Origin of the sequence: Paenibacillus sp. FSL M7-1046 (assembly GCF_038007405.1) — a bacterium.
Lineage (GTDB): Bacteria > Bacillota > Bacilli > Paenibacillales > Paenibacillaceae > Paenibacillus_AQ.
Map to the genome: position 1 here is coordinate 5649432 of NZ_JBBOXB010000001.1, position 57671 is coordinate 5707102.

The window sequence follows — 57671 nt, forward strand, 5'->3', positions numbered from 1 at the left end:
CACACTAAAAGATTATTACCCATTACCTGCTACTGCGCTCCCACTGAAGCATCTTGCTCCTAAAGTGATGCCATAATTAGTGACTACATAAATGGTATATCTGATTTGACCTGAAAGTACATCTGCAGCAGGAGAGTAGTCAACGGCGGTCAGTCCGCTCATTTCATAGATAGTCTCAAATTGCGTAGCTGGCTTTTGGTAGACGGTGGAAAAGACCGGAGTACCGTTTCGCAGTATGGTATAGGTAGCATTAGGGACGACAGTTGAACTTGAAGAAGCTGATAACGTTAGACGGGCATATGCATTTGATGTCACCCGGACCAAGCCAACATTTTCAGGGGAAACACTTGTTGTCTGTAATCCGATATCTCCAAACGTGTAGGGAAAAGAAGATGAACTTAACCCTAACGCTGGTGTATCAGACGTGCTATCTTGAGCAATACGCATATCTAAAAATTGAATACTCATATGATTCACCTATCCTCTCATAGCTAATACAGCTTATGAGACTGAATGATAGATTGTTTGTATCAAGATAAAAAAATAATAAGAGAAATTAGATATTTATTCAGCTGTCCGAAGCCGTTCCACAATACTTTTCCTGCCGCTCAGAGAATAGCTGGTGAGTGGAATACAGATTCCAAGTGCCAATAGAATAGGTAGCACAGCGAGCAAGGGCCAGATAATGAATTTATAACTCATGAACCACATTAAATGAGTGAAGGGTTTTGCAATCAAGAGTGAGGATAGACTTCCTAATAGGATGGAACATACACTGGTACCAAGCACGAAGTATAGCCCTTCATAGATAAGCATTGTTTTCAATTGTTTATTGGTCATACCAATACTTTGCAGGATGGCGAATTCCTGGCGTCGGGTCAAAATACTAGTTAATATCGCATTTGCAAAATTCAGCACTCCAATTAAACCAATAATTAAGCTAAGTGTTCCACCAATCACTACTACTGTATTTTGCATACCTGTGAATTCATTCTTTACAATAGATTTGGATTTGTAATGCATCGTCAGTTCAGTTGTTTCAGTGTACTTCTTCAAAAAGCTTTCCATCGAGTCCTCCTGACCGGTGGACACATTAAAGGCGTAACTCATCACAGCTGGCTGATGCACAAGTGATTTATAGATATCCGCAGGCAGGTAGAAGCTAGCGAAGTATGCGGCACTTGTACCGGAATTCGTGCTATTAATGCTTACATGACCAAGAATGGTGAATTCATGACTGGTATATTCTTGATCCTGGGGATTATTGATTGAACCCATATAGTTATGAAGGGTTACCTTATCACCCACTTGATATTTAGTGTATTCCATCTGAGGGTTGTTATGATCATCCACTGGCGCTCCTTCCAGAATGTACTTTCCTGAAGCAAGCTTGTTAAAATCCAGCTCACCATCAATCAACTGCAGCCGGTGAAGAGGTAATTCTTCCAATCCATAAGTCACTGTAGGTAAGTTGCCGCGAGCATCTGCTTCATACCCCTCACTATTGTCCTTATGCTCGATAGTGAGTAGATCCCTGCCACTATACAAGCGGCCGCCTTCTTCAAAACCTGGTTGTGCCTGTACGGCTTGAATATAGCTTTCCGTGGTCGCGTTATCAGAACCGGTGAAGTGTTCTTGAAAATATTCAGCATGACCAATAAGAAAGTCAGTATCATTAAATTTTGACATGTATTTGTCCATGTCCATACTCTGAGATAACGTGAATGCAGTATTCAGGAGGATCAGACTTAAAGAAAGGCTGATCACCACCAGAGCTGTCCGCTTCTTATTGCGCCCCAGGTTGGCACGAGCCATGAGGGGCATTTTAGCGCCATTGATTGACTTCCTCAGGTGGGCGCCACCCGTTCTCTTCGCACCTCCATCTGTGTATCTTGCAGCCTCGACAGGAGAAACGTTCGCGGCAATTCTGCCTGGTTTTAACGTACTGATAATGACGGTAATAACTGCAAATATAGCAGAACCGATAAAAATCCACGGGCTCGGGGATACGGATATCTCAGCATTTGCGTGCATGGATCTGTCCATTAGTAAAGGGACAAGTGATTTTCCGACAACAAAACCTATGAGTAAGCCGATGGGGACTCCAAGCACGGAGAGGAATAATGCCTGCCTGCGAATGATCCGGCGGATTTGCCTACTGCTTGTTCCGATAGTCTTTAGAAGTCCATAGAAGCGGATATCGCGCATGACTGATATTTGGAATATGTTATAGATAATCAAGTATCCGGTCAACATTATCAACAGGAGAGCGGCAGTTAGTGCAAGGATGGTTCCCGTATCCATGGCGAAATTGGTGGAGAGATATGACCAGTTAACATTACCGTCGAGATAGTTCGATGCATTTTTATCCAGGGAATAACCGCTTTCCGTTATTACTTTATCAAGTTTTCCCCGGAGGTCAAAGCTGTTATCGAATTTTAAAAGAGCATTTATGACTCCGGTTTGATCAAAGTCCTGCTTATATGTGCTGCGCAATTCTTCGGCATTGGCATCTATATAAGCTCTGGAAGCAAAGATTTGCCCCACGTTAAACACGGGGTCACTTTTCCACCAGCCTGAGAGCACAAAGTCACGCTGAACCTCTTTGCCATGTATCTCAAGCTTCAGGATAAATGGTGTCCCCTCTTTCAGGGGAACGTCTAGTAACTCCGCAGTCTTGGAGTCCATGATGACTTCATTTTCTGCAACAGGTTTATGCCCGCCTTCAAGCTCAATAAATCCGAATTTCAGACCAATATCGTCATAATACCAAAACTCCGCATGACGTTTTAACAATTCCTCGTTTGTTACTTTTTTGCTTAGTAAGCGGTCATAAGCCAGTTCCTTAATAAGAGGGTGGTCCTTGATGTGATTAAATTCCTCCTCGTTTAGATATTTGAGTGAGGCATGACCATCTCCACCTGCCTGCCGCATCATTGCCCGCTGCAGGCTTTCCGCCGTGCCGAGTCCCATAGTGAACAGGGTAGTAAATAACAACGAAGTTAAGGCGATAGCGATAATAGCTATGATATTGCGGGTTTTATTCGCCTTCAAAATATTAGTCGATAGATTACGGATTGCTTTATTGCTATTGACCTTGATCATCTGGCGCCACCGCTAACCATTTTGCCGTCCTCAATGCGGATAATCCGGTCGGCCATTTGGGCAATTTCCTCGTTGTGGGTTATCATTACGATCGTTTGGCCGAACTGTTGGCTGGAAACCTTTATAAGTCCCATAACATCAAGGCTAGTTTTGCTGTCGAGGTTGCCGGTTGGTTCGTCGGCCAAAATAATAGCCGGTTTCGACGCCAGCGCTCTGGCAATGGCTACCCGTTGCTGCTGTCCCCCGGAGAGATTACTTGGCAGATTGTATAATTTGTTTTCAAGCCCCAACGTATTCACAATTTTGGACAAATAAGCTTTGTCTGGTTGTTTTCCGTCCAGTTCAATAGGCAGCACAATATTCTCGGATACGTTCAGGACCGGTACCAAATTATAATTCTGGAATACAAAGCCCATCTTCCGTCTGCGGAAAATGGTCAATTCCTCATCTTTCAACAAGGTAATATTTTTGCCATCGACCGTGACTTCTCCGCTGGTTGGCCGGTCCAGTCCTCCAAGCATATGCAGCAGGGTAGACTTACCGCTGCCGGATGTACCTATAATCGCGACAAACTCCCCATTTTCCACCTTTAGGTTTACCCCGTCTAATGCATGAACCGCAGTATCTCCGCTGCCATAAGTTTTTTTTAGATCCTTGGTTTCTAATACTTGCAAGTTGTTCTCCTCCCACACCCCAAAATGTATGTACTTAATCCTCTACAGTACATACAATAGCTTAATAATCTTTCTACATTCTTTCTGAAATCTAACAGTGTTGAAAGAATTATTGATCCATAGGAAGAAAAATAGAGAAAGTAGAACCTCTTTCCTGTTGCGAAGATACCTTGATGTAACCTCCTTCGGCCGCGATGATTTCCCTTGCCAAAAAGAGGCCAATGCCCACACCTTCTTGCGTGTTAACAGCAGGGGAACGATAAAAACGCGTGAATATTTTACCCTGCTCCTCTTCCGCAATGCCTATACCGTTATCGGTAATATTAATTCGGCAAAATAATTCAAAAACATCTACACTAATGGAAATGCCTCCGTTGGTTTTTGTATACTTCACAGCATTATCCAAGATATTGTAGACAGCTTCGACCGTCCAATTTAGATCAAACCATGCCAGCGCTGCTGTACATTTTCTAGCAACCGTGATTTCTTTGCCCTTCGCCTTCGGCATAATTTGCTCCAATGCAAGATCCACCAGCTCTTGGACGGAGCCTTGTCTTGGGATTAGCTTGATAATCCCCGTTTCCAGGCGCGAAGTCTTCATCAAGGCGTGAATCAGGAAATGAAGCTTCTCAGCTTGTGTTGACAGGGCCTTTACACAAGTTGAACCATCTTGAGGTAATTCGTATTCACTGAGAATTTGAGAATATAGCAAGATATTCGAGATAGGTGTTTTCGTTTGATGCGCAATATCGGATATGAGTTCGCTAATTTTATTCTTTTCAGCTAGTGAATTTTTAGAAGATACTGAACAAAGAGCTAGAAAATGGGCGAGCTTTGCCTCTAACGCAGATATAACGGATTCGTCAAAAACCCTCTCTGAAAAGTTGCCGTCAATCGCAGTATCAATCATGTTCTCAAATGTTTTTAGAGTTTTGTCGATGTTTTTGCGGTATAGCATAATCGCAGCAGCTGCTGCTATAAGTGCAATAACGGCAATTCCAATACATATATAGTTCAAAATTGTCATTTTATAGCCCATGTATAACCGATCCCATAAACGGTTTTGATGTACTGGGGGGCAGAGGGGCGCTTTTCGAGTTTATCACGCAGCCTTTTTATCGTCACAGACAGGGCATTTTCACCTACATATTCGGCTCCATCTGTCCAGATGCTGTCCACCAGACGATCACGGGAAACGGTAATCCCCCGATTGTCAATCAAGATACGAAGTAGTCTTTGCTCGGTTTTACTAAGCTCGACCGGATTACCATTGTTCAAAAATTTCATCTTATCAAATGAAAAGTAGAAATCGTCAACTTGAATGGTGTCGGGGTGCGGGTGTCTGGCTTTTTTTAGTTGAACTCCTACTCTTGCCCTTAATACCATAAGACTAAAAGGTTTAGTGATATAATCATCGGCACCCAGCTCAAAGCCAGTGACAATATCCGTTTCCAGATCATGAACAGTTAGAACAATAACTGGCACCGTTGTTGTTTGGCGTATGTAAGTTAAAAGATCCAGCCCGCTTCCATCCGGCAAATTAACATCTAGAATTACTAAATCAAAGGCAGTAGTATTTAATTGTTCTTTTGCAGAGGCAAAGTCATGCTTTTGCATGATGGTTATATGGGGCCCTTTGAGTGCAATGACAATACCATCGCTCAAGGCGATATCATCTTCAACTATTAATATGTTATTCATTATTTTTACTCCGATCCTGTCAGTTTTACTTAGCGCGATAACTAAAAAGATGTTTAGCCGGGTGTTATTAATCTACGCATTAACATCTCCCAAAAATAGTATAAAACAGAACTGGGAGGAGATGATGAAATGGCAGAAACATAGGGTGGAATTGAGGGCCATAATTGGTGTCTGGTAACTAATGTCTTTGATAATAATATAACACTTGAAGAATTGTTTGTTGAAACAGCGCCACTGGGTGTGCAAAACTATCAATTGATCCTTGAGAATCAGACTCCGGCTACTGTAACTGGAAAATAGTTCACCATCCTTTGACGAACAATACCCCGTCAGTGATTATAATGACGGGGTATTGATGTCTATTGTTTAAGCTTTTCCCAGACAAGTGCCGAAAGTAAATATGGATTTTATGGAGCAAATGAAACATTCTGTACAATATATCGAATTACGAAGAACGCAATAATGAACAGGGAGGCGAATCCAAGTAAAAAGGAAACGATAGCTTTATCTGAACGCGTGAGTTTACTCATTGCGATCACTCCTAGTTAATATTTAGTAGATTATACAATTAATCAGTGTACATCACAAACTCCTTGTTAATTTACTTGGACGAACTGCTCAACGAATTGTTGCCGGTCTCTTTTGTTGAAGTGTGGCTTGCTAACTTTCTCTCTCCATATTTCATTGGAAGCCAGTGTACTGAAGTCCACGTTATAAAATCGCTCAATTTCTCCTTGCGTGAGAGCTACGGAATAGATTTTCCCATCGTATGGAATCACCATGTCAATCGAAGCAGCTCCGTGGAATTGCGCGAATAATCGGCTTGTTTCTTCCATAAGAAGTTTGTTTATTTGGTCGCCTGTAGAAAAGTAATCGATGTAATCTTCGTTCGTAATGCCGGAGGTTGGGTTCGCTTCTTTATATGCTTGGTAGGTCTCAAAAAAAGTAACCGTTATATTGTCTGTCCCGACGATTACATCTTTTATAAAAGTTTTACCTGTAAGGTTGGCAGTAAAAGCTAGCACCTCGTCAGCAGATAAAGGTACTTGATCAGCAGACGTTGCTTGAGTGGGGTTGGCAGTTCGTTCAGCTGAAGGTGAAGGGGTTGGGGCAGTTGCAGGTTCTGCTGTAGGCTTAGTCGTTGGTTTTGTTGCTGGAGATGGACTTGATTCGGTTGTTGGCTTGGCAGTAACCATCGCTGTTGCTAGCGCCGTAATCGAAGCAGTATGATCATCTGACTTGTCCTCGTTCCCGGTGGTAACCAGCCCTATGATGCCGGCGGCTATTAAGACCACCCAGAACCACCAAATATTATAGAATGGTTTGTTCTTTTTCATCTTTTTCCTCCCGCCTGTAAGGGTGAATTCCTGTATAACACTAGGATAGCCCATTCAGTCACCTTACATAAGTATGGATAAGACATATGCGCGTAACCGAACTTAAAGAGAACGGCCAATAGCGGAACGAATAGCTGATCTTCAAACTATATGGTATTTATTACCCATTTTGTGGGCATTGCAAGCGTATGGTGTATGCTCTTTATTTTATATTCTGCTTGCGGAAAAGCCAGGTTATTTATACTTATATTGGTTTGACAAAAAACCGTCCAGACGGTATAGTTGAAATCGGGGTGATAAGGTGACTATACATAACAACAGCTCCAAGAAAAAAATGATTTTGCAAGCGGCCTCCTCCATTGTTCGTGATCAAGGGGTGGAACACTTAACTCTGGAAGCTGTGGCTAAAGCGGCCAACGTGAGCAAAGGCGGTTTACTGTATCACTTTCCTAACAAGGAACAACTGGTTTCCGGTATGGTGGATGAGCTGACCCGAAACTTTACGGAAGATGTTCAGAGCCGTGTAGAGCATGACCAGCAACAAGCTGGTAAATGGAGCAGGGCATACATTGAATCTACTTTTTATGGTTTTGGAGAAGGCAGTGACATGAACTCGGTGCTGGCAGCAGCTTTATTTACGAATCCCGGCTTGTTGACAAACATGCAGGAGAAATATGCTGAATGGCAACATAATTTTGAAAATGACGGTGTGGATCCACTGCGGGCAACCATTGCCCGACTGGCGACCGACGGACTCTGGTTTGCGGAAAAGTTTGGACTGGCACCGCCAGATCTGGAGTTAAAAGAACGTATTTACAAAGAATTGATGGACGGAGTAAAGGAGGAGAAGTAAGTGCCGTATCTGTTTTTGGCGATATCCATTGCCAGCGAACTTGTAGGAACTTCGATGCTCAAAGCATCGCAAGGATTCACCAAAATAATCCCGGTAATCATAATGCTGATTAGTTTCATTTGCTCGTTCTTCTTTTTGTCGTTGTCACTGAAGACTATTCCATTAAATGCGGCCTATGCAATTTGGTCTGGAATCGGAGCGGTAGCTACAGTTCTGATCTCGGTACTGATCTGGAAAGAAAAAATAAATACAGGCAGCGTAATAGGAATAACCTTAATCGTCATTGGTGTGATTGTGCTGAATTTGCTGGGACCTGGACATGGTTCTTCTGAAGAAGCTGCCGAAACACAACAAACCAGCCTTTCCGATAGAGCCTAAGACGAAGCTGTTGAAATAAAGATCATATACAATTTGTTCCATACAACAGTATAATGACGAAATAACAGTACCCTGCCAGAACGGTGGGGTATTTTCATATTCAAAAATACAGGGGAGTGAGTAAAAGTTGTCTGTGCATCGGGAGAATTTCTTCATTAATGGAATTGGCGTATTTAGCGTATTGATGTGGCTCATATCGGCTGTAGCTTGTATTTACGCATTCGTACTGTTGGTTAAACTTGCCCGTAGAGGAATAGTAGCTTTGGATTTGTACATATATGCTAAAAACCGTGAAATACGCGACCGTTATGAATCAGCAGACAGGAAGGACCCATATTAAGCACAATGAAAAACACCCTCGATCATTTTTTTGTGATCGTTAGGGTGTTTTTGCTTTTTGTCTGACCACCATGCTGTTACTCCCTTATTGTAACCCGTGTTCCAATAGGTACGATTGCTGCAAGGGCCAGCACATCCTCATTGTACATGCGGATACAGCCATGGGAGACCATATGTCCGATGGAGGAAGGGTCATTCGTTCCATGAATGCCGTAATGTGGTTTGGATAGACCCATCCAGAATGCGCCGAAGGGTCCGCCAGGCTTAGGCTGTTTGTTAATGATAGTGTATTCTCCCGCCGGTGAAACGGTAAGCATGGTGCCAATACCGACAGGGAACCCTCGGGTAACGATGTTATTGTCAAGCAAATAAAGCATGCGCTGCGACAGATCAACAATAATCCGATAATTAGGCATAGGTTCAGCACTCCTTTGATATCAGAATATGTGCGGAGTGCTGTTGCTGTTCGAAGGAAATGTTATATGAGATAAATAGAACAAATGTTCGCAATGAGTAAAATGACCATATGAAAGGGGGAAAGGGCTGCTTCACTTGAAAAAGCGAAGCAGCCCTTAAATATGAACAAAAATATTAATGGATATCGCGGAAGAGACCGATAACTCGTCCCAAAATCGTAACGCGGTTAAGACGGAGGGGTTCATAAGCCGGATTCTCCGGCTGTAGACGAATGTGGTCACGTTCTTTGTAGAATGTCTTGACTGTAGCTTCGTCTTCTTCAGTCATGGCAACGACGATATCGCCATTGTCAGCAGTCTGCTGCTGGCGGACGATTACGTAGTCACCATTCATAATACCTGCTTCCACCATGCTGTCACCGAGAACGGAGAGCATAAATACCTTGTTGTCCCCCACATAGTGGGAAGGTAGTGGGAAGTAATCTTCGATATTCTCCGTTGCGGTAATCGGCACCCCGGCGGTGACCTTACCTACGACAGGAATACGGGTAACCGTCTGTACGAATTGATGTACATTCTCGGAATCTTCCTGGCCGAGCAGCTCAATTGCACGCGGTTTCGTAGGGTCGCGGCGGATAAGGCCTTTCTTCTCAAGCCGGTCCAGATGGCCGTGCACTGTGGAGCTTGAGGCCAAGCCTACAGCTTCACCGATTTCCCGGACGGACGGAGGATAACCCTTGCTACGGACTTCGTTACGTATAAATTCCAGGATCGCCAGTTGACGACTCGAAATCTTTGACATCGGAATCAACCCCATATAGTATGTTTGGGAAAATTATAACATAGAACTTCCGTTCGTACAAACATAAGTTCTAACAATCTGAGATTAATAGTGGAAATAGTAGCTTTTTACCATATTAGTATCCAATAACGGCTTGAAAATGGCGGGACAAGACAAAGCCGGTGCTGGAAACTGGCACATTTATGGATAAGGAAAAAAAGCGAACAATTGTTCTAAAAAATCTATTGATCAAAACACATGTTCGTGTTATATTATTTTCGAAAGTAAGAACAAGTGTTTGGAGGACGATGACAATGTTAAAATACAGTACATACCGCAGCATCTACGAAGAGGCCGGTGAAGTTAATTCAACTAGAGGACAATCTGCTTCTAATCATATGAATGAAATGAAACAATCCGCCGCCGCTTTATTTGCAGCGATCTTAGGATTATGCCGTAAAGAATATCTCGTGAAGCTTGTGCTGGTCTTTATGCTTGTTGTATCTGGATTTACAGTTGTTGGTAATGTTTTTGCGAGTTCAGCATCATTAGTGAAGCAGGAAAAGCGGGTAGTAGTTGAACGCGGAGACACGCTCTGGAGTATCGCCCTTAAGAACAAACCAGCGGGTATGAAGACGGTCGTATATATAGAAGGAATTAAAAAAACAAGCGGTTTGAAGAACGGGAACATTCAGGCCGGAGATATACTGACATTGCCTGTGTATTAACTTCATCATAAGCAGTATAGACTGACGTAAAGAGCTTTCAGGGGGTAGACCTTGACAAGCTCTTTTTCTCATGGCAAAGTTAGAATGAATTTATAGGGGAGGGGAAAGCATTGAATATTGACGAATTGGTCGCACGCATCAATGAACTGGCACGCAAACAGAAGAATGGCGGCCTGAGTGAAGAGGAATTGGCTGAACGGGCCAAGCTCCGCGAAATTTATCTGGGCAACATCCGCAGCAACTTCCGGGCCCAGCTCGACACTATTGAAATCGTGGATAATGATGAGCATGAACAAGGCAACAAGGGACTCAAACATTAGTCCAGTGTGTCTTTTTCATAGATATTACAGGATGACTAGGGGGAACTAACATGGCCCGTTCTTGGGAAAGAATGGTTCAACGCAACACACAGCAGGTCAACAAGCAAAGAAAGAAGCAGGGCAAGGATTCCATTTATGCTTCTTCGTCAAAATCAGCTGCGAAAAATAGTGATATCTTTAAGGGCCGCAACATTGCATTTCCTGTTGTTCTAATGCTGCTTGGAATTATGTTCTGGGTGGTAGGCTCGATCGACGAGGCCAGAGGCAGCGGCATCCTTGCCAATTGGCTGGGCGTCGTTCTTTACTTTGCGCTGGCGGCACTTCTATTCTTCCGGCGTCCGTATCTGAAGGTTGAGCGCAACAGAGTGTCTACGATTAAGTATAACCGCGAACGCTGGCTGCAAGCTGGAGATATTGAGAAGATCACTTTGTCCCGTGGAGTGGTCGTGCTTAAATATAAGGGCAAGCGCAAACAGTGGATTTTCTCCAAGCTGATTAACCGCTATAACACTGAGGCCATGGGTGTACGCCTGGAGGAGTTCGGCAAAGCCAATAACATCGAAGTAGTACACGAGTAGGAAGATATAACAGCGTAGGGAGAGGGAGAAATCTAATGCCAATTACCGCCGTACTATTTGATCTTGACGATACATTGCTCTGGGATGAACGGAGTGTTGAAGAAGCCTTCCGCAATGCATGTGAAGCTGCAGGTGACTCCATTGATCCTAAAGAGCTTGAAGTTGCTGTTCGCAGGGAAGCCAGGAATCTTTATGAAACTTATGAGACGTTCCCTTTTACAAAGATGATCGGGATTAATCCTTATGAAGCACTTTGGTCCAATTTCTCAGCTGGAGAACAGCCGGAGTTCCGTAAGCTCCAACTGTTGGCTCCTGTATACCGTAAAGAATCGTGGCGGCGTGGTCTGGCCTCCCTCGGTGTCGAAGATGAGGTGCTTGCCGAAACGCTGGCAGACAGGTTTGCTGCCGAGCGCCGTAGCCTGCCTTACATGTATGAAGAGACGTTACAGGTGCTTGATGCACTCCGTGGTAAGGTGAAACTGCTGCTGCTTACGAATGGTTGCCCGTCACTGCAGCAGGAGAAGCTCGACGGAGTGCCTGAGCTTATCCCCTATTTTGATCATGTAGTTATCTCAGGCAGCTTTGGCAAAGGAAAACCGGACAAGGATATCTTCCTGCATGCTCTTTCGCTGCTGGATATAACCCCTGAACAAGGGATCATGGTCGGCGACAAACTCACGACGGATATTAAGGGCGGCTTGGCCGCTGGCCTGACTACTGTCTGGATCAACCGTACTGACAAATTACCAAATCCTGAGATTCAGCCGGATTATAGAATCGGCCATCTCTCTGAGCTCCTCCCCCTGGTACAATCGCTATAGTGTAACCTTTGTGAAGCCGGTATCCCCTAAGGGGATGCTGGCTTTTTTGCGCTCAAAGAAAGAGGTTGGTCAATTCTTATAGGGAGAGAATTCATCTGTATATGACTAACTTCACGAAAAAGGCGTGAAAGTTTAAGCGATCTTCTAAAATTGCGAATATGTTGTGTATAATAGTAAAAGAATGCAACCGCAAGCTGGAAATATCATTATAAATTCTACCTTGGTCGGGAGGACTCCGGATGATGAAACCCAAGAAGCTGATTGCTCTTTTTACGATTGTGGCGATGTCAATGATTGTAAGCTGTTCAGGTAATAGTGGTGAATCAAGCCATATGCATGACGGATCAGAGCACTCTATGGAACCGATTCACGTCGAACTGAGCTGGAATCCGGTGGACGTGTCGGTAAATCAAAAGGTAGTTTTTGAGGCTGTGGTTACCCAGGGCAGTGAAACTGTGGATGATGCGAAGGCGGTGCTTTTTGAGATTGTGAATAAGAATAATGAAGAAGACAAGCAGGAGCTTGAAGGCAAGCTCTCCGGCAACGGTACATATAAAGCTGAGGCGATCCTGATGAAGGAAGGCAAATATGATGTGACTTCGCATGTAACAGCTAGAACACAGCACTCTATGCCGACTAAAGAACTTACAGTGCAGCCATAATGAAATAGAGATAGAGGCTGGCTATAAAGAAAAACTATTATGCAGAGTGGAAAGGAAGGCTTTTCGATTCCGCTTTATTCTGCTAAACTTACTCTAATGTTTTACTGGGGGGATATGAAGTGGCTAAATACACACTTGCTGAAAGCTTGCAGCAGCGGATACTGATTTTAGACGGAGCAATGGGCACGATGATTCAACAGGTGCCACTTACCGGTGAAGATTTTGGCGGGGATGATCTGGATGGCTGTAATGAGATGCTTGTGCTCACCCGTCCGGAGGTTATACAGACTATTCATGAACAATATCTTGAAGCAGGCGCAGATCTGATCGAGACGAATACCTTCGGCGCAACCTCGGTTGTGCTTGCCGAATACGATATCCCTCAGCGGGCCCGGGAGATTAACCTGGAAGCTGCGAGGCTGGCCAGAAATGCTGTTGAAAAGATTGAAACGCCCGATCACCCGCGTTACGTAATCGGGGCGATGGGCCCGACAACAAAAACGCTTTCGGTCACCGGAGGCGTAACATTCCAGGAGCTGGTGGATAGCTACGAGGAGCAGGCTATAGCGCTGATTGACGGCAAAGTGGATGCCCTGTTGCTGGAAACTTCCCAGGATACTTTGAATGTGAAAGCCGGAAGCATTGGGATCCGCAACGCCTTTGAGAAGGCAGGCATCACTTTGCCAGTCATGATCTCGGGTACTATCGAACCGATGGGTACGACGCTCGCTGGACAGAATATTGAGGCGTTCTATATCTCGCTGGAGCATCTGAAGCCGATCTCCATCGGGCTGAACTGTGCAACCGGACCCGAGTTTATGCGCGATCATATCCGGTCGCTCTCGGCAATTTCTTCGGCAGCAGTTAGCTGCTATCCCAATGCCGGGCTGCCGGATGAGAACGGGAACTATCATGAGTCACCGGATTCGCTTGCCCGCAAGCTGGCAGGTTTTGCCGAGAAGGGCTGGCTGAATATTGCCGGCGGGTGCTGCGGAACGACACCGGATCATATCCGGGCGATGGCTGAAACACTAGCAGCTTATCCGCCGCGCCAGCTGGAGGGAAGTCATCCGCCGGCGTTGTCAGGCATTGAGCCTGTTTATGTTGAGAGTGACAACCGTCCTTATATGGTAGGTGAGCGTACGAATGTACTCGGCTCACGGAAATTCAAGCGGCTGATCGTGGAAGGGAAATACGAGGAAGCCTCGGAGATTGCCCGGGCACAGGTCAAGAGTGGAGCTCAGGTCATTGACGTCTGCGTACAGGATCCGGACCGCGATGAGATCGAGGACATCAAGCTGTTTCTGGAGCTGGTAGTCAAAAAGGTGAAGGTTCCATTGATGATCGATACAACCGATCCCAAAGTTATTGATCTGGCGCTGCAATATTGCCAGGGCAAAGCGATTATTAACTCCATTAACCTTGAAGATGGTGAAGAAAAATTCGAACTGGTTACACCGCTGATTCATAAATACGGGGCTGCGATTGTCGTAGGCACGATTGACGAATCCGGACAGGCCATTAAAGCGGAAGACAAGCTGGAGGTTGCCAAACGCTCCTATGATCTGCTGGTGAACAAATATGGGCTGGCGGCAGAGGATCTGATATTTGATACACTGGTGTTCCCTGTTGGTACAGGGGATGAGCAGTATATCGGCTCTGCTAAGGAGACCATCGACGGCATCCGCATGATCAAGGAAGCCCTGCCTTCGGTGCATACGATACTGGGGATCAGTAACGTTTCTTTTGGACTGCCGGAAGCGGGCCGTGAGGTGCTGAACTCGGTCTTCCTGTATGAATGTACGAAAGCCGGACTGGATTATGCCATCGTGAATACGGAGAAGGTAGAGCGTTATGCTTCCATCCCGGAAGAAGAGCGCCATCTGGCTGAGCAGCTGATTTACAATACGAATGATGAGACTCTGTCTGCCTTCGTTGCTGCGTTCCGTGAGAAAAAGGTTGAGAAGAAAGAGAAGATCTCCAATCTTTCGCTGGAAGAACGGCTCGCTTCCTATGTGGTTGAAGGAACGAAGGAAGGGCTGATACCTGACCTTAACGAAGCGCTGACCAAAAGTGGTCCATTGGAAATCATCAACGGGCCGCTTATGGCTGGAATGTCCGAGGTGGGCCGGTTATTTAACAACAATGAGCTGATTGTCGCTGAAGTGCTGCAAAGCGCTGAAGTAATGAAGGCCTCTGTCGGCCATCTGGAGCAGTTTATGCAGAAGGACGAGACATCGGTGAAAGGCAAGATTATGCTGGCCACCGTCAAAGGAGATGTCCATGATATCGGTAAGAACCTTGTGGAGATCATTCTCTCCAACAATGGTTACCAGATCGTTAATCTGGGTATAAAAGTACCACCTGAAAATATCATTGAAGCTTTCCGCCGGGAGAAGGCCGATGCGATCGGCCTGTCCGGCCTGCTCGTCAAGTCGGCGCAGCAGATGGTCCTGACCGCCCAGGATTTGCGCTCAGCAGGTATTGATGTGCCGATCATGGTAGGCGGTGCCGCGTTGACCCGTAAATTCACTAAAAATCGTATCCGGCCTGAATATGACGGCTTGGTACTGTACGCTAAAGATGCGATGGATGGTCTGGATATCGCTAATCGGCTGATGAATCCGCTGGAGCGGGCCAAGATCGAAGAAGAGGTCCGCCTTGAAGCGGAGGCGGCAGTTGCGGTGGCTCCGCAGCAGGAGCTTCCGGTGCTGACCCGGGCCGTCCGTTCCAAGATTTCAGCAGATGCACCTGTATTCACTCCGCCGGATGTAGAGCGCCATGTACTGAGGGGCTACCCGCTTGGTCATATCATTCCATATGTGAATATGCAGATGCTGCTGGGCCATCACCTGGGATTACGCGGTTCGGTGGAAGCACAGCTTGCCGCCGGGGATGCCCGCACCGTGGAATTGAAGGAGACAGTGGATGACATCCTGCATCACGCGATGCTGGAGGGCACCATTAAGCCTCATGCCATGTATCAATTTTTTCCGGCACAGTCCCAGGGCAACGATATACTGATCTATAACCCGCAGAACACTGCAGAGATTTTGCATACCTTTACTTTCCCGCGGCAGAATGTCGAGCCGTTTCTCTGTCTTGCCGACTTCCTGAAGCCAGTGGAGAGCGGAATTATGGATTATGTCGGGTTCCTGGTCGTTACCGCCGGTCACGGTGTCCGTGAATTATCGACCGAACTGAAAGACAAGGGGGATTACCTCCGTTCCCATGCTTTGCAGGCAGTGGCGCTTGAGGTTGCTGAAGGGCTTGCTGAGCGTGTTCATCACATGATGCGGGATACCTGGGGCTTCCCGGACCCTGCAGATATGACGATGAAGCAGAGACATGGTGCACGGTACCAAGGCATCCGCGTTTCCTTCGGATATCCGGCCTGCCCGGATCTGGAGGATCAAGGGCCGCTGTTCAAGCTGCTTATGCCGGAGGATATCGGTGTCCATCTTACCGAAGGCTTCATGATGGAGCCGGAGGCGTCGGTATCAGCGATGGTCTTCGCCCATCCGGAAGCGCAGTATTTCAACGTAGAGAAGCTGTAAGCTTCCCAATCCTCATGGACTGGTCTGAAGGTGGAAATCCTTCTAAGCGGAACCTCCCGTAATCGGGAGGTTTTTTGCTGGGAACGAAGCTAGAGCGGAAGAAATGCAGAGAAAGATGATTTCATTTCGTAAAAGAGGTAGAATGCATTTCATAGGTGTAAGGAAGATGTTTTTGTCTTTACAGAAAAAAGAGAGGAGGATTATTATGGAGGTTTATTTTCTGGGTACTAATGCAGGTGTGCCGACCCTACAGCGCAATGTTACCTCAATTGCCCTAAGGCTGCTTGAGGAACGGCGCAGTTTCTGGATGTTTGACTGTGGAGAAGCCACTCAGCACCAGGTCTTGCGTTCTCCACTGCGGCTGGGCAAGCTGGAGAAGCTGTTTATTACCCATCTGCACGGTGATCACCTGTTTGGCTTGCCAGGGCTGCTGTCGAGCCGCGGATATCAGGGTGGAACTGCTCCGCTGACCGTATATGGTCCGCCGGGCCTGAAGGCTTTTCTGGACATTTCATTATCCGTCAGCCAGTCCCGTATTCCATATAAGCTTGATATTGTAGAGCATACAGGAGGTCTTATTTTTGAAGACGACAGCTTTAAGGTGGAGGCTGGCCTGCTGGAGCACCGGATTGACAGCTATGGTTACAGGGTAACAGAGAAAGACAGTCCGGGGAGTCTCAATACCGAACTGCTCCGAAGCTATGGGTTGAAGCCGGGGCCGCTTTACGGCAAGCTGAAGAAAGGTGAAGATGTTATTACCGATGAAGGAACGCTTATTAGCGCTGCAGATGTGGTCAACGAGCCGAAAAAAGGACGCATCGTGACCATTCTGGGCGACACACGGCCTTGTAAGGGAAGTCTGCCGCTGGCACAAGGTGCTGATCTTATCGTCCACGAGGCAACCTTCGCCCATGACCTGGCGGATATGGCCTATCAATATCATCACAGCACTGCCCGGCAGGCGGCTATGCTTGCCCATGAAGCGGAAGGACGGGAACTGTTACTGACACACTTCAGCTCGCGTTATATCTCGCAGGAAGAGCTTGCTCCACTGCTGGAAGAGGCGCAGGCGATCTTCCCGAATACGCTGCTTGCAGAAGAGTTCTGCACCTTTCCGGTGTATCGGCGAAACTCCCTGAAGCCAGCGGGAAATGGCCCGGGGAATTAAATTATTTTCCGGGAAAGCGCAGGAAATGACACTGCACTGCCATAAAAAGCCCAACAGGACAGCAGTTCGCTATCGTTCGACGATGTATGTTAAATTTTAAGGATTAGACTCGTTAAAACAGCACGAAGCAGTAGAGAAAATGCCGAACGGTTGCGGGTTTGTCTGCTAATGCTGCGGTTCATTTATTGTTAATTAATTGAGTAATTAATTAATTGTATTAATTAATATTCAGGGGATGGAGAGAGCGGTATGAAAGATCTCGGAGGTTTGCTGATTGATCTTGACGGGACATTATTTCACGGAGGTGTGATGATTCCCGGCGCTGACAGACTGATAGCAGGACTGCGCTCAGCGGGAATCCCCTTTCTGTTTGTAACAAACAATTCGTCACGGACAGCGGCGGCTGTGGCCGCACATCTGAACGGGATGGGCATTGAAGCCAAGGCGGAAGAGGTCTGCACTTCCTCAATGGCTGCAGCCCGTTATGTTGCCGAGGAATCACCGAAGGCAAGGGTGGCGATACTTGGGGAAGAGGGATTGATTGAAGCCTGTAGAGCTGCAGGATTGTCAATTGTGACGGAGAAACCGGAGTATGTGGTGCAAGGGATTTACCGTTCTTTTACATATGATTCACTGGCGCAGGCTTCCCGCTGGATTCAGGAAGGTGCGAAATTTGTGCTGACGAACCCGGATTTGATGCTGCCTTCCGATGATGGGGTCATGCCGGGAGCGGGATCACTGGGGGCGGCGATCGAAGCCGCAAGCGGTGTGTCCCCTGTAGTCATCGGCAAACCGGAATCGCACCTGGTCACCTATGCAACTGCACTGCTGGGAATTAAACCGGAGACGGCTGTAGTTGTCGGGGATAATATGCGGACTGACATTTCGGCCGGGGTAAAAGCCGGCTGCCGGACAATTTTGGTGCTTACCGGCTTGACTACAGCGGACAATTATGAACATTATCAACAGATAACAGGCGTAACGCCAGATGAAATTTATGCTGATTTAGCTGAATTTATGGTAAGGCTCGGTGTATAATGTCAATGTTGTGATTGCTTTACCAACCTAGAAGGGACGATGTGAATATGCCGGAACTGCCGGAAATGGAGAATTACCGAAAGCTGCTTAGCCAGCATCTTATAAATGTTCCAATTACGGGTGTAACTGTGAATAGAGAAAAAACAATAAATATGGACACTGAAGCCTTTGTCAATGCACTGGTAGGTGCGCGCATTGTGTTTGTAGAACGCCGTGCCAAGCATATTCTGTTCCACCTTCACGATGGCCGCAGGCTGCTGCTGCATTTAATGCTCGGCGGATTGCTTTACTATGGAACAGAGGAAGAACGTCCGGATCGCAGTACACAGGTGGAATTGGCCTTCGGCGAGCACATCCTGTACTTTATGGGTCTGCGGCTCGGATACCTTCATCTGTTGTCAGTTAAGGAAAGCGAAGCGGCAATGGGCAAGCTGGGCCCTGAGCTTCTGGACCGCAGAATGACCGCGGAGCGTTTCGCAGGACTGCTGAAGGGACGCCGCGGCGCACTTAAGAGCCTGCTCGTGAACCAGCAGGTTATGGCCGGAATCGGCAACTGCTACGCCGATGAAATTGCTTTTGAGGCAAGGCTGCTGCCCTCGGTATTGGTTCAGAATCTATCGCCGGAGGCGATTACACGCTTGTATGACAGTATCCGCAAGGTACTGACGGAGGCAACGGAAATCGGCGGTTATATGGAAATGCCGTTTATGGCCGGCGATACAGTTACAGGCTCTTACAATGACCAGTGCAAGGTATATGACCGGGAGGGCGAACCATGCCTGCGCGGCGGGGGAACGATAATTAAGACGGAGCAATCCGGGCGTAAAGTGTTCTACTGCCCGGATTGCCAGCATGAAGAATAGCCCCAAAATCGGGGCTCATGTCAGCATTCGCGGCGGATACGGGCGTGCGGCCCGGTTCGCCTGGGAGAGCGGTGCGGCATGTTTTCAATATTTTCCGAAGAATCCGCGCAGTCTGAAGCTGAAGCCGGTGGACAGGCGGGATGCCGAGGACTGCGCCGCATTCTGCAGGGAGAAGGGAATCGTGTCTATCGCGCATACTCCTTACCCGACGAATATGGCGGCCGGTACCAATGGTGCGGCTTCCCGAGAGATCATGGTGGCGTCGCTGCTGAATGATCTGGAAATCGCGGAGGCCTGTGGTTCGCTGGGGATAGTCGTGCATTTCGGACATTTTGCCGGAATAGAGCCGTTACAAGGCTATCAAAATATTATACAATGTATGAATGACACACTGGTCGCCTGGAATGGCCGGACCAAACTGCTGATTGAGAATCAGGCCGGGAATCATGGCAATGAAGGCATGACGCTGGAAGAGCTGGTTAAGGTACGCGAGCTTAGCCGCTTTCCGGAGAAGATCGGATTTTGTTTTGATACCTGTCATGCTTTTGCATCGGGAATCTGGAATCCGCAGTATACGGAGGAACTGCTGGAACGGGGGGCTGCGCTGCATTACTGGCCGCATCTCGTTGCCGTACATCTGAATGATTCCCTTTATCCCTATGGGCTGCGCCGGGACAGGCACGCGCCGATCGGACAAGGCCATATTGGTGCAGAGAATCTGCGGAAGCTGCTGACCTCAGAGCCGTTTCGTCATCTGGCAGTTGCCTTGGAAACCGGAAAGGGGCCGGATGGCACCCACCGCCAGGAGATTGCTGCCGTGCTGGACTGGTATGAAGCGGAGGACAGACCGTGATAAATATTTATATGGATGATCTAAGAAAGCTGCCTACCGGCTTCACGCTGGCCCGGACAACGGAAGAATGTCTGCTGCTCTTGCGTGAATGCGAGGTCGGTATCCTGTCGCTGGATTATGATATGGGGCCGGAAGATTACAATGGGGCTGAAGTGGCCAGACGAATCGTGCTGGAAGGCTTGTATCCCCGGGAGATCTATCTGCATACCTCAAGTGCAGCTGGCCGCAAAGAGATGTATGAGCTGTTGTATGCTGCAAGACCTGAGGGAAGCGTACTGCATCATGGCCCGATCACAGCTGAGAAGCTAATGGGAATTGCTGCAGGAGCGGGGTGCATATGACTGAAATTACTGAAATGGATCAATCCGGGCTGCTGGATTTGCTGAAGCAGGGGCGTGAACCACTTGTTGTTTTTCTGTATACCCCGCTTTGCGGGACCTGTAAGGCTGCCCGGCGGATGCTGGAGGTAGCGGCTCATCTGCTGCCCCAGGATTTGATAATGGCTGGCGGGAATGTGAACATGCTTCCGGAGCTCGTGAACCTCTACCGTATTTCAAGTGTCCCTGCACTGCTGGTGGTCCCGGCGGACCGCCGCTCTGAACCGGAGATTCATTACGCAATGGGTTCTGTAGAACAAGTGCTGGAATACATAAGGAGAGTGACCTCTTAATGATATCTTTACAACATCTTACCCTTAGACGGGAGCAAAGCCAGATTCTTGACGATGTGTCGCTGGAAATGAAGCAAGGCGAAAACTGGGTTATTCTTGGACGAAACGGTTCCGGTAAAACAACGATTCTGGAAATGATGACTGGTTATTTATTTCCAAGCAGCGGATCCGTTGAGGTTCTGGGCTATAAATACGGCCAGTGCGATCTGCGTGAAGTGCGCAAGGAAATCGGCTATATCGGCCCGTCGCTGATGGAAAAGCTGTCGCTCACCGACCCCGTGTGGGAAGTGGTAGCTACCGGTGCTTATGCTTATCTGCGATTTTATCAGGCGATTCCACAATCTGTTCAGGATCAGGCGAAAAGGCTGCTTGAAGAGATGAATCTTGGAGATATGGCCTATCATCCATTTGGCACCTTGTCTCAAGGAGAACGCAAAAAGGCGATGCTGGCCCGCTGCCTGATGGCCGAACCGAAGCTGCTGATTATGGATGAGCCCTGCGCCGGCCTTGATCTTTACGAGCGGGAGAAAATGCTCGCCGAGATCGACAAGCTGAAGCAGCGTGATGTATCCGTAGTTTACGTTACACATCATGTGGAAGAGATTGTGCCGCTCTTTACCCATGTGGCGCTGATCCGTGACGGGAAGCTGGCAGGCTCCGGCCCCAAAGAAGAAGTATTAACCAAAGAAATGATCTTGGCTACTTTTGATATTCCCGTAGAAGTTGAATGGGATAGCGGTCGTCCCTGGATTAAAATCAGACCTGGAGGCAAATGATTTGAACGATAGTATACAAGAGAACGGTGAGCAGACAGCTGCTCCGGAAGAAAAGACCCTTTCACGTTATATCTGCACCGCCAATCACGGCTTTGCACCTTATGCCCAGGAAGAACTCCGCCGCCTGTTCGGCGCGGTGAAGAGTACGCTGCTGCTGCCGGGTGAGATCTTCTTGGCGACACTAGAGGCGGAGCCGGAACAGGTATCCAGCCTGCTGGCGCAGAACCTGCCGATCTTTCTGCGGCATATTCAGCCCGTGCAGTTCCAGGATCAGGGCAACCCGTCTGCTCTGGAACGGCTGGTTGCCTATCTGAGCCGGCGCAAAGAATTGGAAGGCGAGAAGGTTTCGCTGCATGTGCGCAAAGGCGGAAGCTCCTTCTGGCCGGACAGTCCCGGCGAGCTTCGGGAATGGCTGCAGGAGCAGCTCGTGAGTCTGGGAGCGGAATTCACCGTACAGGAACCGGCGTGGGTTATATCTGTATATGCAGACGGAGAGGTGCTGTATGCCGGAGTGTCCCGGCCTGAGGACAACCTGTCCAGCTGGAACGGAGGAATGATCCGTTTCCGCAAAGAAGATGGGCAAATTTCGCGTGCGAAGTTTAAGCTGATGGAAGCGGAGAAGGAATTTGCCATTCCGTTCTCCAGCTTTCGCAATGCGGTCGATATTGGCGCTTCTCCGGGCGGCTGGACATCATTCCTGCTGGAGCGCGGCCTCAAGGTGACGGCCGTTGACCCGGCACTGATGCATGAATCGCTGCGCAAACAGCCAGGACTGAAGATTCTGCGCAAAAATGCGGGTGAAGTGAAATTCCGCGAGAACGAGTTTGATCTGCTGGTCTGCGATATGAGCTGGAGCCCCAAGCTGATGGCGAAGCTGGTTACGGGGCTGCTGCACAGTCTTACGCCGGGTGGAACGGCGGTTGTTACAGTGAAGCTAATGCATAAGAAGCCACTGGCGATGATTAAGGAAATCATCAGTATGTTTGAGGGTGAACGGATGCAGATTCAGCGGGCGAAGCAGCTGTTTCATAACCGTGACGAGATTACACTGTATATGATCAAGTATTAAGTGAATCTTTGTTTAGGTAACAGCATTAGTTCATTCTATATATAATTTAGTTTTTAGAGGGAAAGCATCCCGTTATCTACGCTTCCGGCGAATCGCCGGGTTAAGCTTGTATAACGGTGGCTCTCCCTCTTTTTTTGTTTGTATCAGGCTAGGGACAAGGAGGAAATGAGGATGAATTACGAATCGAAGCTTGCTGTGGGGCAGGTTCTTGGAGACAGGTACCAAATCACTGCTTTAATCGGTACGGGGGGAATGAGTTATGTATATCTGGCGGAGGATATACGGCTGGCGGGCAAACGCTGGGCCGTGAAGGAAAGCATGTGCTTTGAAGGCGAAGGGAATTACGGATCCGTTCTGGCGGAAGCAGATATGCTTATCTCGCTGAACCACAAGCTATTCCCGAGAGTTGCCGACTTCTACCCTCCGGATGAAGAAGGATATTGTTATCTGGTTATGGATTATATCGAAGGTGTGACCCTTAGCCAGTATATGGCCGGGCATCCTGTACCGATACAGACTGAACGCCTGATCAGCTATGTCAAACAGCTGCTGGAGGTATTGTGTTATTTGCACGGGCATCAGCCGCCGATTATTTACCGTGATTTGAAGCCCTCCAATATTATGCTGACCGGGACGAATTCGCTGATGCTGATTGATTTTGGCATCGCCCGCAGCTACAGAAGCGGTGCAGGTGAAGATACCGAGAAGCTGGGGACCGTCGGCTTCGCCGCCCCGGAACAATACGGCAGCGGACAGAGCGGGCCTTTCTCGGACCTCTATGGTTTGGGAGCGCTAATGTTGTATATGGCTTCTGCCGGTCAATACAGCCGCTGGCAACCGGGCATGGAGGCGAAGCTGCGCCGGGTAATTCCGGATAAGCTGATTCCTGTCATCAGACGTTTGCTGCGCCATCATCCCGAAGAAAGATATCAATGCGCCGAGGAGGTGCTGCGTGCGCTGGAGCCGATTGAAGCAGCGGCGGAAAAATACACATTCCGGGAGATGCAGGTTTCTGGTCCGGAGACGAAACGGGAAACGATCATTGTGGCGCTGCTCGGGACAGCTTCGGGCCTCGGCACGACACATACCTCTCTGGCAGTGTCCAGCAGCCTTTCCAGGAGGGGAATGACGGCCTGGGTGGATTTCAGCCCGGATTCATCCGTTTATGATCGTATCCGCAGCCTGTTTGATTTTCCGGTGGCCGGGGGATTCCCGACCAGTAAAGTCCTTCCTCTGGAATGGAAAGAGCTACATTTCTGGCAGCGTCCAGAACATGGGAATATGACAGAAATACTGGAGAGGGGATATCAGTTTGTAGTACTCGACCTTGGAACAGGCGGTTATGAGGGGGCGATTGAGGCGTTCACGGCCAGCGATGTTCCAATGCTGATTACATCGGGAGCCGAATGGAGACTGGAAGATACTCTTCACTGGCTGCGCCGCAACGGGCTTGCACCACAGCCGAAGTGGCGGATTTGTCTGCCGTTTGCTGGGAAATCTGCAGCGCTGTTGCTGGAATCTGCGCTCGGTATTGGGAGGGTATACAGTTTGCCGCTCCAGCAGGATCCTTTTCAACGGAAAGGGAAGCTGCTGGAGGTTCTGGATGAACTGCTAAGTGAAAGCGTGAGGAAGAAGAATTCTGAAAAACGCTATGGTTTCTTTCAGAAAAGAATGTGAATGATTGGAATTATATTGCAATAGAACTTTCATTCAGTTAAATTCCTATTTCAGGCTGGCGCTTACTTGTGCTAAAATGGTCGTTGTATGTATTGACAGAATACTGCTTATTTTTAAATATAGATAGGAGCTTACGGAGAATTTATGAGTTTACTTACAGTAGAAGACGTTTCCCACAACTTCGGAGACCGGCAGCTCTTCAAGAATGTGAATTTCCGGCTGCTCGACGGAGAGCATGTTGGACTGGTGGGGGCGAATGGCGTCGGTAAATCGACGCTGATGAATATTTTGACCGGAACTTTGCTGAAGGATAGCGGGAGAGTGGAATGGACTCCCAAGGTGCGTTATGGCTATCTAGATCAACATACCAATCTTACGCCGGGTAAAACCGTGCGCGATGTGCTGAAGGATGCTTTCCTGCCGCTGCTTGAGCTGGAGAATGATATGATGGCGATTACCGAGAAAATGGGCGATGCCTCTCCGGAAGAGCTGGAACTGCTGCTGGAACAGATGGGGGAAATCCAGGAACAGCTGGATATCGGAGATTTCTATTTGATTGATGTGAAGGTTGAGGAAATGGGCAACGGGCTGGGATTGACGGCGATTGGCCTGGACCGTGATGTCGCTTCGCTCAGCGGAGGACAGCGGACTAAGGTGCTGCTGGCCAAGCTGCTGCTGGAGAAACCGAATGTGCTGCTGCTCGATGAGCCTACCAACTATCTGGACGTGGAGCATATTGACTGGCTTACCAACTACCTGAAGCAATATCCTTATGCCTTTTTGCTGATTTCCCATGATACAGAATTTATGAACAAGGTCGTTAATGTCGTGTACCATCTTGAATTTGCCAAGCTGACCCGCTATACGGCCAACTATGACCAATTCCTTGATATGGCTGACATGAACAAGAACCAGCATATTGATGCTTATGAGAAGCAGCAGGAGTTCATAAAGAAGCAAGAGGATTTCATTCAGCGAAACAAGGCGCGTGCTTCCACCTCGGGACGGGCGAAGAGCCGTGAGAAGCAGCTCGACCGTCTGGAACGGATTGAACGTCCAGAAGAAGCGGCCAAGCCGACGTTTTCGTTCAAGGAAAGCCGGGCCAGCGGCAAGACTGTATTCGAAGGCATCGACTTCGAGATTGGCTATGACCGTCCGCTGCTGCCAAAGCTGAATATGACGATTGAACGCGGGGATAAGATTGCAATTGTCGGCTGCAACGGTGTAGGTAAATCCACGCTGCTGAAGACGATTCTCGGCGTGATTCCGGCTTACAGCGGAAAAACGTACTTGGGCGATTTCCTCAGTTCCGCCTACTTCCAGCAGGAGGTTAAGGCTGCTAACATTACACCGATTGATGATGTCTGGAATGAATTTTCCAGTCTCAACCAGCATGAAGTGCGCGCCCATCTGGCCCGTTGCGGATTGAAAAATGAGCATATTACCCGTCCGCTGAGCATGTTGAGCGGTGGGGAACAGGCAAAGGTGCGTATATGTAAGCTGATGATGCGTGAAAGCAATTGGATTTTATTCGATGAGCCTACAAATCACCTTGATATCGTCGCCAAAGCGGAGCTGAAGCGTGCCCTGCAGGAATACAAAGGTACCATTCTGCTCGTATCTCATGAACCTGATTTCTACGAAGATTGGGTGACAAAGACTTGGGATGTTGAGCAGTGGTCGGCGCAATCTGTATAGTTGAATTTCAAAGTCCGGGGAAGAGCAATGTTATTGGTGCTGTTCCCCGGCTTTTAAATATGGGGGGCTGTTTCCGGGATGAGCCATAATGAACATGAAAAAGAGTCTGTTGTCCATTCTTCAGGCCGGGATGGAAGATATTCACGCCAGGTACGCTTTACACCTTTCGGGATAAAGGGGCAGGAGGGCCTAGCACGTTCCAGTGTACTTATTGTTGGAGCTGGCGCACTTGGCACGGGGATTGCCGAGACACTGGCGCGCTGCGGAGTGGGACGGCTGATTCTTGCCGACCGTGATTATGTGGAGTGGAGCAATCTGCAGCGCCAGCAGCTGTACACCGAGGAGGACGCTATCGGACGTATGCCCAAAGCCGCAGCCGCTAAAGCTAGACTGGAGAGCATCAATTCCGAAATAAAGGTTGAAGCGCATGTGCTGGATGTACGTGCCGAAGAACTGGAAAGCCTGCTTCCCGGCGTGGACCTCATCATGGATGGCACTGATAACTTTGATACCCGGCTAATTATAAATGATATGGCGATGAAGTACGGCATTCCCTGGATCTATGGGGGCTGCGTAGGCAGCTATGGTATTACCTATACGATTCTGCCTGGAGAAACACCATGTCTGAACTGCCTGCTGGGGACTATACCTCTGGGTAGGGATACCTGTGATACAGCGGGGATTCTGCCGCAGGCAGTGCAGCTCGTTACTGCTAACGCTACAGCAGAGGCGCTGAAGCTGCTCGGAGGACAGAAGGAACAGCTTCGCAACAAACTGCTGACCTTTGATGTGTGGCGCAATGAACATCAGGAGATCGGTGTCAAAGCTGCCAAAAAGAGTGATTGTCCGTCCTGCGGCAGCCAGCCGGTTTATCCTTATCTGACAGCGGCGAATACGGAACGGAGCGATGTGCTCTGTGGCCGGGACACCGTGCAGATCCGTCCGGCGCAGCGGCAGAAGCTGAATCTGCAGGAAACGGCAGACCGGCTGTCCAGACTGGGGGCCGGCAAGGTAGAGAGCAATCCATATCTTGTCTCCTATACGGATGGGCCTTACCGCATGGTCATTTTCACTGATGGACGAGCTTTGATTCATGGAACCAGTGATATTGCAGCAGCCCGCAGCTTTTATCACCGGTATTTCGGATAATGCAGGGGAGAGGATAGAATGAACAATGGAACGATCCGTCACATGGCAATCTTTACGTTAAAACATCCTGTGAATTCTGAAGAAACGGCGGCATTTCTGAGAGCCGGAGAGGATATTCTCAGCGCTATTCCGGTGGTGCACAATTTTGAGGTGCTGCGCCAGGTGAGTGCCAAATGTGAATATGACTTTGGCTTCTCGATGGAGTTCGATAATCAGGAGGCTTATGAGGCCTATAATAATCACCCCAGTCATCAGGCTTTTGTGCGTGAACGCTGGGACACTGAGGTGGCGGGCTTTCAGGAGATTGATTTTGTGAAATAATGGTTAATAGAAGTCAGCAAAGAGACCATTTCTTAGGAATGGTCTCTTTGCTTTGCGGGAAATCTAATAAATATCTGCGGCCGCACGGCCGCTATCGAACGATGAGTGAGGCGGGGATGTCCATGAATGAGGTAGTCGTATGGTTTGCGCCCGGGGCAGTCCTTGGCAGTAAAGAATCTGCGGAAGACAGAACCAGGAGAGAAGAGGAGCATCAATTCATTGAGCTCACTCTGCATGAGCTCGGACTGCAAACAGCATTAAGCGAAGATCTTGAGGATCTTCGCTTAATGCTGTCCAAAGTGGAGCCCGTACTGCTCTTAACGGAGCTGTACGATGCCCGGGGATGGGAGGGATGGGAAATTGTTGCGGATCTTAGAGAACGGGGAGTGTTTCTGCCAGTAGTAGTCATATCCGGCGGCAATTCGGAAGGAGAGGTAGTTGCGGCTTTTGAGGCGGGCGGCAATGAATACTTGAAGAAGCCGCTTCATGCAGGCGAGTTCAAATGCAGGGTAATGAATCTGTTATGGCTCACCGGACACCGGAGGGGCCATGAGACAAGGCTTAAGGTCGATGGACTGGTGCTGGACCCCAGCCGCAGGCTGGTTAGCCGGGACGGGAATTCCCTTACACTGACCCCCAAAGAATTTGATCTGCTGTATTACCTCGCCGTGCATTTGGGGGAAATCTGTCCCCGCGGCGAAATTCTAAAGCATGTCTGGGGATACCATTTTCAAGCGGATACGAATGTAGTAGATGTCTACATCCGGCATATCCGGTTGAAAGTGGACAAGGGCCATCGCAATAAGCTGATTCATACCGTACGTGGAACCGGATATGTAATGCGCGCACCGGAAGGGGTAGAGACGGACTGACTTCCGGTGCAGGGTAAGCGCTGAAAACTATTTTATAGAAAACTACAGTACGCGACGGGCTTTAAGGTAGGTTCTTTTCCAGTTTCCGGAGTTCAAATCCGAAATCGTTACACCCGGTGAGCCATAAGTGTGAAGAATCTTGCCATTTCCTGCATATACAGCTACGTGAGTTACGTTTCTGCCGTTAGCTCTGCTGCCGCTGGAGAAAAATACCAGATCGCCTACACGAAGGTTAGCTTTGGAAACATAGGTTCCGACTTTCGATTGCGCTGCAGATGTGCGCGGCAGATTGACGCCATATTTGGCGAAAATGTATTTGGTAAAGGAAGAGCAGTCAAAATATCTGGTAGTAGAAGTGGATGCGCCGAACTGATAACGGGTACCCAGATAGTTTTTGCCGAAATTAACAACCTTTTGTCCAGTAGAGGACGACGTCACGGATGCAGCAGCAACGGGTGCTGTGCCGGCTCCTGTCACCATCAGTGTACTCAGGCCAATTGTGGTGCACATTCCTACGACGATTGCTTGCTTAAACCATTGTTGCTTTTTCATGTTGTAATACCTCCCAGGTTTGTATCTATCTTTCATTCGTCTTTCTCTGTTTCGTAGTATAGCAGGTTATACATGCCCTAAAATATGGAACAGAGGGTTCAAAACCAAGCTGGATATGGGTTGTAAGCGTTTTATTAAAATCGCATTAAAAGTTACAAAATATTAATATTTGACGGTTATTTCGATACGAAAAAAGCCGGAAACCCCTTTTGTGACAAGGGATATCCCGGCTTTTTCATTTTGAAACAAAGGTTACAACGATGTCTCCGAATTCATATGTAAATCAATCTTTACTCTGAATAATCAGCAGCAGACCGCTCTCAATAGTAACTGTTCCGTACTCTTCTATCAGACGGTTGCTTACGGCAAGAGACTGGCCAAGCTTAAGTGTGGCATCGGTAAGCGGGTATTGGAAACCTTGAAGTGTGATCCCTGTAACTTCAGGAGTCAGAGGGAGTAAAGAGACATAAGTATACCCCCGCTCATGCACCAGCGCCTGCGAACCAGTCAGGGTGATATAATTATGAGTATCCATCACAGAGCAGCTTACCTGCCGCTGCAGTGCTCTTGTCATCATCTGAATCCCGGCCAGAGTATGATCCATCCGCGTGCCGGTCACACCGATCAGCAGAATCGACTCGGGCTGGGTGTTGAGTGCAAGTTCAAGCGCCATCTCGCTGTCGGTCAAATCCTTGTCCACGGGGTCGCAGGTGATAGTTTTTTTGCTTCCTGCCTCAATCTGCTGCAGTGCTTCCGGGGAGACAGAGTCGAAATCGCCAACGGCAATGTCGGGCGTATACCCATGGGATATTAGAAACAAGGCGCCACGGTCAGCACCGATAATTAAATCTTCTTCATCTAATAGTAGTAAAAACTCCTCTGACAGCTCGCCGCCGGCAAAGATAACAACACGTTTGGATGGCAATACAATCCCCTCCTTTAAATCTGCTACATAGTTTGTCATCCTGACCAAGTATAATGCAGATTGAAAAGTTGTACAATTGATGCTGACAACGCTAAAATGAATAGAGTACGTTTCGTTTATGAAATGTGCAGATTAAATAACTGAGGAAACAATTGCAGGAGGTGAGAGAAATCGTAAGTGTATTATTCGTTTGTCTGGGCAATATTTGCCGCTCGCCTATGGCAGAAGCGGTGCTCCGCCATAAAATTGGTGAACGCCAGCTATCCGATAGAATCTCGGTGGATTCTGCTGGTACTGGTGACTGGCATATCGGCAAAGTACCGCATGAAGGAACCCGCCGTATTCTCGATCAGTGGGGAATCAGCTATGAGAATATGACAGCTCGCCTGGTTAGCAGCGGTGATTTTGAAAAGTTTCAATATATAGTTTGCATGGACAAGTCGAATGGGGAGAATGTCCGCAAGCTTCCCGGGGGGAAGGACGCGGAGCTGCTGTTCTTCATGGATTTGCTGCCGGATGAAGAGCTTCGCGAGGTTCCAGACCCTTATTTCACCGGTAACTTCGAGCAGGTCTATGATCTGATAAGTGCCGGCTGCGATGTACTGCTGGAGCGGATTATTGCGGAGAAGCTCTAGACAGGGCGCCACATTCCAGAATATCGGTTGCCGTCCTTGCAAAAAAAAGGACGGGCACCGTAATGCCCGTCATGATTTGAAAGCGTAATCAGTTGGGAAACATACATACGTTCGCAGTATGTTCACTATTTTGCCCATTTCACCTGTTTCATGAGTTAAAGAAATAGAGTAATGATTCTGGGAGCTCTTTTTGCCAAAATCCCCAGAGATGACGCCCGTCTTTTTCGCGGTAGGATACTGTAGCGCCCCGCGATTCCAGCAAAGCCTTGGTATCCCTGTTCATTTGCACGAAATCGTAAACTCCGGTATCCGTCTGGTATTCAGTTTCTTGCAGTCCTACTACCATATTAATAGTAAGCCAGGAGAGGTCCTCTTCCTGCGCAATGATTTCACGTGACTCCGGATAATATGCACCGGAAAGACTAAGGACACGGGTGAAAAGCCCGGGATATGCCAGTGCCAAATGCAGAGAAACACTGCCGCCCAAGGAGTCTCCGGCGATGATCCGCTCATCAGGGGTGCGGCGAACCGGATAATTATGTTCAATGAAGGGAATAATCTCTTCGGCAAAGCAAGACAGGTATTGCTTGAACCTGCTGCCAAAGGGGGCATACTCCTGTGTCCGCACGGGGACATTTACTTCCACGCCAACAATAATGAAAGGTTCCACATCTTCTTCCACAATCAGCTGCCCGGCAAGAGTAGCGATGCGGCCGAAGTTGAAGAACTCCTCACCATCCTGGCAGTACACTACCGGATAACTGAGGACTTCGTTATAACCGGGGGGGAGATAAATGCGCAGTCTGCGTTCTTCCTGGAGAAATTCGCTCCATAATGTTTCCTTAACAATTGTACGTTTCAGAAAAACAGGTTCACTCATAGCTGAATCGTCACCTTTCTTGTCGAATTTTGCATTAAACGTAGCGGTGCGTTAAAATTACCCAAGCGGTAAATGTGGCATTAATCATTTACTTGCTTAAAAAACTCTAATCTGTTATAGGATATTTATCAACCTGTTATACATACAAAATTTATGGAAACATAAATTTTATGCGTATTTCTTTGACGAAACAGATAAAACAGGTGTATAATAATTCTATAACAGAGGCCACTGATATTCAAATGGTATTCAAATTTTTTTATTGAGGTGAAAATGATGACTAGAGTTCCTTATGAAGTGTATACAGAGGACGTAGAGGCCCTTTCGGTACTTTCCCCGGATGGAGAAGTTATCAACAAGGATAAGATGCCTACACTTACCGATGATCAACTGAAAGAAATCATGTATCGTATGGTATTTACCCGTACTTGGGATGACCGTGCGGTCAACTTGGGCCGTCAAGGCCGCCTGGGATTCTACGCGCCGGTATCCGGACAAGAAGCAACCATGGTGGGCAGTGAATACGCCCTGCAGAAAGAAGATTTCGTATGCCCTGGCTACCGTGACATTCCGCAGTTGGTATGGCATGGACTTCCATTATACCAGGCTTTCCTATATTCCCGCGGCCATCAACATGGCGGTGAGATTCCTGAGGGTGTAAATGTTCTTATGCCTCAGATTATCATCGGTGCACAAATTCTGCACGCTACCGGAATTGCAATGGGCTTCAAATTGAAGAAACAACAAAACGTTGCTATTACTTACACTGGTGACGGCGGTTCTTCCGAAGGCGACTTCTATGAAGGTCTTAACTTTGCCGGACGCTTCAAATTGCCGGTAATCTTCTTTGTTCAAAATAACGGCTATGCGATTACGACTCCGTTCGCGAAGCAAACGGCTGCCAAATCCATCGCACATAAAGCAGTAGCAGCTGGTATTCCCGGTATTAAGATCGACGGCATGGACGTCTTTGCAGTAATCTCCGCGGTGCAGGAAGCTGCAGAACGCGCACGCAAAGGCGAAGGAGCTACGCTGATTGAAGCTGTGACTTACCGTTTCCGTCCGCATTCCCTTTCCGATGACGCCAGCAAATACCGTTCCAAAGAAGAAGAAGGACAATGGAACGAGAAGGATCCGATTGCCCGTCTTGCCAAGTATTTGGAGAAGAAAGGCCTCTGGACCGAAGAAGATACGCTGCGCGTAAGAGAAGAAGCGAAAGCGACTGTTAACGAGCAGATTAAAAAAGCAGAGCAAACCGAAAAAATGACCGTTCCTGGCTTGATCGACAGCATGTTCGAGGTAACTCCGAAACATCTGGAAGAACAAAAAGCCGATTTTGAATAAGGGGGATATCAGGCAATGGCACAAATGAATATGAAAGAAGCAATTCGTGACGCAATGCGCGTTGAACTGAACCGGGACCCTAACGTTCTTATCTTCGGTGAGGATGTAGGGAATGTAGGGGGCGTCTTCCGTGTAACGGAAGGGCTGCAAAAAGAATTTGGCGAAGATCGTATTTTCGATACTCCGCTTGCTGAATCTGCCATCGGCGGTCTGGCTTTTGGTCTGGGCGTGCAAGGATTCCGTCCGATCGCTGAAATCCAGTTTGTTGGTTTCATCTTTGAAGCACTCGATCAAATCGTCGTTCAGGCTGCACGCCTGCGCTGGCGTTCCGGGGGCAGATTCAATGCTCCTGTAGTATTCCGTACTCCATTTGGCGGCGGCGTAAAAGCGGCTGAACTGCATACCGATTCACTCGAAGGCCTGATCGCTCAAAGCCCGGGGATCAAAGTGGTTATTCCTTCCAATCCGTACGATGCAAAGGGACTTCTGATTGCCTCGATCCGTGACAATGACCCGGTATTCTTCATGGAGCACTTGAACCTGTACCATGCATTCCGTGCAGAAGTGCCTGAAGGTGAATATACCGTCGAGCTGGGCAAAGCAAATGTTGTCCGCGAAGGTTCGGATGTTACAATTATTTCTTACGGTCTAATGGTACATACTGCTACCAAAGCGGCCGATCAGCTGGAAAAGGAAGGCATCAAGGCTGAAATTATCGATCTGCGTACGGTTAGCCCGATTGATATTGATACCATCGTTGCTTCTGTGAAGAAGACAAACCGTGCGATCGTTGTGCAAGAAGCGCAAAAGAGCTCCGGTGTGGCTGCAGAGGTAATCGCACAAATCAATGAAAAAGCTATTCTTCATCTGGAAGCACCAGTGCTTCGTGTTGCCGGTCCGGACACCATTTATCCGTTCGCGCAAATCGAGGATAGTTGGATTCCTACACCAGCACGCGTAGTTGCAGCTGTTAAGAAAGTTATGGAATTCTAAGAAGAAACGTCCTTGCCGTCCTTGTAAAAGGGCGGCACCCGTTTCTGATTTGCTTTTGAGGTATTCACAAACTAAGCGGATGCTTTCGAAGCGAGTTTCTGAGAAGCTAGTTGAAGAAGCATCGGCTATATAACTATTAGGAGGTTATCAAGGTGGCAAAATTTGAGTACCGGTTCCCTGAGCTGGGCGAAGGTCTGCATGAAGGCGAAATTATCAAAATGCATATCAAAGCCGGCGATAAAGTAACCGATGACGATATCGTAATGGAAGTACAGAATGACAAGGCAGTTGTAGAAGTTCCTTGTCCGGTCAACGGTACAGTGCTTGAAGTCTTCACCAAAGACGGTCAAGTCTGCCGCGTAGGCGAAGTAGTGGCAATTATTGATGCAGAAGGCGATGTTCCTGAGCAGGAGGGCGGCCATGCGGAAGCACAGGCTACTCAAGAAGCAGATGCAGCCAAAGGCGGAGCTGACACTAAGTCTTCTCCGGCAACCAGCAGCCCTGCAACTGGCGGCGCTGTAAACTTTGAATACCGGTTCCCTGAACTGGGCGAAGGTCTGCATGAAGGCGAAATTATTAAAATGCATATCAAAGTCGGCGACAAAGTAACCGATGACGATATCGTAATGGAAGTACAGAATGACAAAGCTGTAGTAGAAGTGCCTTGCCCGGTTAACGGCACAGTGCTTGAAGTACGTGTGAAGGACGGACAGGTATGCCGTGTGGGCGAAGTTGTAGCGATCATTGCTGCAGAAGGCGAAGTTCCACAGCAGGAAGGCGGCCACGCTGAAGCTCCGGCTGCTCAAGAATCTGTACCGGCAGCAGCTGCACCAGCAGCGGTTCCTGCTCCAAACCGCGATGTACTTGCTACGCCAAGTGTGCGCAAGTTTGCCCGTGAGCAGAGTGTTGACATCTCCAAGGTGAACGGCTCCGGCAAGAACGGCAAGATCACTCATGAAGATGTTGAAGCCTTCCTGAAAGGCGGCTCCGCTGCACCGGCAGCAGTTGCACCTGCTGCTGCACCAGCTGCATCGGAAGCACCAAAAGCCAAGGCCAAAGAAGCTGCACCAGCAGCATCCGGCAATGTAAGCCTTGAAGAAGAACGTGTTCCATTCAAGGGTATCCGTAAAGCGATCTCCAATGCGATGGTTAAATCCGCATACACTGCGCCTCACGTTACCATCATGGACGAAGTGGATGTTACCGAGCTGGTAGCTTTCCGTGCCCGCATGAAACCAGTTGCTGAGAAGAAAGGCGTGAAGGTGACTTATCTTCCGTTTATCGTTAAAGCACTCGTGGCCGCTTCCCGTCAATTCCCGGCGCTTAACGCTATGATTGATGAAGAGTCCAATGAAATTGTCTACAAGAAATACTACAATATCGGTATCGCTACAGATACAGACAACGGCTTGATCGTTCCGGTTATCAAGGATGCTGACCGTAAGAGCATCTGGATGATTGCCAGCAGCATTACTGATCTGGCTGTGCGCGGACGCGACGGTAAGTTGGCAGCTAACGAAATGAGAGGCAGCACAATCTCCATCAGCAACATCGGTTCCGCTGGCGGTATGTTCTTTACACCGATCATCAACTTCCCTGAAGTGGCGATCCTCGGTACTGGACGTATCACTGAGAAACCAGTTGTGAAGAACGGCGAAATCGTAGCCGCTCCTGTTATGGCGCTGTCCCTGAGCTTTGACCACCGCATCATCGACGGTGCAACAGCACAGAACTTCATGAATTATATTAAGACCCTGCTCGCAAATCCTGATATGTTAGTTATGGAGGTGTAATTAATGGTAGTCGGAGACGCTTCAATCGAAATTGACACATTGGTAATTGGTGCAGGTCCCGGCGGGTATGTGGCGGCAATTCGTGCCGCCCAGCTCGGCCAGAAAGTTCTGATTGTGGATAAATCGGAACTCGGCGGTGTATGCTTGAACCGCGGATGTATTCCTTCCAAGGCTCTGATCTCTGCAGCCCATCAATTCGAAGCTGCACAGCACGGTGAAGTTTTCGGTGTCACTGCCGAGAACGTCAAAGTGGACTGGGCAAAAACACAGGAATTCAAAAACGGCGTTGTCAAAAGAATGACAACGGGCGTAACCGGTTTGATGAAGGGCAACAAAATTGAAGTATTCAGCGGTGAAGCTATGTTCATCAATACAAACGAAGCCCGTTTGTTCAATGAACATGAATCTCCCCGCTACAAATTCAACAACTGTATCATTGCTACAGGTTCCCGTCCGATCGAACTGAAGCCTTTCCCATTTGGCGGACGTATTCTGTCTTCGACCGAAGCGCTTGATCTTCCGGAAATTCCGAAGAGCATGATCGTTATCGGCGGCGGCTACATCGGAGCCGAGCTTGGCCAAATGTACTCCAAATTTGGCACTAAAGTAACCATCATTGAAGGTCTGGATACAGTTCTGCCTGGCTTTGACAAGGATATGACCCGTCTGGTTGCCAAGAACATGGCGAAGACTGGGATTGAGATTGTTACTAATGCCAAAGCGGAAAGTGCTGTACAGAACGACAAGGAAGTAACCGTGAAATACTCCGTGGGCGGCGAGTCCAAGGAAATTACTGCGGATTACCTGCTTGTAACTGTAGGACGTCGTCCAAATACGGATGGCGAGCTGGGATTGGATCTGATCGGTATGGAACTTGATGAGCGCGGCTTGATCAAAGTTGACCACCAGGGCCGTACCAACATTCCTAACATCTATGCAATCGGCGATATTGTTCCAGGCCTTGCTCTGGCACACAAAGCTTCTTACGAAGGCAAAATCGCTGCTGAAGCGATCTCCGGACACAAATCCGTTGTTGACTACAAAGTCATCCCGGCTGTTGTGTTCACCGATCCAGAATGCTCCAGTGTGGGTCTGACTGAGAAAGAAGCGAAGGACAAGGGCTACAAAGTAAAAGCCGGAAAATTCCCGTTCGCAGGTAATGGCCGTGCAGTTTCCTTGAACGCTCCGGATGGCTTTATCAAGATTGTGGCAAACAGCGAGAACAACCTCGTATTGGGCGCACAAATTGTGGGTATCGAAGCTTCCAACCTGATTGCTGAACTGGGTCTGGCGATTGAAATGGGTGCTACGCTCGAAGACATCGCATTGACAATCCACGCGCATCCAACCCTTGGCGAAATCGTCATGGAAGCGGCTGAACTTGTGGAAGGCCACCCAATTCACGTAATTAAATAATAAATTATAGACTGCTTCGGCAGACAACAATAAGAGGATGTCCGCCGAGCCATGCAAATGGCTTGGTAGACATCCTCTTTTTTAACACATTACATAATAGTTATTCAGATGGCAGCCGAAATAACTTGTGGTAAGATCAAGAGAGAAACGGGCCTATACAGCTGTCCTTTCATCGTAAGCGGGTATAGAAGGAGGAGAGGAACATTACACACAGAACTTGTGTTATCGCCATAGCAGCCGTCTCAGGCGGCGGCAAAACGACTGCCGTCAGAATCTTGCAGGAGCGGCTGGTGAACTCGGCTGCTTTGTTTTTTGATGACTATGATTTCCCTTGGCCTGATGAGTTTGACCGGTGGATGGAACGGGGTGCTGACTATAACGAGTGGAAGCTTGAGCCCCTGGTGGCTGACCTGAAAGGGCTGCTTGCCCGAGCGGACCGGCCGGAGTATATTTTACTCGATTATCCTTTCGCCTATGTACATAACGAACTAAGCCGGTTGATTGATTATGCCATATTTATCGACACTCCGCTTGATGTGGCTATGGCCAGAAGATTCATCCGAGATTATAAAGATTCCGCAAGCAGCGATGTGACCCGGGAAATGGAAGGATATTTGCGTGGAGGCCGGGAGGCATACTTGGCAATGCTTCATACCGTTCTTCCCTCATCCGACTATGTGGCAGACGGTACGCTGCCTGTAAATGAACTTACTGACCTGCTGCTGGAGCAAATCAAGCACAAAGGGAGTGAAGACAATGAAGCCAGCAAAACTGCAAGCCGGTGATGAAATCCGGATTATTTCACCTTCCATGAGCTTAGGGGTTATAGCGGAAGAGCAAATCGTGGCAGCAACAAAGAAATTGGAGGCTTTTGGGTTTACCGTTTCTTTTTCCAAGCATGCTTATGAAAGAGATGGCTTCGATTCGTCTTCGGTGGACTCCAGACTTGAGGATCTCCACAGCGCGTTCAGCGATCCTAAGGTAAAAGGGATATTGACGACGCTTGGTGGTTTCAATTGCAACCAGCTGCTGCGGGGGCTGGATTTCGGTTTGATTGCAGCGAATCCCAAACGGTTATGCGGCTATTCCGACATTACGGTACTGCAGAATGCCATTTATGCCAAAACAGGACTGATCACCTACTCCGGTCCTCATTTCTCTACACTGTCCATGCGTCACGGGAATGAATATACTTCCGATTATTTTGTCAAAATGATGATGGAAGATGAAGAAGTGGATGTGCTGCCTTCGGAGCAGTGGAGTGATGATGCCTGGTACTTGGATCAGGAAAATCGTGTATTCGAAGCAAACGCCGGGCCTTATGCCATTCACGAAGGTTACGCGGAAGGGACTATAATTGGTGGTAACCTATGCACACTGAATCTGCTGCAGGGGACAGAGTTTATGCCCAGCCTGAGGGACGCGATTCTTTTTGTGGAAGATGACTATGAATCCCGCCCGGAGAACTTTGACCGCGACCTGCAGTCGCTGCTTCATCAGCCCGGCTTCGCACAAGTAAAGGCTCTGATTATTGGGAGATTTCAACGTGCTTCACAGATGACCCCGGAAATATTACGCTCCATCATTAAGAGTAAAAAAGAGCTGAACCACCTCCCGGTAATCGCCGATGTCAATTTTGGGCATGTCTCGCCGATCTTTACCTTCCCTGTTGGCGGACGTGCTGTGGTGAAGGCCTCTGAGCAAAAAACTGAGCTGCGGATCTCAGAGTAGCCGGTATATAGCCATCACTGGCATTCGAACAATATTCGCGAAAAAAATTTCCTGTTCTTTGCTAAGTTACAAGGGCGGGCAGGTCATGGTAAACTAGGATAAGAAAAAAAGAGGAGAGGAGCGCTGACTGTTGCGTAAATATTTGGATTTACTTCAGGATATATTGGATCATGGCACGGAAAAAAGCGACCGGACAGGTACCGGTACGATATCCGTATTTGGGCGCCAGCTCCGCTTTGATCTGCAAGAGGGTTTTCCGCTGGTGACAACAAAGCGCATTCACTTGAAATCGGTAGTTTATGAACTGCTGTGGTTTCTTAGAGGAGAGACGAATACTTCCTATCTGAAGGAGCACGGTGTTTCGATCTGGGACGAATGGGCAGATGAGAACGGGGAGCTGGGACCCGTATACGGTTCCCAATGGCGGGCCTGGGAGAGCGCCGACGGCCGGATTATTGATCAGATTTCGAATGTGATCGAGTCGATCAAACATAATCCCGATTCCCGCCGTCATATCGTCAGTGCCTGGAATGTGGGCGAGATTGAGCAGATGAAGCTGCCGCCTTGCCATTTTGTGTTCCAATTCTATGTTGCGGACGGCAAGTTGTCCTGCATGCTGACGATGCGTTCAGTGGACACTTTCCTGGGATTGCCTTTTAACATTGCCAGCTACGCCCTGCTCACACATATGGTTGCCCAGCAGACCGGCCTTGAGGTTGGTGATTTCATCTGGTCCGGAGGCGATGTGCACATTTATACAAACCATCTGGAGCAGGTCGCCAAGCAGTTGTCCAGAGAGCCTTATGCGCTGCCTACACTGAAGATGCTCACAAAGCCGGACAGTATTTTTGATTATACCTTTGAAGATTTTGAGTTTACTGATTATGTTCATCATCCGGGAATTAAAGCACCAGTGGCTATATAGTCTTTGTTGGAAACATTTCTGATGATTCCTTGAAAAGGGGGCTAAAATATGAGTATAAGCATGATATGGGCAATGGGTGCTAACGGTGTAATCGGCAAGGACAATGATATGCCCTGGCATTTGCCGCGTGATTTTGCCTTTTTCAAATCCGAAACTTTTGGTAAACGAATGCTAATGGGCCGTAAGACGTGGGAGTCGCTCGGGGGCAAGCCCCTCAAGGACAGAACGAGTATTATTATTACCCGGGACCGCAGCTATGCTCCGGAGGGGGCAAAGGTCGTGCACACAGTGGAGGAAGCGCTGGCTGAAGGCGGCAAGGGTGATGAACTGATGATTATTGGCGGTGCGGAGATCTACCGGATGTTCCTGCCGTATGCCGATAAGCTGATTGTGACCCGGATTGAACATGAGTTTGAAGGCGATACGAAATTTCCTGAGGTAGAGTGGAGTGAGTGGACAGAGATTTCCAACACCCCAGGAATTCGCGACGAGAAAAATCCGTATGATTACCGATTCTATGTTTATGAACGTACGGTTTGAAGAAAAAGCGTTTTCTCTGACACAACATGTGAAATAGTACAAATAATCAGCAGATTAATCCATTACAGTGCGAAAGTATAGAATGCTACTATAATTAAAATTAGAAATGCTAAACTTAAAAGTAGTATAGAATGTGCAGGTACTTCATTGCGCTGAAACGACATGAGTCTGCCGCAATATGTTACAATGTACTATACATCAACACGAAGAGAACGGATGGGGGAAACGTAAATATGTCTACACCTACTGGATTTATGGAGTATAAGCGCCAGCTCCCAGGAGACCGGGATCCTGAACAGCGCGTGAAAGACTGGGAAGAATTCCACCATCATTTAACCGAGGACGAGCTTCGGACACAAGGCGCCCGTTGTATGGATTGCGGAACCCCTTATTGTCATACAGGTATTGATATGGCCGGCGGAACTTCAGGATGCCCTGTCCACAATCTCATTCCTGAATGGAATAATCTGGTGTACCGGGGACTGTGGAAGGAAGCACTCGAACGTTTGCATAAGACGAACAATTTCCCTGAATTTACGGGCAGCATCTGTCCGGCACCTTGCGAAGGCTCCTGTACCGTCGGTCTGATCGGCCAGCCGGTTACGATCAAGACGATAGAGCTTGCCATCATCGATAAGGGCTTTGAGGAAGGCTGGGTTGTGCCTTGTCCGCCCGAGAAGCGTACCGGCAAGACAGTAGCCATCGTCGGCTCCGGACCCGCTGGTCTGGCTGCAGCGGCCCAGCTTAACAAAGCAGGACATACTGTAACTGTATTTGAACGCAGTGACCGCGTAGGCGGCCTGTTGACATATGGAATTCCGACCATGAAGCTGGACAAACGTGTCGTGCAGCGCCGTGTTGACTTGCTGGCTGCCGAAGGCGTGAACTTCGTAGTGAATACAGAGATCGGCAAAGATATTCCGACACAGCAGCTGGTTGATGAATTTGATGCGGTTGTCCTCTGCGGCGGTGCGACCAAGGCGCGCCGTTTCAACGTCCCGGGAGCTGAGCTTAAGGGCGTCATGTATGCGATGGATTATTTGAACGGTACGATTAAGAGCTACTTGAACTCCAATCTGCAGGATGGCAACTTTGTCTCTGCTGCAGGTAAGGATGTTATTGTGCTTGGCGGCGGTGACACCGGTTCTGACTGTGTGGCAACTTCGCTCCGCCATGGCTGCAACAGCATTACCCAATTTGGTACGCATGACAAAGCTCCGCTTGAGCGTGATCCGATTGCCAATCCTTGGCCGCAGTTTCCGAATGTGTATACGCTTGACTATGCACAGCAGGAAGCCAAGGCAATCTTCGGTGATGACCCGCGTGAATTCTCCATCATGACTACGAAATTCGTAGGTGATGAAGAAGGCAACCTCAAGGAACTTCATACCGTGCAAATCCGCCGGATGGTGGATGAGACCGGACGTAAGATTTATCAGCCGGTCCCAGGTACGGAGGCTGTATATCCGGCTCAGCTTGCCCTGATTGCGATCGGGTTCGACGGACCGGAGCAGGAGATGATCGAGGAGTTGAACCTTGAGACAGACCGCCGCAGCAATGTGAAGGCTCGTTACGGCAAGTTCAACACGAACGTGGATAAAGTATTTGCCGCCGGTGATATGCGCCGTGGGCAAAGTCTTGTGGTCTGGGCGATCAATGAAGGACGCGAAGCTGCACGTGAAGTCGATAAATATCTGATGGGATCGACAGTTCTCGTCTAATCTACAATGAATATCTGAACATGAAACCTTAAAAGCCGTCTTTCACAGTATAAGCTGTGGAAGACGGCTTCTTTAAATTGGAGCTGATTTAGCTGTGAGGTGAAGATTAGGCGGCTGCCTAATCTTCAAGCTTGAAGTGTTCAACTTTTTGCTGCAAATCTCCGGCCATTTTGGACAGCTCACCCGATGAAGAGGTGATCTCTTCCATCGAGGCAAGCTGCTGCTGGGTAGCAGCTGTTACATTCTGGAAGGCATCGGAAGCGGAACGCGAGATGTTCGAGATCTCCTGGACAGATGCTGCGACTTCTTCTGCACCTGCTGACATTTGTTCAGTGATCGCAGAGATGTCATGAATCTGTCCATTGATCTTGGCTGTGGAATGTTCAATGCTTACGAAGGCTTCTTTGGCTTCTTCCGTTACTTGCATACCAAGCTCGACATCTGCCGACACTCTATTCTGGATGGTTTCATAGGTCTGATCGATCAGTTCAGTCATCTGAACAATAGTGTCTTGGATATTGCCGGCGGTCATTTTAGACTGATCAGCCAGCTTGCGCACCTCGGCGGCAACTACTGCAAATCCTTTGCCATGTTCCCCGGCGCGTGCGGCTTCGATTCCTGCATTCAATGAGAGCAGATTAGTCTGTACGGCGATAGTGGAAATGGCGCTGCTCATTTCCGAGACCTCGCTGTTTAGGCCATTTAATTGTCCAATCAGCTCAGCCGACAGTTGCGTAGATTCCCGGATGGCGTTCATCTGCTTGCTGACCTGCTCGATCTTGCGGCTCCCGACTAGCACATCTGCTCCTGTATCGGTCGAGGAATCAACGATGGATGAGGCGGCTTCAGCTATTTTTTGAATGCCGGAGGACATTTCTTCCATCGCCCGCGACGTTTCAATCATCGCAGTGGTTTGAGTTTCGGCACCATTCGAAGACTCCTCTGCCAGCCCGGCTACATAGGCTGTTGCTTTGGAGTTCTCCACGGTAGTCGCTGTCAGCTGCTGGCTCGAAGCAGCCAAGAGACCGGACGTATCCGAGATGTCAATCACGATATTCCGCAAGGAATCGACCATGAGATTGTAGTTCTCAGCTAATTGGCCAATCTCATCTGTACGGTCAATCACAATTCGTTCATTCAGATAGCCCTCGCTTACACGGCGTGCCGAGTTGTTGAGGTTGGCGATTGGACGGGAGATTGCCCGGACAATAAAGTACATCAATACCAATGCAACAATCAGGGCTGCTCCGAGAACCATTAAGCCGGTATAGAGTATAGGCAGGGAGGCATCTGAGAATTCTTGTGTGGTTAAGACACCGACAATCGTGAAGCCGGTAATTGGATCAGTGGTGTAATATCCCCGCATTTCAAGACCGGAATCCGGATTGGTATAGGATAACGCTCCACCCTCATTTGTAAGTAGCTTTACCACATAGTCGTCGATCTCTTCTCCTGCTGTTTTGGCAGGATGGGACACAAATTTATGATTGCGGTCAACGACATAGTAGTAGCCGTGTTCTCCCAGCTTAACCTGGTTGATTCGTTCGCTCATCGCTTTAAGGCTAAGACTGGTGGTGACTGCTCCTTTGCCGTCTTTTAGCGTTTCAGAGATGAACAGGTTGTAGTTGCCTGTAGTGGCGGAAACGAAGGGATCCACGATGGTGACTTTGCCGGCGTTTTGCATGGCTGCCTTGTACCAGTCTCTGGTACGCGGATCGTAATCCTGTTGCTTGCCGGGATCCGGTGCCTTCATCCAGGAGCCTTTTTCATTACCCACCGTAAGGAGCTCCAGCTCTGGATGTTCTTTCATGAACAATTCAATGAGTTCACGGGCTTCCGGTGTTTGAGCATCAATGTCGGCGGAAGTGAGCTGCTGGCTGAGCTGCTGAACATTTTTCATAGCTGCATTTACGGTTTCGTTAATTGTACTTTTCAGCAAATCGACACTGGCATGTGTCGATTCCTGCATCTTCAGCTCCAATTGTTTGCTTGCACTGGAGTAGGAGAAATAACTCACGAGGAGGACTGGGATAACCAGCATAATCGTAAAGATCAACATCATCTTCCTCTGAAGTGAACGGGATGTGAGTTTGCGGATGATTTTTCTAATATTTGTGTACATTGTTATGACTCCCCCTTGGTTGCATAGAAGCAGATTTGCTTGTAAGCAGCTGCTCCTTGTGAAATGTTATAATGATATATTCGGTTTATTGACACAATAATTTCATATGTCTATATTTGAATATGAAAGAATTAACATACATCCTGATATAATTTTACATTGTAAAGGATTGATTGCACTGAAATTGGAGAGAGTGGAAACTGGTGGATCTCTCAGCGGGCTTGACGAATTTTGCATTATCCTTTAAATTGAATACCATATTAATAGCGTAATAGCGTTGATCAAGGATCTACGTTTCTGGAATCGCTTGGATCAGAGAGAGGACTCACCGGCTGAAAGGTCCTTCATGAAGCGAGAGAAGTGTACCCTGCCTTGAAAGCTGCTGCACTTTGGAAAGACATTAAGGTGCTGCCGGCCCCGGCCGTTATCCGGAATTGAGGACTGTCAGGCACAGCTTGGCGGTTGAAATAGGGTGGTATCACGACGCATTCGTCCCTGACGGATGTGTCTTTTTGCGTTTTCTTAAGAAAACTTGAGAAATTGTGCTAACCAAACCAGAGAGGGCTGAACCTTATGCGTCAAAGTCAACTACTTGCTACAACCCTTCGCGAAGCTCCGGCTGAAGCCGAGACTGCAAACCACCAGCTGCTGCTGCGTGCAGGATACATCCGTCAGCTGGCGGCCGGAATCTATACCTATTTGCCTCTTGGCCGCCGTGTGCTGCGCAAGATTGAACAGATTGTCCACGAGGAAATGGGTGCCGCGGGTGCACAGGAGATCCTGATGCCCGCGATGCAGCCTGCTGAGCTGTGGAAAGAGTCGGAGCGATATGAGGTCTACGGCAAGGAGCTGATCAAGCTTCAAGACCGTCATGACCGTGAGTTTGTACTGGGGCCAACCCATGAGGAAGTAATAACTTCACTGGTACGGGGGGAGATCAATTCCTACCGGAGGCTGCCGCTGACTGTGTTCCAGATTCAGACCAAGTTTCGTGATGAACGCCGGCCGCGTTCCGGGCTGCTGCGGGGCAGGGAGTTCCTGATGAAGGATGCCTATTCCTTCGATACCAGTTGGGATGGGCTGGACGAATCTTATGTGCGAATGTATAACGCCTATCAAAGGATTTTTGAACGCTGCGGTCTGCTGTACCGGGCAGTGCATGCCGATTCCGGGGCCATAGGCGGCGAAGGCGGGAGCCACGAGTTTATGGCGCTTTCCGAAATCGGAGAAGATACCATTGGTGTCTGCTCCGTCTGCGATTATGCTGCAAATCTGGAATTGGCTGAAGTTCGGTCTCCTGAGGGAGAGCAAGAAGTACGCACGATAAGAGGGGACCAACCTGCTGCCGAGAAGTTCCATACACCGGACATCCGGACGATTGAACAACTCGAACAGGAATTGCACATCCAGCCTGAGGAAATCATCAAGACGCTGATATATGAAGCCAACGGTCAATTTTATGCCGTACTGGTTCGCGGTGATCATGAGGTCAACGAACATAAGGTGACCAAAATGATCGGGGCTAGCAACATCTCCCTGGCGGATTATCAAGCTGTGCAGCATGCGGCTGGAGTAGAGAGCGGTTATGTCGGTCCAATCGGTCTTTCGCTGACCGTGCTGGTTGATTCGGCAGTCGCGGCCATGGAGTCGAGTATAGCGGGTGCCGGAGAGAAAGATTACCATCTCCGCGGTGTCGTACCTGGACGGGATTTCAGCCTCAAGCATGTGGGTGATCTCCGAAATGTCTTGGAGGGTGAGTCTTGTCCGAATTGCGGACAAGGGGTACTGCACTTTCATCAGGGAATTGAAATCGGCCATGTTTTCAAGCTGGGTACCAAGTACAGTGAGAAGCTGGGAGCCACGTATTTGAACGATTCAGGCAAAAGTGCTCCAATGATTATGGGCTGCTACGGGATTGGCATCTCGCGGTTGCTGGCTGCTGTAGCCGAGCAAAATCATGATGAACAGGGTCTTATCTGGCCCCAAGCTCTCGCGCCTTACAATGTTCATATTCTGCTGATGTCAACCAAGGACAAAGAGCAGACAGCGGTGGCTGAACGACTGTATGCACAGCTTACCTCTCTAGGGATTGACACGCTTTATGATGACAGGGATGAGCGTGCCGGGGTGAAATTCAAGGATTCCGGACTGATCGGTATTCCGGTTGCGATTATTGTAGGCAAGGATGCTGCAGCGCAGAAGGTTGAATATATGGACCGCAAAGCCAGCACTAAGGAAGTACTGGATATTACAGAAGCGGTTATGCGGATTGCCGGGACTTTGAAATGAAGTGAAAGTTTAATAGCAGCTTGCGGCGTTTTTGATTATGTATTTGAATCCCCTGCCAATCTTAAGATTGGCAGGGGATGATTGTTTAGCCGGAGAAATTGCCTGCAGCGGCAATTCCGCTGAAGTTTCTCGCCTGGACGTTATTAAATGGATCTGTGACAGCTGCATTGGTGAAGATTTCAACCGTATACTGAATTTGCCCGGTTGCCACAATGGCAGCAGGGGGGACATCTACAGCAGAGAAACCAAAAGCTTCATTTTCCCTGCTGATCGCCACCCCAAATGTTGTCGTAAAAATAATGGTTCCATTTCTGCGAACTCTAAGGGTATTCGTATTGAACAAGGGATTGTTTTCCGTCTTTACATATCCAGCCAGCAGCACGCGGACGTTGCTCTGATTCTCAGGCAGTACCCCTGCGGTCTGAATCCCGATATCTCCGAATACCAAAGGGGTAGCCGCTAATGGAATCACAACTGGAGTTGCATCGGAAGCTGCCTGGTTCGATAAACGTAAATCTACAAATTGAATGGTCATAGGATATTCACCTCCTTAAAATTAATATATGAAAAAACCGTCGTGTTGCTTGGACTAAACTAGCGGATATATATGAAATTATTAAAAAAACGAAACCTACTTGACTGATGATAGTTTTTAAATCAATTGGAGATCCAGATTCCAGACTTGCCTCGATAAACATTGGGATATGAGTATGGCGGGGAATATGAGGTGTTGCATGCTTTTTTACATTCGTTAGCTTCAATAACTTTGACATACGTCTGACGAGTTTTTCAGGACAGAAGGAGCCCCATTAGGATTTGTAAGTATAAATAGGGTTTCTATAAAATTGTTATGTGTCTCTAGATAGTGCTTATATCTTTCTTCCTGTTTGATTTTGAGCAAAAACGAGGAAAGTACATGGAAGCCCTGAGGGAATTCCGCCTGTGAGTTGGGTGCTCTGTGAATTTATACATCAAGAAAATGGGTATTAATAAAAAAATCTGATGGTGTGCATCTTATGACTTAGAATTGAGGCTGTGTAAATATGCTGGAAGCCATTAAGTGTGGGCCATGGGCGCAGTAGGCGCGGCGGGGCCTGTAGGAGTGCAGTTGGGATCCGTAACAAAGATAAATCCTCTAAGCGTTTTAGTCGATAGCCGGCTGGAGCTTTCAGAGGATTTTTTGATTGTCCCAGAAACGCAGGCAAAGCTGAGGGGCACTATAGGGGTTCAGGAAATTGTAATCCGAAAAGCACTTGTTGCAGGCATAGGTTGCTGCTGATCCGACAAACTAGAATTTGATGATTATGAGATGATATTTATTCTATTGGAATATCTGGGCTCAGTACAACTTATGATTCTTATCTTTGTTCCTGTAAAAACAATACGAACACTATCATCAATAGACGAGGAACTCGATTTGTATCTTGCTTTTTGATAGTAGAACTCGTTATCTGAGAGAATATTTCATAATCCAACTAATCATGCGCTATATGGTTGCGGAGACAACACTACAGTTTGCTTATTTTCTACATCAGCACATTATCTGTGAAGGAGCGGTGTCAGGACGTTATCATAAACAACAGCACCTACCGCATTTGGGCAGGTGCTGTTTATTGATTATGACTTCCACACTGGCCTGATATACTTCAAAAACCGCTCCGGATCGTGATAAACGTAAATGATTCTCCCAAGGGAAGTATCAAAGCAGTAACCAGTGCCTGCAAAATCAAAAGTTGCCATTGCCCTTTCCATCTTTTCCTCTACACTACGATTTTCCTGCTCATAATTGAATGGCCCATGATCAAAAACAATATACTCGGCTTCGGGAACATCAATCATAAGCATTTGAGGTGGTACTTCACCTTTATAATCAAAAGGAAGACGTACACCAAAACACTCTGTACGCGGAATACCCCAATCGCAGAGTCTGCCGTCCGGGTCATTAATGTAAGCCATAATCTGACCGCTGCCGCCGTTAGATTCACTCCCGCCATCGTCATCCAATTTGCCCTTGATACTATCGAGTAAGCCGCAAATTGTTTCGCAATCCTGTCCCGGAATAAGACTTTGCTTTTGCCAAAAATCCCAATACCCATTACTCTCATAGTTTTTAATGTGCAAAAATTTGTGTGCGGGAATGGTTACAAAATAAATGTTAACATCATCTGTAGATTTGATCATACCAATCTCTCCAAATCCGAAAAAGTAGCGGTCGAAAGGGTTTATTTTTGTACGAAGGGCGACAGGCATAGGCTTTTTTCGGTATTCACTTGGAGTTACACCATATGTTCCCTTGAAAGCCCTGGTAAAAGCTTCATGTGATGAAAAACCATAATCAAAAGCAATATCCAAAATGCTTTTTTCACTATCCCGAACCTCTTTTAGTGCAAAGGCTAATTTTCTGTGCCGCAGATAATCCCTAAATTGCATGCCCGATATTTCCTTGAATTTTCTCGTAGTATGAAATTCGGAATAACCCAACTTGCGAGAAAGAAATTGTAGCGTTATTGCTTCACCGTTACGATTTTTAATACACTCGTCGATTTCATCAACGATTATTTGGATTTGCTTGTGCCACTTGTACATTCGGCTGTTCACCTCGTTTCAACCACTCTATAGTCATCATAGAGTAATGGAAATTGGATTGCTTGATTTTACTTGCGGAAAAGAGAGGATATATTTTATTCCTTAACTAGCCTAATATAAATTTTCAGCGCTTACACAACATCAAACACTAAGCGCAGATAAGGATACTACTCTGCCTTGGATAATATCAACGTTATCATTCAATGACAATTCAAACGTTTTGGTCCTAACCAAATACCAGCCCCACCTTATCGTATATATTTAATTAATTTCTTTTTTATCCCATTCGAAGAATATCTTACTTATTGTATAAGGAACGTATGTTTGGTTATAATACAAACAAATGTTCTTATTTTATCGGAGGCGATCAATCATGAAAATGAGCATCGGCCAAACCATCGAAATCATATACCTGGAGCTCTCTAATATCCTCGCGTGGCATCCGACACGGGTGCAGCGATATGCCTAAGGACCGAATCATTTTACTTTCAGATTGCCAAGCGTTTTACGCAAGCGTCGAAAAGGCTGCCCACCCTGAATACAAAGATAAGCCTGTCGCAGTCGGAGATCCAACCAGGATGAATGGCATTATATTGGCAGCATGCCCCATCGCCAAAGCCTATGGCGTAACCACCGCGTCACGCGTGGGTGAAGCAATGACTAAATGCCGGGATCTCGTGGTCATCCGGCCACGGATGAGTACGTATATAAAGGTCTCTCTGCTGATTTCAGAAATCTATCACTGTTATACCGACCTTGTTGAAGCCTTCAGTATCGACGAGCAATTTTTGGATGTGACAGGCTCATTGAGCTTTTTTGGAGGAGATTTGCAGGAGGTAATTCACTCCATTCAGCAGCATGTCATGTTATCAACTGGTGTTTGGACCAGAGTGGGGATCGGACCGACAAAAATACTGGCTAAGATGGCAAACAACTTTGCCAAGAAGAAGGACGGCGGAATTTTCAGGCTTGATTACGACAATTTAGATAAAGAGCTCTGGCCGTTGCCAGTGCATGAAATGTTTATGGTGGCTGGCCGAATGAGCAAAAATTTTTACCGCATGGGTATTACTACAATTGGAGATATTGCCCGTATGGAGTTAGGCGAGTTTAAGCGGAGAATGCGTACGACTATGGGCAAGCAAAGCGATATTCAGGCGGAGTATTACTGGCAGACTGCCCGTGGCATAGATCCCAGTCCAGTAGTTACCGGGATACGCCATCAAATCAAATCAGTAGGACACGGTAAGGCTCTACGCTGGAATTTGTATACCCGGCTACCTGAAATCGAGGTTGTCTTGCTTGAATTGGTAATTGAGGTTTGCCAACGAGCGCGGAGATACCGGTATATGGGAGCAACGGTGTCTATAGCGGTATCAGAAACCGATGGTGATAAATCAAATTCATACAGCCGACAAATGACACTGCCGGAGCCATCGTCTTTAACTCATGAGGTGGCAGCAGCAGCATATCGCTTATTCGTTGATAATTGGACCGGTATGCCTTTAAGCCGTTTAGCGATATCTATATCGCATTTGACCGATGACAGTGTCATGCAACTTACGTTATTTGATGACCGTATCCGCACATACAACAGAGAACGGGCAATTGATCAAATCAAAACCCGGTACGGTAGCCGAGCGCTCATACGTGCTTCCTCGTTGCTCGAATCTGGAGTTGCCCTGGAACGGGCCGAACAGATTGGAGGACATTATAAATGAGTAAATTAAACGGGAATGAGAGATGGAAAACCAAAATGTTAATGACCGAACACGTGGAGCAGTATGAGCAGAAGCAAGATAATGAGGTAAGAAAAATGATAACCGTTGATGAACGGACAATGGTTCGTGACCTCATATTGCTTCCTTACATAGATACTATGGTTAGCAAGAGCCTGAAGGAGATCGAACATTCAGGCAACATCCTTAAACGCGCCTATTTAATGGCCGGTCAAGCCATACAGCGTAGAATTATTCAGGATACCTATCAGTTGCAAAAAGAGCTGAAGCAGCGGAATATCAGGATGCTGGCGGATGAACAGGAGGAATTTTTGGTATATTATAAAATCTTTTGCCGGGGGTACCAGGAACGCTTTGGACTAACTCGTGATGTTATGCGTACAGAGATAAGCTTAAGGTTGACCAAGTATACCGCCGACCTTGGGACAGTATTAAAAGACCTGCAAAAATAAGACCAAACCCCGTCAGTTCAATTTGAACTGGCGGGTATTTTTTATTCACATCATAATGGTATAATAGACTACTGGACGTAATTTGGAACAATGAAGGTTAAGGAGCGATACTTTTTGAAGACACTTATTATTGCGGAGAAACCGGATATGGGGCGGAATATCGCCGCCGCAATAGAACCAAAGGCCAAAAATTACCGTTCCTATCTGGAAGGGGAGCAGTACATCATCACATGGGCGATTGGACATCTTATCGGGTTGGCCGAGCCTGAAGCCTATGACGACAAATATAAAAAATGGAATATCAATGATTTGCCGATCATCCCCGAGCAGTTCAAGCTGGTACCCAATGCGCGTACCATTGACCAGCTGAAAGTTATTGGTGAACTGGCCAAACGCAGCGACCTATTGGTCAATTCCTGCGACGCCGGGCGGGAGGGACAGCATATCTTTTCGCTGATACAGCGGCATCTGAAGCTGAATCAGCCGGTGAAACGGCTGTGGATTTCCGATTTGACTCCGGAGACGATCCGTAAAGGGTTCCAGGAGCTGCGGGACGGTTCAGAGTACGAAAACCTGACCAAAGCCGCCAGAGCACGCAGTGAAGCGGATTGGCTGATTGGCATGAACGGCTCGCGTGCGTTTACGACCAAACATAATGTGCTGCTGTCCGTCGGGCGGGTGCAGACCCCAGTACTTGCGCTGATCTATGACCGCCAGAAGACGATAGAAGCTTTTTCATCGCTTAAGTTTTTTGAAGTGGAGGGACATTTCGCTCAGAACGAGATGACCTACAAAGGGATGTGGCAAGGAGAACGCCTGACGGATGGAGCCAAAGCTGAAGCGTTGGCCGCCAAGGTCAAGAGCAAGCCGGGCAGGATAGCTTCTTATGAGGTCAAAGAGACGAAAGAGTATCCGAATAAGTTATATGATTTGACGCTGCTGCAGCGCGAGGCGAACGGTAAGCATGCTTTTTCCGCCAAAAAAACGCTCGATATTGCTCAGGCATTATATGAAAAGCATAAGGTGATCTCCTATCCCCGGACCAACTCCAACTATGTGACCGAGCAGAACATCCCGGAGATGCACAAGACGCTTTCCGCCCTGCAAGGAACATCGTACGACGAATGGGTCAAAGGCGCCAACCGGAATCTGGTCCATAAAGGCAATAAGTTTATCTGCAATCCCTCGAAGGTTGAAGATCACCATGCCATTCTGCCGACAAACCGTAAAGCATCGGGACTTAGCACGGATGAGGCCAAGCTGTACGACTTGATTGTGCGCCGCTTCCTCTCGCAATTTTATCCGGCTGCTGAATATAAGGTTCATACTGTACTTACCGAGGTGGAGAACGAAAATTTCAAAACTACGGTCAAGGAGCTGCTGTCCCTGGGCTGGAAAGTGATTTACGGCGATCAGAAGAAGGACAAGGCCAAGCCGTCCAAGGGCAAAGGCAAGGAAGATGAAGAGGAAGAAGAAATTGAAGTGAATGAACCGTTCTCAGTGCTTCCTGCCGATGTGGTGCTCTGCAGTGATGCGATCGTCAAAGAGAAGGACACCCAGCCGCCTAAGCACTACACGGAGGGCACGCTGCTGAAAGCAATGGAAAGTGCGGGCAAGCAGATTGAGGATGAGGAGCTGCGCGACGCGATGAAGGACTCCGGCCTTGGCACACCAGCTACCCGCGCGGCGACGATTGAACGGCTTAAGAACGTGGGTTATGTGGAAATGCAGGGCAAAAAAATCGCCATTACGCAAAAGGGCAGGACTGCCATTGAGCTGATTCGTGGTGCAGGCGTCGAACTGCTGACGTCACCGGAAATGACCGGCCAGTGGGAGCGGCGGTTGAATGAAATCGCCAGAGGCACGGCGGCGGACGGGCAGTTTATGGAGAACGTCAAACGCTTCGCCTCGATGATTGTGGACAAAGTCCGGGTACAGTCCCGGGCAGCCAAAACCTCCTTTGAAGGGGAGACGCCATCCTTGAAAGGCGGAGCCAAAGGACGAAGCGGAGCAGGTGCGGCACGCAAGATGGCAGGTAAACCCGCTGAGGCGAAGCCCCGCAAAGCGGCTGGAGAGTCAGGGGCGGAAGCTGCCGGAAAAGCGGCTGCAGCCAAAGGGGATGACGGACCAAAAATCATCGGGAAGTGTCCGCGGCCCGGCTGCGGTGGAACGATTTTTATGGGGCGCAAAGGGTATGGCTGTTCCCATTACAAGGAAGGCTGTAAATTTGTCATCTGGAAGGAAAATCACGGCCGCACCCTTAGTGATGCCCAGGTCAAGGCGCTGATTGAGAAAGGCAAAACAGGCAAGCTGAAGCTTGCCTGCGAGGACGGCTCACCGCAGGAGGGCAAGCTGGTACTCTCAGATGTAAGTACAGGTCAACTGACTGTAGAATAAAGGCAAAGTTTAAATCTTACGAGCAATCAAAGAGGATGCACCCTGGCCTAATGATTTCCGGCCGGAGCACATCCTCTTTTTAAATGCATTACTTTCTTATTTGAGCAGTTCGGCTTCGATTGCAGCGGCCAGTGTTTCATATGAAGAGTTCGGCAGGAGAACGCCGTTCACCATGAATTTAGGTGTGCCATTCACTCCATAAGAGCCGGCAATCTTAAAGTCTTCCTTCACATCATACATGTAGGTGTGATTCTGGACATCCTGCTCAAATTGAGCGTAGTCCAGGCCATCAATATTGTTCTTCACGAAGTCTAGGATGAACTTTTGGGTAATCCAGATCTTGCTTTCGTCACCCTGATTCTCATATAGCTTGTGAAGATACTCCCAGAATTTCTCGTTACTCTGCTTATAGATGGCTTCGCCGGCACTTGCGCCAAGATAAGAATCCCGGTCAATAAATGCAAAGTTCATGAAATAAAATTGTACCTTGCCACTGTCTACATAATCTTTAATGAACGTATCCAGATAAGTTGCCGTCCATTTCTTGCAGGCAGGGCATTTGAAATCGGCGAATTCAATGACCTTGACCTTGGCATCTTTGCTTCCGAGATGCGGCTGCTTCTCATACTTCAGCCCGTCCACCACGATGGTGCCTTTTACATCCGTATAGTTGGGCAGATTGTCGAATACTATGGCCTCATCGTCTTTGTTGCTCGTCGTGATATAGACAAGCACACCAAGGAGGATAACCACAACTACAGCCAGCAGCATGGGGAGTAAGCGTCTGCTGTCTGGAGCGTTCTTAGGGTTCGTCTTCTTGTTCATTCCTACCTCCTGCAATGAGATGAAAATCTTCTCAAACAGTATAATCACACTGCCAGGAGGTTGCCTATGTCATTTGTAACAAGGACTTGTCTTTTCGTCACCCGTGATTTTGCCGCAAAGACGCTGTCCGGATAACCGGGGTTACTTCGTGAATGGAAGAAATGGTTACTACAGATTGCTGCATTTCACGTTGAAGCTCGATCAGGTTATAGAGCCATTCGTTCTGCTGCTTCAGGTAAATGCTGTTGATGCCTGCGGTCACGGCAGGGAGTACATCGGTACGCAGAGAGTTGCCGATCATCCAGGTGCGCTGGCGCTCGAACGGGTAAGTGCTCAGAATATTTTCCAGTGATTCTACATTTTTGTGCTGGCGGATAAAGATCCGGTCGTTGAAATATACATCCAGCTTCATCTGTTCAATCTTGCGCTGTTGAATCGTATCGTCGCCGCCGGTGTACAGATATAAATCATGACCGTCCTGTTTCAATGAATCAAGCGTCTCGACCATGCCCGGATAAGCTTCGATTTCCTGATCGTAGACACTGAGTCCAAGCTTCATCAGCTGCTGCTCCTGATAGGGATCGGTTGACCGGTTGAATTTGGCGCAAAAATAGTGGTAGGTTGCGATGAGGGACTTGGGGAAGTTTTCACTGGCCAGTCCGCTGGTGCTTACCGTCTCTACATCAATCTCGGCCTGTTTGGTGCGGACTTCACTCGTAGTAGGACCAATGCCGCTGAACCAGTCGGACATGAGTTCGAAATACTGCCCCAGAATGAGGTCAAAATATTTGTTGCAGTGCACCAGGGTGTCGTCCAAATCGAAAATTACTTGCTGTGTTGAATACTTCATAACGCTCACTCCTAAAAGTTTTGTTAGCTGATACTTATGGGCAGGGCTTCGTACAAAACTCGCTTCGTAAGCATTCGCTTGTCTCTGTCTCTGTTTGGTACTGTTATTATAAACGAATATAAGATTCCAGGAACATCTGAAGATCCGATGCGCCGTCCGCGCGGATGCTGAAACGTTCATTGCCTTCTCCCTCACTGCCCAGATGGACGCGCAGGAGACCAGCGACCCGTAGGATAAGCAAATGATGCATAAGCATTTCACTGGACTGGCTCAAATCGGACTGCATGTCCCATATGGTCTTGGGCTCATTAGCCACATAGCGCAGCAGTCTTAGACGCGTCGGGTCCGACAGCGCCTTGGTCAGGCGCAGCAGTACGGTAGGCGGCTCGTCTTCGTCTTCAGAAGGCACATCTACAGGGTACTGAATGATCATTAAGGTATTATAGAAGCAATACGTATTAATCGGCCGGTTGTGCACCGTAGGCAGCAGCACAATAGTCTGCAAATCCGGGATGTCACCGACTACCACTCCGCCTGAGGCGTATTCAATCAGCGCTCCAGGGTCCATTTTGCTCTCCAGCAGCTTCTTCTCCGAGGCATCCTCAATCAGCAGCGGCAGAATCTTCTGCTCCACATGGCGGAAGTACTGATCATACCAAAGGCGAAGAAGCGGAGCATAGCTGTCCTTGATCCGTTTACATTCTTCAATCGTAAAATCGGGAAACAGGGGAGACAAGCGCTCGAAGCGCTCCTCCAGTGAGGAAGACTCCAGTTCGTCCAGGAACTGCAGCACTTTGGAGCCTGGCCCGCGGTTGTAAGCCCAGGCATACAGCACATCATAGTCAGTAAAAGGCCATTCGGCAGCCTGCTTCAGAGCGGATACCTGCTGCGGCGGTATGCGGCCGTCGAGATCACGGACCCAGTCGGGACCTATATCCAGATTGGAGATCCATTTACCGGTAACATATATCATGAAACTGTCCAGCAGTTCATATACAGGCGAGACATCAATTTTCAGTTCATAGCTCATGAAGCATACACCCCCAGGGAAATCCGTCACTTCTATATATTATCTCTTGTTTTGAAGAGGGTTGTCCACTATAATGTTCGGTGTTTGCCGTTTCACGTCCGTTTGCTTAACTATTGTATTACATAGCCCTGAGCTTTCGAAGCCAGTTTTGTTCGAAGCGACTCAGGAAGTAAATGCTCACAAAACTAAGCGTATGCTTTCGAAGCCAGTTTTGTTCGAAGCGACTCAGGAAGTAAATGCTCACAAAACTTTTAGGAGGATTCATCCGTGTCAGACAGGCTCACCGCAACAAGCAAACTGAACAACAAATGGAATTATATGATTCTGATTACCGTTATTATCGCTGCCGGGCTCAGCCAAGGGCTGCTGCTTCCGGTGCTCTCCATTCTGCTGGAGCAAAAAGGGGTCTCTTCCTCGCTCAACGGCCTTAATGCCGCTGCTTTATATGTAGGCTCTTTTGCGATGACGCTGGTAGCCGAGCGGGTTCTTGGCGCCATCGGCTTCAAGAAGCTGATCGCTGCCGGGCTTAGCCTTGTGCTGGTAGCGCTGCTCTTGTTCCCGCTGCTGCCGGGCATTAAAGTCTGGTTTGTCTTGCGCCTGTTTGTAGGCATAGGAGACTCAGCCATTAACTATGCTGCGCAGCTATGGGTGCTGTTAATGACACCTGCGGAGCACCGGGGGCGCAATCTCTCGCTGTATGGGATGTCCTACGGACTCGGATTTAGTCTCGGCCCGATAGGCATCAGCCTGCTGCGATATGGCCAGGCTGCACCGTTTTTGATTATTGCTGCGCTTTTTGTGCTGGTGCTGCTGCTGGTACTCATCAAGCTGCCGGATTCCCTTCCGGATAAAGTCGAGCATGGGGAGGGACAAGCGCGGCGTTTCGGGCGAAGCTACAGCCTCGCTTGGTATGCCCTGATACCTGCACTTCTTTACGGCTATATGGAAGCTAGTCTGAACAGTAATTTCCCTGTGTACGGACTGCGCATTGGCTACAGCACGGATCAGATTGCTGCGCTGCTGCCATTCGCCGGTATTGGCGGTCTGCTGCTTCAACTGCCGCTGGGGATATGGAGCGACCGCTACGGCCGAAAGAAGATTCTGATCTTTTCCGGTGTGAGTGGCGGTCTGGCCTTTACCTTGCTGCCGCTGTCCGGTAATCATTTCCTGCTGACGCTGGTTGTGCTGATGGTGGCAGGCGGTCTGGTAGGTTCTTTCTTCTCGCTGGGTCTAAGTTACGCTGCAGATATTCTTCCGCGTAATTTGCTGCCTGCGGCAAATGTGGTTTCCTCCTTTCATTTTAGTATAGGCAGCATTGTGGGACCGGGCATCGGCGGACTGCTGCTACAATTTGGCTGGGGAGGCGGTGTTTTTGTCCTGCTGGGCGCTTTTTATATATTGTTCGGTTTGGCAGGGTTATTATTCTCGCCACGCCAGCTGAATTGAGGTAAGATAAGAACGGATGCTCGCATGGAAATCGATCACGCTTTCAGAGTACACTATAGAGTAGAGTCAAAGACAG

At 48.2% G+C, this 57671-nt stretch carries 55 protein-coding genes; 37 read left to right on the forward strand and 18 right to left on the reverse strand.

Annotated features, from left to right (window positions below; translation table 11 throughout):
- Positions 1-15 precede the first annotated feature (15 nt).
- The 7 genes from NYE29_RS25160 to NYE29_RS25190 form a co-directional block, all read right to left on the reverse strand.
- Complete coding sequence (locus NYE29_RS25160; protein WP_144024249.1) at positions 16-468, reverse strand: hypothetical protein; 453 nt, start codon at positions 466-468, stop codon at positions 16-18.
- A gap of 96 nt (positions 469-564) precedes the next feature.
- Complete coding sequence (locus NYE29_RS25165; protein WP_340897917.1) at positions 565-3105, reverse strand: ABC transporter permease; 2541 nt, start codon at positions 3103-3105, stop codon at positions 565-567.
- A complete protein-coding gene (locus NYE29_RS25170) occupies positions 3102-3779 on the reverse strand; it encodes an ABC transporter ATP-binding protein (protein WP_340897918.1) in 678 nt (225 codons plus the stop codon). The genes NYE29_RS25165 and NYE29_RS25170 overlap by 4 nt, the downstream gene beginning before the upstream one ends.
- A 109-nt stretch (positions 3780-3888) precedes the next feature.
- Positions 3889-4806, reverse strand: a complete 918-nt coding sequence (locus NYE29_RS25175; protein WP_340897919.1) for a sensor histidine kinase — start codon at positions 4804-4806, stop codon at positions 3889-3891.
- On the reverse strand, positions 4803-5480 hold the full coding sequence (locus NYE29_RS25180) for a response regulator transcription factor (RefSeq protein WP_340897920.1): 678 nt from the start codon (positions 5478-5480) through the stop codon (positions 4803-4805). The genes NYE29_RS25175 and NYE29_RS25180 overlap by 4 nt, the downstream gene beginning before the upstream one ends.
- Before the next feature lie 407 nt (positions 5481-5887).
- Positions 5888-6010: a hypothetical protein gene (locus NYE29_RS25185; RefSeq protein WP_340897921.1), complete on the reverse strand. Its 123-nt coding sequence runs from the start codon at positions 6008-6010 to the stop codon at positions 5888-5890.
- A gap of 66 nt (positions 6011-6076) precedes the next feature.
- Positions 6077-6817: a hypothetical protein gene (locus NYE29_RS25190; protein WP_340897923.1), complete on the reverse strand. Its 741-nt coding sequence runs from the start codon at positions 6815-6817 to the stop codon at positions 6077-6079.
- 334 nt (positions 6818-7151) lie between these two features.
- Here NYE29_RS25190 and NYE29_RS25195 point away from each other — a divergent pair, with 334 nt between their 5' ends.
- Positions 7152-7670 (forward strand): TetR/AcrR family transcriptional regulator, encoded by a 519-nt coding sequence (locus NYE29_RS25195; RefSeq protein ID WP_076109521.1) that lies wholly within the window; start codon positions 7152-7154, stop codon positions 7668-7670.
- On the forward strand, positions 7671-8048 hold the full coding sequence (locus NYE29_RS25200) for a DMT family transporter (RefSeq protein WP_340897924.1): 378 nt from the start codon (positions 7671-7673) through the stop codon (positions 8046-8048).
- 416 nt (positions 8049-8464) lie between these two features.
- Here the strand turns inward: NYE29_RS25200 and NYE29_RS25205 are convergent, their stop codons facing one another.
- Positions 8465-8803, reverse strand: a complete 339-nt coding sequence (locus NYE29_RS25205; RefSeq protein ID WP_076109523.1) for a L,D-transpeptidase — start codon at positions 8801-8803, stop codon at positions 8465-8467.
- Positions 8804-8978: 175 nt separating this feature from the next.
- Positions 8979-9605, reverse strand: coding sequence for a transcriptional repressor LexA (lexA, locus tag NYE29_RS25210; protein WP_038592979.1), 627 nt, complete (start codon positions 9603-9605; stop codon positions 8979-8981).
- A 182-nt stretch (positions 9606-9787) separates the two neighbouring features.
- Between lexA and NYE29_RS25215 the strand changes: the two genes are divergently transcribed.
- From NYE29_RS25215 to NYE29_RS25305, 19 genes are all read left to right on the forward strand, one after another.
- Positions 9788-10312 carry a LysM peptidoglycan-binding domain-containing protein gene (locus tag NYE29_RS25215; RefSeq protein WP_340897926.1) on the forward strand — a complete coding sequence of 175 codons (525 nt, stop codon included), beginning with the start codon at positions 9788-9790 and terminating at the stop codon, positions 10310-10312.
- A 110-nt stretch (positions 10313-10422) separates the two neighbouring features.
- Positions 10423-10632 (forward strand): DUF896 domain-containing protein, encoded by a 210-nt coding sequence (locus NYE29_RS25220; RefSeq protein WP_038592973.1) that lies wholly within the window; start codon positions 10423-10425, stop codon positions 10630-10632.
- A 50-nt stretch (positions 10633-10682) separates the two neighbouring features.
- Positions 10683-11210 carry a hypothetical protein gene (locus NYE29_RS25225; protein ID WP_076109525.1) on the forward strand — a complete coding sequence of 176 codons (528 nt, stop codon included), beginning with the start codon at positions 10683-10685 and terminating at the stop codon, positions 11208-11210.
- 35 nt (positions 11211-11245) lie between these two features.
- Positions 11246-12031, forward strand: coding sequence for an HAD family hydrolase (locus NYE29_RS25230; RefSeq protein WP_340897929.1), 786 nt, complete (start codon positions 11246-11248; stop codon positions 12029-12031).
- Between the two features lie 239 nt (positions 12032-12270).
- The gene (locus NYE29_RS25235) at positions 12271-12693 is read left to right on the forward strand and encodes a FixH family protein (RefSeq protein WP_340897930.1); all 423 of its coding nucleotides are present in this window, start codon (positions 12271-12273) and stop codon (positions 12691-12693) included.
- Positions 12694-12872: 179 nt separating this feature from the next.
- On the forward strand, positions 12873-16250 hold the full coding sequence (gene metH / locus NYE29_RS25240) for a methionine synthase (RefSeq protein ID WP_445322219.1): 3378 nt from the start codon (positions 12873-12875) through the stop codon (positions 16248-16250).
- A gap of 205 nt (positions 16251-16455) precedes the next feature.
- Positions 16456-17418 (forward strand): ribonuclease Z, encoded by a 963-nt coding sequence (gene rnz, locus NYE29_RS25245; RefSeq protein WP_340897933.1) that lies wholly within the window; start codon positions 16456-16458, stop codon positions 17416-17418.
- A 249-nt stretch (positions 17419-17667) separates the two neighbouring features.
- The gene (locus tag NYE29_RS25250) at positions 17668-18456 is read left to right on the forward strand and encodes an HAD-IIA family hydrolase (RefSeq protein ID WP_340897934.1); all 789 of its coding nucleotides are present in this window, start codon (positions 17668-17670) and stop codon (positions 18454-18456) included.
- A 47-nt stretch (positions 18457-18503) separates the two neighbouring features.
- Positions 18504-19319, forward strand: coding sequence for an Fpg/Nei family DNA glycosylase (locus NYE29_RS25255; protein WP_038592956.1), 816 nt, complete (start codon positions 18504-18506; stop codon positions 19317-19319).
- Positions 19309-20172, forward strand: a complete 864-nt coding sequence (locus NYE29_RS25260) for a deoxyribonuclease IV (protein ID WP_340897936.1) — start codon at positions 19309-19311, stop codon at positions 20170-20172. The genes NYE29_RS25255 and NYE29_RS25260 overlap by 11 nt, the downstream gene beginning before the upstream one ends.
- Positions 20169-20513: a cyclic-phosphate processing receiver domain-containing protein gene (locus tag NYE29_RS25265; RefSeq protein WP_340897937.1), complete on the forward strand. Its 345-nt coding sequence runs from the start codon at positions 20169-20171 to the stop codon at positions 20511-20513. The genes NYE29_RS25260 and NYE29_RS25265 overlap by 4 nt, the downstream gene beginning before the upstream one ends.
- Positions 20510-20842 (forward strand): thioredoxin family protein, encoded by a 333-nt coding sequence (locus tag NYE29_RS25270; protein WP_340897938.1) that lies wholly within the window; start codon positions 20510-20512, stop codon positions 20840-20842. Before NYE29_RS25265 ends, NYE29_RS25270 begins: the two co-directional genes overlap by 4 nt.
- Positions 20842-21618 carry an ABC transporter ATP-binding protein gene (locus NYE29_RS25275; RefSeq protein ID WP_038592948.1) on the forward strand — a complete coding sequence of 259 codons (777 nt, stop codon included), beginning with the start codon at positions 20842-20844 and terminating at the stop codon, positions 21616-21618. Before NYE29_RS25270 ends, NYE29_RS25275 begins: the two co-directional genes overlap by 1 nt.
- A 1-nt stretch (position 21619) precedes the next feature.
- Entirely contained in the window at positions 21620-22687 is a 1068-nt protein-coding gene (locus NYE29_RS25280) for an SAM-dependent methyltransferase (RefSeq protein WP_340897939.1), read from the forward strand.
- 171 nt (positions 22688-22858) lie between these two features.
- The gene (locus NYE29_RS25285) at positions 22859-24364 is read left to right on the forward strand and encodes a serine/threonine-protein kinase (RefSeq protein WP_340897940.1); all 1506 of its coding nucleotides are present in this window, start codon (positions 22859-22861) and stop codon (positions 24362-24364) included.
- Positions 24365-24508: 144 nt separating this feature from the next.
- Positions 24509-26062, forward strand: coding sequence for an ABC-F family ATP-binding cassette domain-containing protein (locus NYE29_RS25290; protein ID WP_340897941.1), 1554 nt, complete (start codon positions 24509-24511; stop codon positions 26060-26062).
- A 78-nt stretch (positions 26063-26140) separates the two neighbouring features.
- A complete protein-coding gene (locus tag NYE29_RS25295) occupies positions 26141-27211 on the forward strand; it encodes a ThiF family adenylyltransferase (protein WP_340897942.1) in 1071 nt (356 codons plus the stop codon).
- A gap of 18 nt (positions 27212-27229) precedes the next feature.
- Positions 27230-27532 carry a Dabb family protein gene (locus NYE29_RS25300; protein WP_340897943.1) on the forward strand — a complete coding sequence of 101 codons (303 nt, stop codon included), beginning with the start codon at positions 27230-27232 and terminating at the stop codon, positions 27530-27532.
- Positions 27533-27654: 122 nt separating this feature from the next.
- Positions 27655-28404 carry a response regulator transcription factor gene (locus tag NYE29_RS25305; protein WP_340897944.1) on the forward strand — a complete coding sequence of 250 codons (750 nt, stop codon included), beginning with the start codon at positions 27655-27657 and terminating at the stop codon, positions 28402-28404.
- 42 nt (positions 28405-28446) lie between these two features.
- On the opposite strand, the gene NYE29_RS25310 is transcribed toward NYE29_RS25305, so the two are convergent.
- On the reverse strand, positions 28447-28956 hold the full coding sequence (locus NYE29_RS25310) for a C40 family peptidase (RefSeq protein ID WP_076109537.1): 510 nt from the start codon (positions 28954-28956) through the stop codon (positions 28447-28449).
- Positions 28957-29239: 283 nt separating this feature from the next.
- Entirely contained in the window at positions 29240-29881 is a 642-nt protein-coding gene (locus tag NYE29_RS25315; RefSeq protein ID WP_340897946.1) for a thiamine diphosphokinase, read from the reverse strand.
- Positions 29882-30051: 170 nt separating this feature from the next.
- Here NYE29_RS25315 and NYE29_RS25320 point away from each other — a divergent pair, with 170 nt between their 5' ends.
- Complete coding sequence (locus NYE29_RS25320; RefSeq protein WP_340899800.1) at positions 30052-30516, forward strand: low molecular weight protein-tyrosine-phosphatase; 465 nt, start codon at positions 30052-30054, stop codon at positions 30514-30516.
- Positions 30517-30664: 148 nt separating this feature from the next.
- Here NYE29_RS25320 and NYE29_RS25325 read toward each other — a convergent pair whose 3' ends face one another.
- On the reverse strand, positions 30665-31396 hold the full coding sequence (locus NYE29_RS25325) for an alpha/beta hydrolase (protein WP_340897947.1): 732 nt from the start codon (positions 31394-31396) through the stop codon (positions 30665-30667).
- 276 nt (positions 31397-31672) lie between these two features.
- Between NYE29_RS25325 and pdhA the strand changes: the two genes are divergently transcribed.
- The 9 genes from pdhA (at position 31673) to NYE29_RS25370 (ending at position 41859) form a co-directional block, all read left to right on the forward strand.
- Positions 31673-32740, forward strand: a complete 1068-nt coding sequence (pdhA, locus tag NYE29_RS25330) for a pyruvate dehydrogenase (acetyl-transferring) E1 component subunit alpha (RefSeq protein ID WP_038592926.1) — start codon at positions 31673-31675, stop codon at positions 32738-32740.
- Positions 32741-32755: 15 nt separating this feature from the next.
- The gene (locus NYE29_RS25335; RefSeq protein ID WP_340897948.1) at positions 32756-33733 is read left to right on the forward strand and encodes an alpha-ketoacid dehydrogenase subunit beta; all 978 of its coding nucleotides are present in this window, start codon (positions 32756-32758) and stop codon (positions 33731-33733) included.
- A gap of 152 nt (positions 33734-33885) precedes the next feature.
- Positions 33886-35526, forward strand: coding sequence for a 2-oxo acid dehydrogenase subunit E2 (locus NYE29_RS25340; RefSeq protein WP_340897949.1), 1641 nt, complete (start codon positions 33886-33888; stop codon positions 35524-35526).
- Between the two features lie 3 nt (positions 35527-35529).
- Positions 35530-36942, forward strand: a complete 1413-nt coding sequence (gene lpdA / locus NYE29_RS25345; RefSeq protein WP_038592917.1) for a dihydrolipoyl dehydrogenase — start codon at positions 35530-35532, stop codon at positions 36940-36942.
- Positions 36943-37217: 275 nt separating this feature from the next.
- The gene (locus NYE29_RS25350) at positions 37218-37727 is read left to right on the forward strand and encodes a hypothetical protein (RefSeq protein ID WP_340897950.1); all 510 of its coding nucleotides are present in this window, start codon (positions 37218-37220) and stop codon (positions 37725-37727) included.
- Positions 37699-38673 (forward strand): S66 family peptidase, encoded by a 975-nt coding sequence (locus NYE29_RS25355; protein ID WP_340897951.1) that lies wholly within the window; start codon positions 37699-37701, stop codon positions 38671-38673. Before NYE29_RS25350 ends, NYE29_RS25355 begins: the two co-directional genes overlap by 29 nt.
- A 130-nt stretch (positions 38674-38803) precedes the next feature.
- A complete protein-coding gene (locus NYE29_RS25360) occupies positions 38804-39598 on the forward strand; it encodes a thymidylate synthase (RefSeq protein ID WP_340897952.1) in 795 nt (264 codons plus the stop codon).
- Between the two features lie 48 nt (positions 39599-39646).
- Positions 39647-40138 (forward strand): dihydrofolate reductase, encoded by a 492-nt coding sequence (locus NYE29_RS25365; RefSeq protein ID WP_038592908.1) that lies wholly within the window; start codon positions 39647-39649, stop codon positions 40136-40138.
- 233 nt (positions 40139-40371) lie between these two features.
- Positions 40372-41859, forward strand: coding sequence for a glutamate synthase subunit beta (locus NYE29_RS25370; protein ID WP_038592902.1), 1488 nt, complete (start codon positions 40372-40374; stop codon positions 41857-41859).
- A gap of 118 nt (positions 41860-41977) precedes the next feature.
- On the opposite strand, the gene NYE29_RS25375 is transcribed toward NYE29_RS25370, so the two are convergent.
- Positions 41978-43981 carry a methyl-accepting chemotaxis protein gene (locus NYE29_RS25375; RefSeq protein WP_340897953.1) on the reverse strand — a complete coding sequence of 668 codons (2004 nt, stop codon included), beginning with the start codon at positions 43979-43981 and terminating at the stop codon, positions 41978-41980.
- Positions 43982-44554: 573 nt separating this feature from the next.
- Here NYE29_RS25375 and NYE29_RS25380 point away from each other — a divergent pair.
- A complete protein-coding gene (locus NYE29_RS25380; RefSeq protein WP_340897954.1) occupies positions 44555-46270 on the forward strand; it encodes a proline--tRNA ligase in 1716 nt (571 codons plus the stop codon).
- An 85-nt stretch (positions 46271-46355) separates the two neighbouring features.
- Here the strand turns inward: NYE29_RS25380 and NYE29_RS25385 are convergent, their stop codons facing one another.
- A complete protein-coding gene (locus NYE29_RS25385) occupies positions 46356-46805 on the reverse strand; it encodes a hypothetical protein (RefSeq protein WP_076109547.1) in 450 nt (149 codons plus the stop codon).
- A gap of 534 nt (positions 46806-47339) precedes the next feature.
- Here NYE29_RS25385 and NYE29_RS34640 point away from each other — a divergent pair.
- Positions 47340-47549: a DUF2577 family protein gene (locus tag NYE29_RS34640; RefSeq protein WP_368665124.1), complete on the forward strand. Its 210-nt coding sequence runs from the start codon at positions 47340-47342 to the stop codon at positions 47547-47549.
- 338 nt (positions 47550-47887) lie between these two features.
- Here NYE29_RS34640 and NYE29_RS25390 read toward each other — a convergent pair whose 3' ends face one another.
- Complete coding sequence (locus NYE29_RS25390; RefSeq protein WP_340897955.1) at positions 47888-48856, reverse strand: helix-turn-helix transcriptional regulator; 969 nt, start codon at positions 48854-48856, stop codon at positions 47888-47890.
- Positions 48857-49317: 461 nt separating this feature from the next.
- On the opposite strand from NYE29_RS25390, the gene NYE29_RS25395 reads away from it, so the two are divergent.
- The 3 genes from NYE29_RS25395 (at position 49318) to NYE29_RS25405 (ending at position 53444) form a co-directional block, all read left to right on the forward strand.
- On the forward strand, positions 49318-50577 hold the full coding sequence (locus tag NYE29_RS25395) for a DNA polymerase IV (RefSeq protein WP_076109550.1): 1260 nt from the start codon (positions 49318-49320) through the stop codon (positions 50575-50577).
- Entirely contained in the window at positions 50574-51047 is a 474-nt protein-coding gene (locus NYE29_RS25400) for a hypothetical protein (RefSeq protein WP_076109551.1), read from the forward strand. The genes NYE29_RS25395 and NYE29_RS25400 overlap by 4 nt, the downstream gene beginning before the upstream one ends.
- A gap of 114 nt (positions 51048-51161) precedes the next feature.
- Positions 51162-53444: a type IA DNA topoisomerase gene (locus NYE29_RS25405; RefSeq protein ID WP_340897957.1), complete on the forward strand. Its 2283-nt coding sequence runs from the start codon at positions 51162-51164 to the stop codon at positions 53442-53444.
- A 96-nt stretch (positions 53445-53540) separates the two neighbouring features.
- Here the strand turns inward: NYE29_RS25405 and NYE29_RS25410 are convergent, their stop codons facing one another.
- From NYE29_RS25410 to NYE29_RS25420, 3 genes are all read right to left on the reverse strand, one after another.
- The gene (locus NYE29_RS25410; protein ID WP_076109553.1) at positions 53541-54269 is read right to left on the reverse strand and encodes a DsbA family protein; all 729 of its coding nucleotides are present in this window, start codon (positions 54267-54269) and stop codon (positions 53541-53543) included.
- A gap of 97 nt (positions 54270-54366) precedes the next feature.
- Positions 54367-55119: an HAD family hydrolase gene (locus tag NYE29_RS25415; protein ID WP_038592873.1), complete on the reverse strand. Its 753-nt coding sequence runs from the start codon at positions 55117-55119 to the stop codon at positions 54367-54369.
- Between the two features lie 106 nt (positions 55120-55225).
- Positions 55226-56149: an ArsR/SmtB family transcription factor gene (locus NYE29_RS25420; RefSeq protein ID WP_076109554.1), complete on the reverse strand. Its 924-nt coding sequence runs from the start codon at positions 56147-56149 to the stop codon at positions 55226-55228.
- Positions 56150-56416: 267 nt separating this feature from the next.
- On the opposite strand from NYE29_RS25420, the gene NYE29_RS25425 reads away from it, so the two are divergent.
- Entirely contained in the window at positions 56417-57595 is a 1179-nt protein-coding gene (locus tag NYE29_RS25425; protein ID WP_076109555.1) for an MFS transporter, read from the forward strand.
- Positions 57596-57671 lie beyond the last annotated feature (76 nt).

What these genes read in the sequence shown, in the direction of transcription:
- NYE29_RS25275 (WP_038592948.1), top strand. Translation starts at nt 20,842, where the DNA reads ATGATATCTTTACAACATCTTACCCTTAGACGGGAGCAAAGCCAGATT.
- NYE29_RS25295 (WP_340897942.1), top strand. Translation starts at nt 26,141, where the DNA reads ATGAGCCATAATGAACATGAAAAAGAGTCTGTTGTCCATTCTTCAGGC.
- NYE29_RS25255 (WP_038592956.1), top strand. Translation starts at nt 18,504, where the DNA reads ATGCCGGAACTGCCGGAAATGGAGAATTACCGAAAGCTGCTTAGCCAG.
- metH (WP_445322219.1), top strand. Translation starts at nt 12,873, where the DNA reads ATGGGCACGATGATTCAACAGGTGCCACTTACCGGTGAAGATTTTGGC.
- NYE29_RS25235 (WP_340897930.1), top strand. Translation starts at nt 12,271, where the DNA reads ATGATGAAACCCAAGAAGCTGATTGCTCTTTTTACGATTGTGGCGATG.
- NYE29_RS25190 (WP_340897923.1), bottom strand. Translation starts at nt 6,817, where the DNA reads ATGAAAAAGAACAAACCATTCTATAATATTTGGTGGTTCTGGGTGGTC.
- NYE29_RS25410 (WP_076109553.1), bottom strand. Translation starts at nt 54,269, where the DNA reads ATGAACAAGAAGACGAACCCTAAGAACGCTCCAGACAGCAGACGCTTA.
- NYE29_RS25335 (WP_340897948.1), top strand. Translation starts at nt 32,756, where the DNA reads ATGGCACAAATGAATATGAAAGAAGCAATTCGTGACGCAATGCGCGTT.
- NYE29_RS25185 (WP_340897921.1), bottom strand. Translation starts at nt 6,010, where the DNA reads ATGAGTAAACTCACGCGTTCAGATAAAGCTATCGTTTCCTTTTTACTT.
- NYE29_RS25400 (WP_076109551.1), top strand. Translation starts at nt 50,574, where the DNA reads ATGAGTAAATTAAACGGGAATGAGAGATGGAAAACCAAAATGTTAATG.
- NYE29_RS25285 (WP_340897940.1), top strand. Translation starts at nt 22,859, where the DNA reads ATGAATTACGAATCGAAGCTTGCTGTGGGGCAGGTTCTTGGAGACAGG.
- NYE29_RS25180 (WP_340897920.1), bottom strand. Translation starts at nt 5,480, where the DNA reads ATGAATAACATATTAATAGTTGAAGATGATATCGCCTTGAGCGATGGT.
- NYE29_RS25305 (WP_340897944.1), top strand. Translation starts at nt 27,655, where the DNA reads ATGAATGAGGTAGTCGTATGGTTTGCGCCCGGGGCAGTCCTTGGCAGT.
- NYE29_RS25195 (WP_076109521.1), top strand. Translation starts at nt 7,152, where the DNA reads ATGATTTTGCAAGCGGCCTCCTCCATTGTTCGTGATCAAGGGGTGGAA.
- NYE29_RS25390 (WP_340897955.1), bottom strand. Translation starts at nt 48,856, where the DNA reads ATGTACAAGTGGCACAAGCAAATCCAAATAATCGTTGATGAAATCGAC.
- NYE29_RS25370 (WP_038592902.1), top strand. Translation starts at nt 40,372, where the DNA reads ATGTCTACACCTACTGGATTTATGGAGTATAAGCGCCAGCTCCCAGGA.
- NYE29_RS25165 (WP_340897917.1), bottom strand. Translation starts at nt 3,105, where the DNA reads ATGATCAAGGTCAATAGCAATAAAGCAATCCGTAATCTATCGACTAAT.
- NYE29_RS34640 (WP_368665124.1), top strand. Translation starts at nt 47,340, where the DNA reads ATGGGCGCAGTAGGCGCGGCGGGGCCTGTAGGAGTGCAGTTGGGATCC.
- NYE29_RS25375 (WP_340897953.1), bottom strand. Translation starts at nt 43,981, where the DNA reads ATGTACACAAATATTAGAAAAATCATCCGCAAACTCACATCCCGTTCA.
- NYE29_RS25300 (WP_340897943.1), top strand. Translation starts at nt 27,230, where the DNA reads ATGAACAATGGAACGATCCGTCACATGGCAATCTTTACGTTAAAACAT.
- lpdA (WP_038592917.1), top strand. Translation starts at nt 35,530, where the DNA reads ATGGTAGTCGGAGACGCTTCAATCGAAATTGACACATTGGTAATTGGT.
- NYE29_RS25355 (WP_340897951.1), top strand. Translation starts at nt 37,699, where the DNA reads ATGAAGCCAGCAAAACTGCAAGCCGGTGATGAAATCCGGATTATTTCA.
- NYE29_RS25160 (WP_144024249.1), bottom strand. Translation starts at nt 468, where the DNA reads ATGAGTATTCAATTTTTAGATATGCGTATTGCTCAAGATAGCACGTCT.
- NYE29_RS25380 (WP_340897954.1), top strand. Translation starts at nt 44,555, where the DNA reads ATGCGTCAAAGTCAACTACTTGCTACAACCCTTCGCGAAGCTCCGGCT.
- NYE29_RS25325 (WP_340897947.1), bottom strand. Translation starts at nt 31,396, where the DNA reads ATGAGTGAACCTGTTTTTCTGAAACGTACAATTGTTAAGGAAACATTA.
- NYE29_RS25365 (WP_038592908.1), top strand. Translation starts at nt 39,647, where the DNA reads ATGAGTATAAGCATGATATGGGCAATGGGTGCTAACGGTGTAATCGGC.
- NYE29_RS25250 (WP_340897934.1), top strand. Translation starts at nt 17,668, where the DNA reads ATGAAAGATCTCGGAGGTTTGCTGATTGATCTTGACGGGACATTATTT.
- NYE29_RS25290 (WP_340897941.1), top strand. Translation starts at nt 24,509, where the DNA reads ATGAGTTTACTTACAGTAGAAGACGTTTCCCACAACTTCGGAGACCGG.
- pdhA (WP_038592926.1), top strand. Translation starts at nt 31,673, where the DNA reads ATGACTAGAGTTCCTTATGAAGTGTATACAGAGGACGTAGAGGCCCTT.
- NYE29_RS25230 (WP_340897929.1), top strand. Translation starts at nt 11,246, where the DNA reads ATGCCAATTACCGCCGTACTATTTGATCTTGACGATACATTGCTCTGG.
- NYE29_RS25260 (WP_340897936.1), top strand. Translation starts at nt 19,309, where the DNA reads ATGAAGAATAGCCCCAAAATCGGGGCTCATGTCAGCATTCGCGGCGGA.
- NYE29_RS25395 (WP_076109550.1), top strand. Translation starts at nt 49,318, where the DNA reads ATGCCTAAGGACCGAATCATTTTACTTTCAGATTGCCAAGCGTTTTAC.
- NYE29_RS25420 (WP_076109554.1), bottom strand. Translation starts at nt 56,149, where the DNA reads ATGAGCTATGAACTGAAAATTGATGTCTCGCCTGTATATGAACTGCTG.
- NYE29_RS25270 (WP_340897938.1), top strand. Translation starts at nt 20,510, where the DNA reads ATGACTGAAATTACTGAAATGGATCAATCCGGGCTGCTGGATTTGCTG.
- NYE29_RS25215 (WP_340897926.1), top strand. Translation starts at nt 9,788, where the DNA reads ATGGATAAGGAAAAAAAGCGAACAATTGTTCTAAAAAATCTATTGATC.
- NYE29_RS25310 (WP_076109537.1), bottom strand. Translation starts at nt 28,956, where the DNA reads ATGAAAAAGCAACAATGGTTTAAGCAAGCAATCGTCGTAGGAATGTGC.
- NYE29_RS25225 (WP_076109525.1), top strand. Translation starts at nt 10,683, where the DNA reads ATGGCCCGTTCTTGGGAAAGAATGGTTCAACGCAACACACAGCAGGTC.
- NYE29_RS25205 (WP_076109523.1), bottom strand. Translation starts at nt 8,803, where the DNA reads ATGCCTAATTATCGGATTATTGTTGATCTGTCGCAGCGCATGCTTTAT.
- NYE29_RS25385 (WP_076109547.1), bottom strand. Translation starts at nt 46,805, where the DNA reads ATGACCATTCAATTTGTAGATTTACGTTTATCGAACCAGGCAGCTTCC.
- NYE29_RS25175 (WP_340897919.1), bottom strand. Translation starts at nt 4,806, where the DNA reads ATGACAATTTTGAACTATATATGTATTGGAATTGCCGTTATTGCACTT.
- rnz (WP_340897933.1), top strand. Translation starts at nt 16,456, where the DNA reads ATGGAGGTTTATTTTCTGGGTACTAATGCAGGTGTGCCGACCCTACAG.
- NYE29_RS25415 (WP_038592873.1), bottom strand. Translation starts at nt 55,119, where the DNA reads ATGAAGTATTCAACACAGCAAGTAATTTTCGATTTGGACGACACCCTG.
- lexA (WP_038592979.1), bottom strand. Translation starts at nt 9,605, where the DNA reads ATGTCAAAGATTTCGAGTCGTCAACTGGCGATCCTGGAATTTATACGT.